Source organism: Synechococcus sp. Minos11, assembly GCF_014279855.1.
Classification (GTDB): Bacteria; Cyanobacteriota; Cyanobacteriia; order PCC-6307; family Cyanobiaceae; genus RCC307.
Genome location: NZ_CP047953.1, coordinates 440,287 through 489,591, shown reverse-complemented (window position 1 = coordinate 489,591; position 49,305 = coordinate 440,287). Strand labels below are relative to the sequence as shown.

The window sequence follows — 49,305 nt, the reverse complement described above, 5'->3', positions numbered from 1 at the left end:
CAAAAGGCGGAATGGAGGGGTGACTCACCACACCAGCTCGTGTTGAGCCCAGTACCGAACAGCTCGCTGACTATGAGCGGTGTCGGATTGAGTCGGCCCAGCTGGCGGGTGGATTTCGGCCTGGTGCTGGTGACCACGGCGCTGGTGCTGGCAGGTATTCAGCTGAGCGCCACCCCTGGCATTGATGGCTGCGTGGTGGGTCTTCAAAACCCCCAGCTTCGAAGTGCCGGGGAGAGCCTTCCCAATAAAAAAGGCCCCGTATGTGCACGGAGCCAAATGGTTGGTGTGAGGGTGTTGCCCGTCGGGCTACCTCTTCAATCTCGTCGCAGAAGTCCAAAGCGAGACGCACTGCAGGACGCTCCTGCTTGTGTCACGAGCGCATCCGCATCTCAGCCTGAGACACCTCGGCGCCCTCGAAGGTCTTGCGGCTCAGGCTTAAGGCCACATAACAGGTGCTGGGTGATCCAACAGGGGGCGTCAGTCACAGCAGCGTGCATCAAGAAGCACAGACCGGAAGACCTAGCTTTTGAACCCACTACTGGATAGTCGCTCAATGCGCTTTAAGCCCTGGATGCTGGCGCCGCGCTCAAAGGCCAAGGCTGGGCCGTGGAATGCACTGCCACCACCGGTGTTGGCGGCTCTCACCAGTGCCCGCCCAAGCCCCATGGTGCGGGGCTACCTGCTGAACGGCTCATGGCCAGGGGCGACCGGAGTTAGGCCTTCCTTGGCTGCACCCGAGCCAAACCAAGAACCCGAGCCACCAACCGACATCCGACCCGAACCAAAGCAAGAACCTGAGCCACCAACCAACACGCAGCCCGAGCACCCGCCTGAGCAAAGGACACCAGCTGAAACCTCATCCCTATCCCTCACCATCCGAGTTGTGGAGCCAACGCAAGAGGAAGTCAGGCCGACTGAGTTGCCGCCCAAGCAGTCGAGATGGCGCCGGCTCCTGCGGGCAGTCCAAAGAAAAGCCCCCTAAGGCGTTTCATCCTTGAAGGGGTAAACCGAACCACAGCGGCTGATTGGTCGCGGCAGCATTGATGCATTCGTGCTGGTTGAGATGTTCGCTGTTTTGTACGGGATCGCCTTTTTTGTCCTGCTGGGCTGCGCCTTCATGCAAATGCGCCAAGGCTGGAGCGCCAGGAGCCAACAACCGAGGGCCAACAACCTGATGCGTGATCGCACCGGCCTGAAAACCATTCACCCAGAACTCCTAGATGGAAATGGGGAGCTGATCAAAGACGAGCTGCTCACCGTCAGCTTCGACAACGTCTCCGATGGCCCCTTCACCTCGCCAGGCGCTCAACCCGGTTATTGAAAGACGCCGCTGCTCTGGTGAATGGCTTCTGAAACCTGGATGAGTTGCCGCCAGTAGGGCGCCAAACCGCTTTAGAACGTTGAGCAGATCGGAAGCAAGCAGCCGATCGGACGAAGCAACTGACGCCCTGGGTGAGTCCCCAGGGCGTTTTTTATTCACCAACCGCCGGGTTACCTAGCTGGCTGACCGCCCTGGAACACCGTGAGGATGTAGCCACCACGCTCAAAACGGATGAAGTCGTTGCGGTTTCTGCGGGTGTAGTAGCGGCCCTGACCATCCGCTGGAAAGTCAAACGCCCAGCGCTCGCCCATCCAAACCTGAACGTTGCCAAACGCTTGCCGGAAGTCGCAAGGGCCTTGTTCGATCTGTGCACGACCATCCCGCCACATCAATGAGCACCAGGCTTGAACAATTTCAGCCTGAGCCGGTGCTGCGCTGAGAACCGTGGTGAAAGCAATCACAAGAGGCCTCATTAGCGCTTTGCCCATGGACTCAATCCACTGTGCAGCAGCAGACCATCAATGTTGTTGGAGTGAATAGGTCGTATACGAACATGCGATGGGTTGGCCAGTGGTCGAGATCATCTCGGTCTGGGTCTTCGTCCCCACGATGCGGTAGCCATTGCGCAAGTGATGGTTGATTTGATCAACACTCATGGAGCCAGGACACGATTCATCCCAACTGGTGAGCACGCGAATCGTGATCACTGAGGCTTGAGAACCGGGCGTTGCCTTGACCCCTTCACCGCGGCAACGAAGTCCTCCGCGGGTCAGCCAACCATCAAGGCAAAACTCCTCCTCACCCTCTTGGTACCGCCCATCGCCATTGGCATCAAGAAAGCAGAAGGTGGTGTTGGCAATCCGAATACTGCCGCAGGGGTGAAGGCTGGTGGCCTGCGCAGGCGTTGATGTCATAAGCCCAACTGAGCAAGCCAGCAAACCAGCCCCTGCCTTGATCATTGGGGCCAAACAGTTCAGATCTTTGAGGAAAAACCTGCGCTGATTCACTTCGGCCCCATGCTGGCTTTGGCCTGTTGATAGAAGCTCAGGTCGATGGATGGTCGGTTCTCCTCAGCAGCCATGGACTCCACACGCCGGCGCACTGCTGGCCTCACAAAAAAGGGGACGTCCTTCTTCAGGGCTGCCAAAGCATCGTCATTCCAGTCCATCGGAGCCTGCCATCCGCCACTGGACCTTATCGATCCAGCGGAACCAACCGTTCCAAATTGATTGGTCAACGAGGCGGTGAACCGCTGGATAATCTCCAGGACCAATCAACTCGGGGAATGGATCCTTTCTTTGGTGTGCCAATGCCCGTGACACCCCCAGCCGAGGTGCGCGCGTGCATGACCACCCAACTCGGCCAAGACGTTTTCCTCAGTCGCGGCGGGCCCTCAGGCAACGTCACACCAGCCGGGGGCGAGATCACTCAGGAAGAACTCAACATCGCTCACCGCTTCTGCACAACGCTGGAGTGACACAGCGGCTTGGATTGTCTACCTCTAGAAGAGCCCAAGCGCCCACGGCATGGATTCCAAAGACGTTGCGATCAGACGAATCAGAAAAAGAAAAAAGCTCAATAAGCAGTGGCAGGTCTACTTATTCGTCAACCTCATCCTGCTGCTGGTGTGGGGGCTTTCAGGCGGCGGCTATTTCTGGCCGATCTGGGTGATTGTGTTCTGGGGCTTGAGCTTGGCCTGGGAGCAATGGCGCTTTGATCATCCCGAGAAGGCCATCACCGAGCAGGAAATCCAAGATGAACTGAGCCGCATGTGAGCGGACATAAAAAAATGGGGACTGGAACCACCCACATCCCCACGCACTCATGCAGTCCCCAGTGGGGACAATTGCAGTTTGCAGATTGGGCTTGGCCTTGAACATCAAACGATTGGATTCGTTACCAGCCAAACCCAATCTCCTGACAGCAAAAAGCCCCTGCCAGAGCAGGGGCTGAGAGCAAGCAACAAGGCTCAGAGACGATCAATAACGAGCGATCAACCCTCGTCGGTTTCCTCTTCCTCGCCTTTGGGAACGAGGGTCACACCCTTTTTCTTGGAGAGCTTGATCTCAAACTCATCGCCAGGAACAAGATTCAACAGAGCGGTGTAAGCCTTACCAACCAGCAGGTTGCCGTTGCCCTGCACAACAGCTTTGTAGGAGAGCTTACGGCCGCCTTTGCCAACGCCGCCGCCAGAGCCAATACCAACGCCCTTGGCTTCGAGCAGTGCCTCGTAAAAAGCGGTGAAGTTGAGTCGGTCAGACCCATCTTTCTTTTGCGAGACGTAGCCACAAGCCTTGACAACTTCAGACTTGCTAGCTCCTCCCATTTCTTTGACTTTTGCGAGGAGCTCTTCGCCGGTAAGCATGGCTAATGAAGTGGAATGAGTTGTTTATAACGCGTCGCCGGTTCCTGCCAAGGGCGGAGAGTGCTCTAATTCACCCAGCACAAAATCAATGAATGCGCAACTCCTTGCGGTGATTGTTGAGCCAATAAATAACAGCAACCAAGGCAACGACTGAAATCAGGGTGGACATGTTTTCTTCTTTTCAGCTGATCAAGCTCTACTACTGATGCGCAGCAGCCTCAAGGGAGGCACCCGACCCTGGAAGGCCGGTTGCCCGCCCCTCACAGCAAGGCCCATGGGCACTGGCTGGCGTAGCGATCAAGGATGCGGGCATGGCCACTGGCCACCATCTCCTCACCAATATTAAGCGGCCACAGATAAATCTCAGCGACAGCGCGGCCATAGCGGTCCTTGCCGATGCGGCGGATCAACACCTCTTTCCCCACCACCAACTCCCGCAAGTAGTCACGTGAGGCCTGCGCCAGTCGTTGAGCATTTGGGGGACCTGTCAGCTCGGGTGCATCAATGCAGGCCAGGCGGATGGCTTCACCGCTGGTGGTGCGGCAGGTATCGCCGTCATGACAGCGCTCAATCATCACCGTGGGAGCAGCCACAGCCGGCAGCCCCGACAGCAACAAGGCCAAGAGAGCATGGGCTCTGCCAATCCTTAGACCTAGAGGTGGGTGCCGAGGTTTCCTCATCGCCATCACCAAGAGGGTCCACCCAGCTGAAACCTTGGTGGACGGCATCTCGGCTCAGCCAAGACCGCAGGTTTCTTTTATGGAATGGGCCTGCCAAAGGCAATAGACAGAAGATCCAGCCCAGCCAGCCATGTCGTCTGCTGTTTCCGCTCTAGCCCTGATTGTTCTGATCTACGCCCTCAATGCAACAGCGGTTGCCAATGAGGGATGAGGGCTAAGCCCCGTGACGCCAAAAGATTGCGAACAACACCACAGAAGCCAGCTGTCCGGCGAGCACGCTGGAGCGGATGCCCAGTCGCTTCAGGGCCGAGCGCGTCGTGGCTTGCTTCAACCAAGCAAGTTCTGAACGGTTAGAGGAAGGAGTGGAGTCGTCTCCAGGCATGGACCTGGTCCATGGGGTTGTCGCAGGCATCAGGCTTGCTCCAGGCGGGGTGGGTTAAGGGCTACATCTCCCGTTGATCCTTCCAGCTCTGCTGGCTCGGTGGGGTGAAGTCAGCGTGGGATCTTCCTGAGGCTTTGCCTACGCAAGTGCATCTATCTCTTCACACGCAGACGAGACAAGAGCGGAGATTGGCAGCCTGAAAGCATCGTTTCAACAACCATGGCAACCCAAAGGCGTGACGCTGAACATCTCAGGGGGTTGTTGGCGCAGGACACCTGCCATGTGATGCCCTGTTGCTTCGATGCACTATCAGCGCGACTGATTGAACAGGCCGGATTTCCGCTCACCTTCATGAGTGGCTTTTCCGTGGCAGCAGCGCGGGCGGGCTTGCCCGATACGGGCTTACTGACGGTGAGCGAAATGCTCGACCAAGGCGGATCGATTTGTGATGCCGTCAATCTGCCCGTCATTGGTGATGGCGATAACGGCCATGGCAATGCCGCCAATGTGCACCGAACCATGCATCAATTTGCCCGAGCTGGATTCGCCGGGATCATGCTGGAAGATCAAAGCTCCCCCAAGCGCTGCGGCCACACGGGGGTGAAAGCGGTGGTGGAGCGAGAGCAAGCGCTCGAGAGGATCCGCGCAGCCGTTCAGGCCAGAGAGCAGGGCGCTGATCTTGTGATCATTGCCCGCACAGATGCACGTTCCGCTCTGGCCGCAAGCCATGGCGAAGCTCAAGCACTCGAGGAAGCGCTCTGGCGCCTGAATGCCTTTGCCGATTTGGGCGCTGATGTGGTGTTTCTCGAAGCACCACGCAGCGAGCAGGAAATGGATCGCTTCTGCCGGCAGGTTCCGGGCTGGCGCATGGCCAACATGCTGGAAGGGGGGCTCACACCCTGGCTGCCGCCCGATGCCTTGGCGTCCATGGGCTTTCGTTTAGCGGCCTACCCCCTAACGCTCATATCCGCGGCTGCATTCGCCATGAAAACAGCTCTCTCGGCATTGCAATCAGGAACAGCACCGCAACAGCTCCTGAGTTTTTCCGAGCTCAAAGACCTGGTTGGCTTCCCGGCCTACGACCAGGCCGCAAGCAGCAACTAGCCATTCACCACAACTGCTGTTGAGGCGGGTGTGCTTCATCGAACACAAAGGTCCCGGGGTGTTGTTCAGCTTCAGCGGTCAACACACCAACGCTCAAAAACAGCAACCAACTCAGCGCATCAGCGAACTGAGGTCGTCGAAACATGCCTGCCCTCACCACTGCGGGAAGACTCGCCGAAAAGCCAGCAGGCTTTCTGCGCTGTTCTGGTGATGATCGTCTGAGACCTTGCTAAGGCCACCCAGCCATTGGCCTCAGCGCTGCCGTCGATTGGCCTTTCTCGTACCTCCGTATTGGTACTGAGGTTGTTGGGATTGCACCTTCCAACACTCCGGGCAGGCAAAGCGCCACGTCGCTGAGACCGCTGTTCTGATCCTGTAGTGAACAGAGCCGTCCTGACCGCAGTAGTCGCAACGCATGGTGCTCATCGGCAGGCTTGGTGTGGCCGCAACAAGCATGGGCGATAACTGGCGTGGTGGTGACGGCAACCGGTCGATCCGCGCAGCCAACACCAAGGGCACGTCGCCATCCATACACGCCGCCACAGCTGGCTTCGGCCAGCATTGATCAATGACTGAGCGCAACAGCGATCGACTGCCGCATTGCGGCTGGGTGTACGGCAAGGGGCAACCGCCTCAGCCGTTTCTGATCACAGCCACCAATGCCGATGGCTCAGCGGTTGGCTACCGCGCTGGCAACAACCAAACCATCCCAGCTGGGGAATGGTTTTTTGAACTGCCAGCCAGCGATGAAGACCAAGTTCAGTGGGCTGAATTGTTGGGTCACTAAACCGAACCTGCCTGTTCGGCTTGCCCATCTTCATTAGCGCGCCAAGCAGCTCTAGACCGATCAAGTCGTTTCTGGAGAAGCCAATGACCACATCAACGCTTCCCATTCCAACCGGACTGATCACCACCGATGGCGAGGGCCACGGCAATGTTTATGCCCGTGAGCCAAAGATGGAATACGCCGCAGCCGATGCAGGCTGGGGATTTCATGAGCGCGCTGAAAAGCTGAACGGCCGCCTCGCCATGGTTGGCTTTGTTGCCGCACTCGCCACAGAACTCCTCACCGGCGAAGGCCTACTGCACACCATTGGCCTCTAAGGGCCACGCCACACAACCACGCAATCTGTTGATGGAGGACGCCATGACCAAAGCAATCGATCCCTCAGCAACCAGCAACGGCAACCAGCACCACAACGCACAACGCCGGCTCACCACCCTGGGACTCGTGGCCAAGCAACTCGCCACCGATGACCTACTTGGGCAAGGGCTCTTGCTCAGAGCCCTGGGCTTCTAGGGCTGGATCACTCGGCATGTCCTCGACGACAGGCTGAAGTCCACTCATCCACAGAGCTGGATCACGCAGATCGCGCAGCGGCAGCCGGAGTCGTTGGGTGGCATCCAACACGGCCACCAACTCAACCCAACGCTCTGCTGAGCGCCCCCCTTGTCCGACAACACGAAAGTGTCGAAAGCCAAGTTGCTCTTCAACGCTTGTCCAATGCTGGGCCAACTTGGTCATCCACCGAGTGTCCCACTGGATCAGCGCCTAGGTGAGCGGCGCTCAACCCACTCCAAAGGAGCCAAGCCCAATTCTTGCCTGATCGGATTGATGTAGGCGTAGTACTGCTCGCGCAAGGCCGAGCGGGACTGACGCGTTTGTTTGAGGCAACGCTTGAAGGCCAGTTTGCTTGTGGCGCGGTCCACGCATTGCTTCTCCTGCTGCATCAACGCAGCACGGCTGGAGTAGCTGGTTTGCTTCCAGCGCCTTTGGGCTTGAAACAGGGCCTCGCGCTGCTGATCACTCAATTGCTCTTGGCGCCTCCACAGCAACAGCGGCGTTGTGGCGATGCGCATGGAGCCAGCCGTTGGAGAGGCGGAAGCGGTGGCAGTCAACAGCTCAAGGCTGAAAAAAGCCGCTGCAACAGCCAAACAACCAATGCCAATCGATGAAGCCGTTTTCATGGCGAGATCCCCAATCAAGACATCCGACGCTCCCACCAGCCCATGACCCAGTTCTGAATGGATCTGGAGGACGGATGACTGAATTTGACTCGCTCAGATCGCTACAGCGGTGTGATCTCTTCCTTGTCGCCATCCAACAAGCCATCGATGAACACCGCCGCGCGGCTGAGCGCCAGCTCGTTGACTTCTTGCACGGCTTGGTTGAGGCGTGAGCGGGTCTGCTCAGACATATAGACCTGCTTCAAAGCCATCGATGCCTTGAAGCGCTCGGCATCGTTCAAGCCCTCGAGGCAATCGTCAATGGATTTGGCGAACAGGGCACCAGCAATGGCCTCCGCAGCCGAGGGAGAAACGTTGTTCATCCCCGCATGATGCGTACTTCTGTACCACCGTCAAGGGGTGGTGGGGCCGTCCAGCAATTCATCGATCAGGATTGCCGCACTGCCTTCCGCCAGGTCATAGAGCTCTTGAATTGCAGCGCCCACACGCTCTCTGGTTTCAGGACTGATGAAGTCCGGATCCAAGGCCATCGAAGCCTTGAACTGCTGGGTAGGGTCCAAATGCTTCAAGCAACTCTCAAGCGAATCACTCAGCAGGGCGGCAGCCAGGGTGATCGGCGCCGAAGGGGCAATTTGATCGTCCATCAATCCACCGTGATGCGCTGAGGTTGCAACTGGACCGGCCGGGCGGTTCGGTTCTCTCGTCTGCAGCTGTGGTTCGGGTCTAACCCCAGCCCAAGGATCGTCGCCACCAGCTGGAGACCCACCGGCCAACAGAGCAGCTCATAAGCTCCGCCAAGCCAGGATCCCCCTCGGGATGAACCAATAGGAAATGAGCTGAAAATTTTTGCCCAGCACATAAGAACGAAAAAAGTCCCTCAGATCTGACCAGTCATTGCGATAAGCACTGGGGTACAGAAGGGTGCTGATCACAGCAAAAATCATCACGTGCAAAAAATTGCCGGCGGGGTGATGGCCCAGCTGAAACCCCAGCAGCCTGGCTTCGCTATTGACGCTGAAATCAAGTTCAAAGTGTTCGTGGAGTTTGTCGTGCAGCTCGGTGCACTCGCCAATGCCAGGAATCCAGTTCTCGAGAAATTGCACATAGGGATCAGGGCCAAAAGCAGGACAAAGCGAAGATTGAGCTTGACAATCAACAAACGATCCAGCCATCAACACCACCAAGATCTGCGCCAGTTAAGCGAGGCCCCCACCGCCAAGATGTAGTCAAACGATCACTTGTTGAACAACAAGGACAGCTAGCCACCCACAAACAAAATTAATCAGTCTGGACTTCCTCATAATAATAGGAATCTTCATCTTCACCGATCCGATAAAATCCGGCGGGGAGAGCCCCCAGAGAACTAAACTTAATTTTGCAAACAAGGCTGGTGTTAGTTTCTAGAACAAGCCGAGGGTCTGAATCTTCAGGCATTGCATTTTTGGCAACAATTTCAGTAATACTCTCACCTGAATTACTTTTTACTTCTTGGGCTGCCTTAATAGCCACTAGGCCCCAAAACCCATCGCCATAAACCGCTTTAGCAATCGCAGCATCATCATGAATGACTTCATATTCATCCTCATCATTAAGCCGATACAACATTGCTTTGCCGCTCTTCTCACGCGTTAAAAAAGTTACGAATCGACCCCCCTCCTCCGCTGCATCTTCATAAGACATGCGCAAGATTTGACTAGCCAGCCTGTCACAATCCTTGTAGGCCTCCGATGAGAATTCATCGATCAAGCCATTGCCGCCAATCTCCAAGCCACAGCCTGCCAGCAGCAAGGAGGCTGCTGTTGGCATCAACAAGCCCAGCATCCGGCCCACCTTGTGACTATCCAAGGGGAAAAGCAAAGCCCTGCAAGCAACGGGTGTTCAGCAATCCTGCCAGGGAAATCAGACTGAGTCCAGCCTCTGAGGAAAGGCCCATTGCAACAGCTTAGTGATAATTGGGGGCTGCATGCATTTGATCAGCGCGACATAGGAACACATCGCCACCTCTTTCCCGATACAGAAGAAGATGGGAATTGCCCTTCTCGACAAAGGCTAAATACTTCCAATCAATCCCTTGTTCACTGGCTTGAGAAAGACAGGATAAAAGCGTTTGCCTCTCAATCCAACTGTCATTTGTCATTCTGCGCAGCGCCCTTGGAAGGAAACAGCGCCAAGGGCACGATGAATGCAAGAGCGCCAATACCCGAGCCACTTGAAGCAATCAACCTAAAAAAGTGGAATCTCAAATCATCCCCCTTAAAACCATCAGATTCAAGGTAATGCAGCCTTTGCAATCAAAACCTTGTTTTTGGCACCACTGGTGAAAAGCGAGTCCTGGCTGTTCTGACTCAGGCGGAGGAGTATTGTTGAAATCACTGCAATAAGCATCAGTGAAGTTCACGCGCGCTTCGATGGCTGCTAATCCAGTCAGGCTGAGAGCAATAAACTGCAGCATCTCAAGCGATTCGCGCATCGGGGAGCAACCTCTACTGGTCTTAAAGCTTGCTTAGCCAGAAACATCACTGACAACGCAGTAGGGCAGGGATTGCGAGCCCGCTTTCAATTCGGTTCCGCTTGGTCGTTGGTTTGAGCGCAATCAAGCACCGCTTCAAACAAGTTGGCTGTGGTGTGCTGTGTGAATCCATGAATCTCGCGGACTGCGAGCGCTAAGGATTCCTTCATGGCTTCCGACATGCAGTCGGGCCGCAACGCCAATTGCAACTTGCTGCGCTGCAACGGCTCGAGCTCATGGAGCTGGTTTTGGATCACCTCGCGCAGTAGGGCGCCAGCAGCGCAGATGGAGGTGGGAATGGCTTGGGGGTTGTTCATGGCTCAATGGTTGCTGGTCCCCGATCCGGCGTGACCGGCCAGCCACGTTCGGCTTCCACGGTTCGGTCGCATCCAGTCGCCCTTGAATGTGATCAGCCAGAGCTCTTAGACAAGAGAGATCCATCCCTTGCTGGCCATGCTGCGATCAGCCGCTGTTGGACTGAGCTTGGCGCTGCTGCCTGCAGCTGGCCTTGCTGGACTCTCAGACTTTGATCGCACCGCAGAGCGCGTGGCCACGGCCATCTGCATCGGCGTCCACACCGATGCCTCCTACAACCAAGCCTGGGATCAGGGCAAACCGGATGCACAGGCCATTGGCCTCACGGTGGAGCGCATCGAGGCGGTGAAAGCCAACCAAGGCGTTGAGGCGATTCAAAACAGGGCCAACGAAATGATTCGCGATGTGGGCTGCCAAGCACTGATTCCCGAGCAGGCCTATGGCGTATTTGGGCCCTTCAAACCACTGGGACCCAGTTCGTTTGAGGGTTTCTACGACTAATCAAAACGCTGTAACGGAATGGATCAGTCGCTTGCAACAGCCAGCACGCGATTCAACCTGAAATCACTGGTTCATTCCGAGGTGCCCATGGAGCGCCAACCTTCCGACATCCGGCAAACACTTTTTTTCAGCGCGAGCTCCATGGGTGTTGAAGCCATCGACGATTGCGAGCAGACATTTGCCAACGACCCCAGCCAGGCCATTGCTGGCCTCGGCGCCGCCGTGGTGAGCTGGTGCGTGATGGTTGAGCGGGCCCTCTGGATGATCTGAACCACTCAGAGCCGGGCGCTGGCGAAATGACAACGCGCCGCCGCAAACAACGACACGTAGAGAAAAAAGGCGCCGTATTTGGTGTGCGCGTTGCTCACGATGAAGCGCTTAAGCAGGCTCACGGGTTAACAGGCAAAACACCAACTCATGCAGCTGATCGTTGAGGGCTTTGATGGCTGCCTCTTGATCAGCCAAGCGGCAGCGAAGATCGTCAAGCTGCTCAGAGCGATCCAGCCCACCTGGAGGTCTGCCAGGAAACAACGGAATGACCTTGGCCATTGATGCAGTGATCCACGGATTGACCGAACTTGCCGGCAACAGCCCACCAGGCCATGACTCAAGCCAGCGCAAGTCTTTCCGGCTGTGTCTGTTGGCTGAAGAGCGACTGAGAAGCCTTAAAAGGGACTGAGAAGCCCGCGGCGCCAGACCTCCCCATTAGCAATTTTGGTAGCAACCAATACCAACCATCAAGCATTAATACCGATAGACGCTGGCTTTTCCTTCGCATAGGTTGATTGCCCCATCCCAGCCGGAGGCAGCCATGGCAACCTTTCCCGCGATCGCCTGCGCCGCCACAGCAGCAGCCGGTTGGCTGTTGATGTTGATCTACGCGCAACACCACATCCTTTAAAACGACGCCCAATCTTTGCTGTTTAAGCGAGTGCTTTAGTTCGCTGGCAGGGTTGGCTGATCTTGAAAATCAGGCTGCTTCTCCAGGGCTTCTTGCTCCCAGCGACCTGTCGTTGTGGCCATGATCACTGCGGCAATCGCGAAGATCACCAAGGCCAAAACGGAAAACGCCCCGTAGGGAGTCCGCCGAGTCATGGCGCTGAAGTCACGAAGTTGGTGGTGGGCAAGCCTTGTTTTGAGGCCACCGCCACAAACACCACAGCTGGCTCCTCACCAATGTTTTCAACGGTGTGGGGGCCACCCTGATCGCTTTCCACAAATGCCTGGCCAGGTCCAAACGTGTTGACCTGATCACCCCTTGTATGGCGGATCTGACCTTGTGAGACGTAGGCGATCAACGGCGCAGGATGGGTGTGCAGGGGAACACTTCCGCCAACAGGGAATTCCACGCGCAACAGGCGCAATTCAGCCTCTCCCTCTGGATAGGTGAATGTTTTGCCGCTCAACCCAGTGGTGGTTTGCAGGATTGGCTTGATTTGCAACTCCTTGGATGCTGATGCGGCGTCGCTCTGGGCCGCTGGTTTGTTCTGATCAAACGACGCACAGCCGCCGAGCCCCAAGCCAATGGCTACCAGGCCAGGCGCTGCCACCGAAACCAGCTTGAACATGCAGCCGCTGAGCATTGGATGCATCCATCAAAGGTCCACTGACCTCTCAGCAGCAAGGTGTTCGCAATCGAGCTAAAGCAGGGGCAGAACCTTGAAGGTCATGCTCGCTGATCTTTTGCGCATCATCCTGGCGTTCTTTCTGCCGCCGCTGGCTGTTGCCACCCAGGTAGGCGTTCAAGCCAGTGCGTTTTGGCTGAACCTGATCTTCTGGCTGCTCAGCTTTGGCGGCCTGGGTTTGCCGGTCCTAGCGATCATGTGGCCCGTGGCTGTGATCCACGCGCTCTACATCATCATCACGCGCAAATAACTCAGCAGCTTTTGGTTAATCGGCGGGTGCGCCGAAAATGCTCCATTTCATCAACGCCAATGCGGCAATCCTCTGCCCGATCAGCGGGCTGATCGGGCTCCTCAGCTTGTTGAGCCACAACACCAGAGGCCCAGAGAGAGAGCATCACGGCAATCGCCAACCAAGAGCAGGGCTTCATCGACGGCGTCTCCCTTGCCCTCTCATGACCATCGACTGAGAGGTCATACCGGTCCTAGCTCGAGTGCCTGAGAAGCCACAAGCTAGGTTGATGGGCTCTAGTGCAACAGGAATGGCCACAGACAAAGAGCTGATCAAAGAGGCGGGCCAAGAGCTCTGGAACACCGTCAAGAAGCTGCGTCCTGGCCTGCCAAAAGAAGCTCGCTCCCAGCTGGTGCTCAAAGCTCTGCTGACCATTGGCGATCTCCCCGATCAACTGCAAGCGTCGATGGTGCTTGGAAAAATTGCTGATCAGGAGCCCGATGAGGCGCCTGAGAAAGAAGGCGCCAAAAGCTGACACCGCTCAATCATCAGAAGGCATCAGCTGATGCCGGTTGCAGTTAGCGGGCTGGGGCCTCGAGGTGAAGGCACTTCCAGCCCTACCGGTGACACCCCAGCTCCTGCTCCCTGGGGCAACTCCGGTGATTTCAGCTTGTCGGCGCTTTGAGCAGCGAGCTGTGTCAGCTCTTACTTTCCAACAAAGTCAGCGCCGCCCGTAAGGGCGTCTTGCTCCAAATTGGCAACAAGATCAGTCAAAGAATGGAGCTCAGCGATCTGAGCTCCAACTGAAACCATCCCCTGACTGAAATCTTCTGGCTGCACAAGTTGCAGAGACGGTTGTGATGCCATGTCCTGAGGCAGGGATTGGTTCATCACTGACGCGAACACATTCACTGTGTTTTAAGGCAAGTTGCTATTGGCATCAACGCCAAAGGATCAATCGTCAAACAGGCGACAACCCAGAGCATTGGGGCGTTCAGCGCACTCTTTCTCCCAAAACTGGTCATGGGATTCATGCGCCAGATCATGCAGAGGACGTGGCCTGGAACCCATTGGAGTCACCAAAGGTGCCAACGGATTCACCACACAAGCCATGGCATTCATCACTGTCTTTCTCCCGGCTACTTCCGGTCTAAATCGTTCCTAGGCAGGCGCCATAGGGACAAACACTCCAAATCACTGCTCAAACGGGTTGGGCGAGCCATTCGCCAAGGCTGCAACGCGACTGCTGGGCTGAGCTGGTGATTTCAATGATGCGGCCGCAAGCTTCTGGCTCGTCCAAAGCATCCAGACACACCTGAGCCACCAGACGCCTGGGAATGCTGCTGCTTGATTGTTGATCAGCGCCACTAAAGACAACCCCTTCCTGCCCACTGCGGCTGTCGTCTTCACTGAGGCCGCCAGGCCGAATCACCGTCCAATCCAGTCCGCTCTGCTCAAGCCAGCGCTCACCAAGCCGCTTCCAGAGCAAGATCAACCCGAACAAATTGAGCGGATGCCGCCAGCGCCCAGCGCAGAGCGAACTGACCAACACAACCCGAGACAGACCAACCGCTGCGCAGGCCTTGAGCTGAGAGCGCACTCCAAAGGCATCCACCTGCAGCGGACCCGCCAAATTGATCGACGGGCGTGCACCGGTGGCAATCACCAGGGCGCAGCAGCCATTGAAGGCATGGTGCAACGCCTCAGCAGTGTTGAGCTCAAGCCTGAACACCTGCAAACGGCCCTGTCGCTCGGCTTCAGCAAGCGGCGGCGGCATGACTGAGTTGGGCCGCACGATCGCCCGCACAACCAACCCACGCTGCAGGGCTTCATCAACAACCCGCCAGCCGGTTTTACCGGACGCACCTGAAACGGCGATTGGCCCCATGGGAACAGCTTCTCCAGTCAGTCCTAGTCAACCGCGTCCCTCACGCCAGCGGCGGCCTGGCGGCAAGCAACCTGATGCGCCTTGGCCATGGCTGGATCGTTTTGACAGAGGCGATGCCAACTCGCCTGGGTGAAGCACTGGGGCAAGATCGCTCGGCAAGCGATTTGCGCATCATCCGGCAAGAAGCGGATGCCATCAGCGCGGGCCAGCAACGCCAATGGCACCACCATCGCCAACGCCATCACGCAGCGGAGATAGCCCATGGCCGCAAACCTCAAACCACCACCAATGTGGCTGGTCTGGAAAAACCCTGAAGGCAGAGAAATATCGGCTCACAGCTGCACACACTTCAGTTGTGAGCTGACATTCAATGCGCATGGGCTGGATGCAAAACCTGTGGCGCCGCGACCTCTACGCCCGCATGGCCCGTCTGTACCGGTTGGGGCAGCCCGACACCAAGCGCATTGCAAGGCTGCGGGCTTTCGGCATGTCGCAACGCCAGATCGCCAACAACTTGGGCCTTAAGCCTGAGCTGGTGAACAAAAGCGTCGGCCGCTACTACTCCTGAGCGACCAGCTGCCATAAACGCAGCCATGCCAAGACTCGGGTCATGCTGATCAGACCCAGGCCAATACAGATGGGGCAATGCAGTGGTCCCACGCCCCCATCATCACGGCATCAACCGAGAATCCAGCTCACTGCTGTTGAGCTGTCATGGAATGGGAAAGGGGGTGATGACGTGTCCACCCCAGTCCATCGTTGCGCAAAAGATTTTTTGCTGGCGTAACAGAAAAGTCCAGATTCGACTTTCCCCTCAGGGGCTTTTCACGCAACCCTGATCTGCCGCTTCAGCTGCTGACCAGCGATTGGGGCAACGATGAAGAGATGTCAGAGATCACTTACCAGAAGCTGTTGGCAGCGTGGCGCTTTGAAGTGGTGCGCACGCAAGGCGGGGTCTTGTTCATCGGGCCCAATCACTTTTTCAGCCTGCCCCATGAACCACGCACCAAGGCTGAGCGCAAAATTGCGATCGCCCACATCCGGGCTCTTTGCAAGCTCTAAGCCGAAAGACCGATGCGGCGCAGCTGCTGTGATGACACACGCAGCTGCCTGAGGAAAAACACACTGGCCACGATCACGCTCAACATGGCGAATGCAAACAAGGGGGCCAAGGTCAAGGTGAGATCAATCGCTGGACTCACCAAGCTGATGAAGATGATGAAGATCACCAACGCGATCAACATGATGGCGCTGGTCAGCAAGGTGATGGCTCGAGTCGAGAGCGAAACCCGATGGCGAAGCACACTTTTTTCATATTCGACATCATCAGGAGGGATGAGCACATCCCGGTTCTCTGCTGAGAGCTCCCGATAGCGATCAATGATGCGTTGGCGCGTTGCGGTGATGCCATTGATCAAGTTGCTAATCGCCACCAGCAGAAATGCCGGGGCCATTGAGATCTGAATCGCCATGCTCAGATCGACCGAGGGATGATTCACCGCACACGACAACCCAATACCGTCAACGTGGCTCGTCCACGATCTAGGTGTTTCGACCAGGTGCCGCTGTGTGAAGCGGTCCCACTAGGTATTCATCACGACTGTTTTTTCCTCTCAGCCTCGTCATAACAGGTGCACCAAGGGAGCGTCGAACCTTTGGTACTCCGACAAGTGGGCTACGAGGCGGGACTGGGAAACCCGCCTTTTTTTATGCCAAAGCCTGCGGCAGTTTGAGCTCTGCGCGCCACTCACTCAAGGGCCGTTGCCAGCCGTCCTCGAGCTTGTAGCCCACCACACATTCAGCCTTTAAGCCCATCTCAAAACCGCGGCTGATGGCATGCAAGAGCGCCTCCAGCGGCTGGTCATCTTGAAGCGTTTTGAGCATCCCACCAAAAATCAACAGCACAGCCAATGGCGATCGATTCTGCGCCAGGTTGAAGGCCTGCAAACCAATTTCGCCCACTCCATCAACCCCAAAACCGGTCAACACATGAACGATGTCGTGGGTTTCTTTGAGGCGATGGACGATGAAGTCTTGGTCGTTGGTAATCGGCGCCGGGTCAATCAAGGTTTCTGGCGTGATGCCCTGAGCTTTGAGCTGCGAGGCGTAGCACTGCCCCAAGCTCCCGGCTGGTAGCTGTTCCAGTGCATCAAGGTCGATGGCGGCAGGCCGCCACTGCTCCTCAATCATGGCGGCGATGCCTGGCTCACTGAGCATGTGGCGCATCATTTGAGCCGCCATGGGACTGCCCTGAACGCTGGCCGCCACCGCGTAAACGCTCTGCAAATCATCTGGATGCTGCAGAAATTGACCCAGCCCCTTCAGCATCCGCAGCGACTGGAGGCGCTCCTTGAGGTTGAACAGCACAGAGACCGACGTCAGTACGACCCAACCCCTAGCAATGAACTGGCCATGGCAAAGCCCTTGGAACGCAGTAGAACGAAACCGGTGGAAACTGGAACCGATGCGAGGTGCTCTGATCGCGCTCAGCCTGGGGGCCGGACTTGGGCTGCTGAGTGCTTGCAGCAACACAGCCGAAGCCGAATCCAAAACAGCCTGGTGCGCGCTGTTTCGTGAAGGAGACAACAGCGCCGAACTCCCCGAGCCGGTGCCATGCCAATTCAGCCAGAAGCAGGGGGATGTGACCATCAGCATCGATGGGCAGCGCTATGACTTTGCCGCCAGCGAGCAGGGCAAGACGTACCAACGCGACAATCACACCCTGGGGATTGGCTTTAGCCGCCAAGACGATTTCACGCTCGTCGTTTTCTGGGAGGATCCACGCCAGCAGTAATTACGGTTTTGTCAGCACATGCTGAAGCTGTGCTGAGCACTGCAGATCAACAACTCAAAACTGACCAGAATTTGACCCAATAAGCCAGGTCGATGATGTCAGAGAGTGCCGAATTACTCGACCATTTATTAGAAGCAGTTGGCGCGGTTGCTTGCTCAGCGCAATCCCCGACCCATCGCGCCGCAGCCCACAAAGCCATGGGCGAAGCCCTGCAGATCTTGCAATCGGCCCCGATTGCTGCGCTTAATGGCATTCAAGCTCAACACTCAGCTCAGCCCTCTGAACTCGAGGGGGGCTGGCACATCGGCGTTGTCGAGAGATCTCCCAAGCAAGCCATGGCAGGAACCCACACAAAGCAGGCGCAGCCTTAAGCGTTCCAACCAGCTTGTCGGGATGCGGCAACAAAGGGGCATGTCTGTCGCTGTTGCAACAACTCAAACGCTTTTGTCAACAAAAATTAGTACAGAAGCCACTGAATTCATGCAGCCGAGCATTGCACTCTCTCTGAATCAGCATCTTGAGCTTGAGCAGAGCCGCCGACACCTTGACGGCATTGATGACCTGCAACGCTTAAAAGATATGGCCAAAGAGTTCTTGCTGAACTGGCAGCTTGAGCGCGCTGAAAGCAAGCGCATCATTCAAGAAGAGCTGAGCCCCCAGAGCCTCTCACTCTGAGCACAGATCGCCAAGAAAAAAGGGTGAGTTCCCAAAGGCCCCACCCTCTTTTTTGGTGTTGTGCTGGAGCTACCCAACTGTTGATTTGTAGGTCAGCGCACGGCGGGTAAAGGTGTTAAGGACAACCGTTTCAGCAAAAACACCAACTTGATGGCGCAGGTGATGTGCCGTTGGCTTAATTTTCTTTTCAACAGTTGAAATTGTGTAGGGCATCCAGGCCATCACCCCACAGCCTCCATACGTTGAGATCGAGTGATCGGCGTGCGCCCTTGTTGTCACCAAGCACCATTGCAACGGATCGCGCCACTTGGGTGATACGCGCCAAACGGGAAGCCGTGCGTCGCCATGGCGATCGCTGGGGGCTGGCCCATGACCGCACCACGATCAAACTTCTCTTCCGCTGGGACATCCTCAGCCGCGAAGAGCGGGATTTAGCCCTGCGTGAGCTCAGCGAAGAACTGCACAGCAAATGCCAAGCCAATCCAGGCATGGGCAAATTTCGCTTCTACTGAGCGTTCACCGACAACACGATCAGCACCACCACAACGGCGCCCATCACCAGGGCCACTTGCCAGGTTTCTGAATCGCCGTTCATTCCATCCCCAGTTGCCACTCCATCCATAGCAGTGCCAACTGATGTAGCTCCATTGGGGGATGCCAATGGCGATCAACTGCCCCTTAATAAGGAAGTGTCTAGCCATTGGCTCAACCTGTTGGACCAAGCCAAGAATCCTCAAAGCAGCTTCAGCAGCCAGCAGCTTGCAAGCTGGGGACTCTTACGCCAAGCCCGGCGCGAGGCCGCCATCGATGATTGCCTCCACAGCATTCCGCCGCCGCCAGCTGAGCAGCTCAAGGCCATGCTGGAGCAGTGGTGCCAACAGCAGCGGATCGACTCCCCGCAAACCCTGCAGCGCTGGCAACAACAACAAGGGCTGAGCCCAGAGCAATGGCAGCAGTTTGTGGCCCGCCGTTGGCGCTGGCTGTTGTGGTGCGAGCAAAACCTGCAAGCCAAGCTCAACAGCCACTACCTCGAACGCAAAAGTCAGCTGGATCAGGTGAGTTATTCCCTCCTGCGCGTGAAAGACCAGCACCTGGCCAATGAATTACATCTGCGCATCAAAGAAGGCGAAGCCAGCTTTGAAGAGATTGCCTCGGAGTATTCCGAGGGCCCTGAACGCCAGCAGGGGGGCCGGCTTGGACCGGTGCCCTTGAGCCAACCCCACCCGATGCTCGCCAAGCTGCTGCAAGTCAGCACACCAGGCCAGCTCTGGCCAGCCAAACAGCTCGAAGACTGGTGGATTGTGGTGCGACTGGAGGAGTTGCATTGCACTGAGCTCACCGACTCGCTCAAGCAACGCCTGCTCTTTGAGCTCGGCGATCAGCACCTAGAAGAGCAACTGTCGGCTGCCAAAAGCCAAGGCCAGGCCTAGATTTTTCCCATGCTTAGCCAGCAGCCACAGCCCAAATCCAATGGCTGGCAAGCGCTCCCCGGCGTCAGCCAAGAGATGCTGCAGCCGCTGCGGCTCAGCCCGGGCCAAGCGCTGCACGATCGCGATCATCTACCGCCAGGTGTGCTGCTGATCGAACAAGGCGACATGCGCTTGCTGGGCTTGGATCAACGCAAAGAAGCCTTCACCCTGCAGCGTTTTGGCAGCGGCGAGATCGTTGGCGGCGAGCTGCTGTTAAGGGGCATCAATGGGTTAACGCTGACAGCAGCCACCGCCGTGGAAGGGTCGTTGCTGCCGGCCGAACGGTTTTTTCAACTCCTCGATCGCCAGCCAGAGCATCTACGTCAGTTCTGCTCTCTCAGTGCATGGGAACTATGGGCAGCCGCAGCCAGCCGGCAAGATCCCCGCTACCCCACAGCCCAAGAACTGCTGCGTTGGGCACGACAAGCATGCGAATTGAGTGATCAACCCATTCGCCTGCTGGCTCCTGGCTCCCATGAACTCGGCCTAAGCGACGGCTCCTGGTTGGTGAGCAGCGACAACATCGAAGGCGAAACCCTTGGCACGGTGCTGCAAAGCCCATGCCGCCTGGAGGTGCTCGGACGTTTGCCGGCCAGGCTGCTCCCGCTGCCGAGCCATTGGCCCCCGCAACGCCAACTTGAGCCACTGGAGGACCCGCTCACAGCGCCAGCCGAGAAGAGCATCACGACGACAGCTCCACCAACCCCGCAGGTTCAAAGGGAAGCCCTTGAGGATTGGTATGGGCGGCTGCATAACGACGGCAGCTACCCGCAGCAGAACGGCAAAGGGCCAGTCGAGGAACCCTTGGCCTGCTTGCGAATGCTGGCGCGCCACTTCGATTTGCCCTTTCGGCGCGATGTGCTCAGCCGAATCCTCAATGACCAGCTCAAACGCAGTGGCCAAGGTGCCTTACCCCTACAAGCGGTGGCAGCCATCTGCGATCTGCTTGGCCTGCGCACCACAGGCCTGCAACCCAACAGCGCTGATCTCCTGACGCGATTGCCCTTTCCGGCAATCACCCTGCTCAACGGTCATCCCTTGGTGCTGTGGCAAGCCCGCCAACAGCAATTGTTGATTGGTGATCCAGTCGCGGGTCAGCGCTGGATCGATGCCGCTGAGCTGCTTGAGCAAAGCGCTGGCGAGCAGCTGCCGGTGTTGTGCCTGGAGCGCAGTGCCAGCACACCGAAAGCGCGCTTTGGCTTCAGCTGGTTCGTGCCAGCCATCCAAAAGCACCGCAATGCTCTGCTGCAGGTGGTGATCACCAGCTTTTTCGTGCAGCTGTTGGGCCTGTTCAACCCGCTGCTGATTCAACAGATCATCGATGCGGTGATCAGCCAAGGGAACTACTCCAGCCTCAATGTGCTGGGCACCTTGCTGGTGGCCATGGCCTTGGCCCAGGCGCTTCTTGGTTCGCTGCGCACCTACCTCTTCTCCGACACCACCAACCGGATCGACATCTCCCTCGGGGCGACGATCATCCATCACCTGTTGCGGCTGCCGCTGGGTTACTTCGCCAAACGGCCCGTTGGTGAAGTCAGCAGCCGAATTGCCGAACTGGAAAAGATCCGCAGCTTCCTCACCGGCACGGCCCTCACCGTGTTGCTCGATGCGGTCTTTTCGGTGGTCTACATCGCCGTGATGCTGCTGTATTCGGTGCCACTCACCTTTGCGGCACTGGGCGTCTTGCCGTTGTTTGTGGGGCTCACCATGGGGGTGGCGCCCATCATCCGCCGGCAGTTGCGCCAGCAAGCTGAAGCCAATGCACGGGTGCAGAGCCATCTGGTGGAAACCCTCTCGGGCATGGAGACGGTGAAAGGGCAGGGCATGGAACTCCCCAGTGAATGGCGCTGGGAGCAGCTCTATGGCGGTCAGATCGAAGCCGGTTTCCGCAACACCATCACCAGCACAGCGGCCGGCTCAGCCAACCAATTCCTGGGTCAAGTCTCGGGACTGATCGTGATTTGGTTTGGAGCCATGTTGGTGCTCGAGGGCAAGATGACCTTGGGCCAATTGATCGCGTTCCGCATCCTCTCGGGCTACGTCACCAGCCCACTGCTGCGTCTGGCCAGCCTCTGGCAAAACTTCCAGGAAACGGCACTTTCGCTCGAACGACTCTCCGACATCGTCGATCACCGCGAAGAAATTGAAATTGCAGGCGAAAACCTGCCGCCCATTCCTCCCCTGCAAGGAGCAATCAGCTACGAGGGCGTGAACTTTCGCTTTGGCAGCAGCGGGCCCTTGCAGCTGCTCAACGTGAATTTTGAGATTCCGGCTGGCAGTTTCATCGGAATCGTGGGCAGCAGCGGTTCAGGCAAAAGCACCCTGCTCAAATTGCTGACCCGCCTCTTCGATCCACTGGAGGGCACCATCCGCATCGATGGCTACGACATCGCCAAGGTGGACCTGTATTCCCTTCGCAGCCAAGTGGGTGTGGTGCCCCAGGACAGCCTGTTGTTTGATGGCACGGTGCAAGCCAACATCGCCTTGACCAGGCCTGATGCCAGCTTCGAAGAGATCACCGGTGCCGCCCAAGTGGCCTGCGCCCACGATTTCATCCAAGCCTTGCCCGGGGGCTATTCCAGCTCTGTAGGCGAGCGAGGTTCAGCCCTCTCCGGCGGCCAACGGCAACGCATGGCCATTGCGCGAATGGTGCTGAAGCGGCCCAGGCTTTTGGTGCTGGATGAGGCCACCAGCGCCCTTGATGTCGACACCGAGCAACAGGTGACCCGCAACCTGGCGGAGGTGTACCGCGGCAGCACCGTGCTGTTCATCACCCATCGCCTAGGCAGCCTGCGCCATGCCGATCGAATTTTGGTGATGCACCAAGGCAGCTTGGTGGAGCAGGGCAGCCACAGTGACTTGATGAAATTAGGAGGCCGCTACGCCACCCTGTATCGGCAGCAGGAGGCGGGGCAGTGATGAACGGCTCCAACAACGACAACAACAAAGACGACAACAGTGCATTGGTGCCCTTAGCGCATCAAGAAGTCCGCTACCGCGCTGCGCCCACGTGGACCAGGGCCCTGCAGTGGGCCATCGTCGGCTGCATCGGCTTTGGGTTTATCTACGCGGTCGTTGCCCGCATTGATGAGGTGGTCATCGCCCGCGGTGAACTCAAAGGTATGGGAGCCGAGCGGCCCATCAAAGCTCCTGTCTCTGGGGTCGTCAGTGGCATCCCAGTCACCGAGGGGGAGCTCGTCACCCCGGGCCAGGTGTTGATCCAGTTCGACCCTGAGGTGAACACCGAGCGGCTGCGCTCCCTAGGGCGTCAAAAAGAGCTGGAGAGCAGGCGCCTCAAGGAAGAAATTCAAGCCTTTGAAGCGCGGGAAGACAGCCTGCAGGCCAAGCTCAACAGCTTGCAAATGACCTTGAAGGTCGAGGCCTCCATCGTCGATCGCATGGCTGGGCTGGTGAGCCAAGGTGCGATTGCCGAGGTGCAGTATCTGCAGCAAAAAAATCGACTCCAAGAGCTGCAATCAGAAATTGCGCAAACCGAAGCCACCCTGCGTGAGGTGCAGGCCGAGTCGATCAAAAGCAAACAGCAGATCCAACGCGAACTGGCTGATCTCGAGCGTCAGTTGGTGGAAACCAACAAATCCCAGGAGTACGAATCCCTACGTGCTCCGGTCAAGGGCTATGTGTTTGATCTGATCGTTGCCAGTCCGGGCTATGCCGCCAGTAGCGGCGAAACCCTGCTCAAGATCGTTCCTGAGGGAATGCTGGAAGCCAGTGTGTTTGTCACCAATGCCGATGTGGGGTTCTTGAGGCCCAAGATGCCGGCCCAAGTCCGCGTCGATGCCTATCCCTTCACCCAATACGGCGATATTCCTGGCGAACTCAAACGCGTCGGCAAACAATCGCTCGAGCCCGATCAACAAAACCCCGAACCCCGTTTCCCCGCCCAAGTGGTGCTGAAGCGTCAATACCTGGAAAAACGCGGCAAACTCTTCCCCGTGTCCGCCGGTCAAAGCGTGTCGGTGAACTTCATCGTGCGCGACAAGCCCGTGATCAGCCTGCTCACCGATTCGGTCGAGAAAGCCTTTGATGCCCTGCGCGGGATCAAAACCGATCAACCCTGAACCATGAAACGACTTCTCCTTGCAGCTCTGGTGAACGTGGCGTGGATCGGCGCCAGTTGGGCAGCTCCAGCCGACCTGCAGCTCAAACGCACCAGCGCCACCTACCCCAATGGTGATCCGATCTGGCAGTTGCAGCTGGTGGAAGCCGGGCGCGTGCTCCAGAGCTGGCAGGCCGTGGCCAGTGCTAAGGCGCATCAAAACCTCGACCGGCGCTGGTCGCCCGGCAATGGCTCACCCCTACCCAAGGGCAGCTACCGCCTCGGACAACCGGAACCCTGGGGGCAAGACCTCTGGATGCAACTGGATCCCCTGTTCCCCACCAGCCGCTCCGCGCTGGGGATCCACAACTGCTACCCGGGCGTGGGTTGCATCTGCATTCCCGATCGTCAAACGCTCAATAGCCTTGCCGATGCTGTGCGTCGCTACAACGTCGATCGGCTCACCGTTGTGAACTGAGCCCAACAGAGATCCGTTGTGACCCACTCCGCTCTGAGCCTGCTGCAGCTGTGGTGCCGTGAACGCAGCAGCAATGGAGACATCGTGCTGGGACTCTGCGCCCCACCGGGAAGCGGCAAAAGTCATCTCAGCCGGCAGATCGGCTCGGGTGTGGTCGCGGTCTCCATCGATGATCTCTACTGGCCGCAGCCCAAGCTGCAACAACACCAACGGGGCCTGCCCGGTAGCCATGACGTGCCTCGCCTGGCCCAACTGATCGATGAGTTCCGCGCACAAGGCCAAACCTTGGTGCCCCGGTTCGACAAGACCTTGGCCGGAGGGGCTGGAGATCGGGTGGATGATCAACCCCATCAAGGGGATCAACTGCTTTTGGAAGGCTGGTGCATTGGCGCTCGAGGCCTGCCATCACTGCGGGACTACCAAGCGATTTGGCGGCGACTCGATGCGTTGTTGGTGCTGGTTCCGCCCACCCACAACCACGTGCTCCGCTGGCGCTTGCAAGCTGAAGCACGCCAGCGGCGCCGAGGCGGCGGGGCGCTGCATGCCCATGCCGTGACGCGGATGGTCCAGAGCTTTTATTCAGCCTTGCCGCCAGAGCGTTGTTTCCAGCCACTGCTGGACAGCCCGCAGTTGCCGACCTGGAGCCTGAGGTTGGACCACCGCCGCCGGCCGATTGGTTCGATCCAACCCTGCCAAATAGGGGTGAGCTCAGATCCCTGAGGGGACTGATTTATTCGTCATCAAATCCCTGGTAGGGCTCGTATTCACTCCAACCCGGGCTGGCCTCATCATCGAGCCCGTAACGGGCATCGATGTCATCGGTGAGTGTGTTGCCGGTGGGCTCGGTGTTGCAGGTAATGCTGCCATCAGGCCCTGAGGTGCAGCCGGTGAAATCAATGCCGGCCTGAGCTGGCCCAGCAGCTGCCAGCAAAAGGAGCACGCCAAGTCCCACAATGTGGCGCACTTGAGCTGATCCAAACACCGCCATGTACACCGACTGGACCGCCGTCATCCTGCTGCTCTTCACCGCGGTACCACTGGCCATCGTGGTGGCAGTCACCGCTTTCTTCATTTGGCGGCAAAAGACGAAGCGCTGAGCATTTCAGCGGGAACCGTCACAGGCTCTTGGTCATGGACAGCGACGGTCCCCACACCCATGCAAACCAGGCAGGTGCGGTAGGAATCGCAACCCTGGCGGAGCATTCCACTCCCCCCACAAGCGGTGCAAGTTTCTTGCTTGGTGTGCTTGGCGGGGGAGCCCATGGAGACACGAGTCTTATTGATTCCAGTGTGAATAATTCCGGGCCCAATGATCCCGAACACTTCCTTAAGAAATGCGGCGGAAGTGAGCACAATTACTGCTTTGGTATCAACCGACTTCCTTCCGGGGTGATCGGCGTGAAGTTGCGGCACTTCAGCTCAGCCAGCAACTCCTCTGCATTGAGCTCAGCGCCCGCAGGGAGCCAGCCCAGCTGGGCCGCCCATTGGCCAATGAGCCCCTCCGCGCGACCCCCAAGGCAACGCCACCGCTCAAGGCCTTCTGATCCATCGCGTTTGGCCAGCCGCTGGCCGGCCTGATCACGCAGCAACGGCACATGCCAGTAGCTCGGAGGCGCGCAACCCAGCAGCTGCATCAACGCCACTTGCGGCCCGGTCGTGACCCACAGGTCGTCACCACGGACCACATCGGTGATGCCCAGCCAAAGCTCATCGGCTGCCGTGGCCAGGTGATACGCCAAAAAGCCATCAGCGCGCCGCAGCACCACATCACCAACCTCACTGAGCCCATCCAAGTGGCTGCTCACCTGGCCTTGTTCAGGCCAGTGCAAACGGCCTGCCGGAAGCCGCAAACGCCAGCTGGGCAGTCGCCCCTTGCGGGCACCCCAATCAGGGGCAAGGCCGCGGCAGGTTCCTGGATACAAGGGCCAAGCACCGTGGGGCGCTGACACATCAGCCAACATGCGCCGGCTGCAATGGCAGGGGTACAAGCAGCCTTGGCTCCTAAGAGCCGACAGCAACGAGTGATACAGCCCGCGCCGCTCGCTCTGGCGAATCACAGGGCCATCCCAAAGCAAGCCCAACCACTGCAAATCAGCGATCGTCTGCGCCTCCGCCCCAGGCCGGTTGCGGGGGGTATCGAGATCATCGATGCGCAAGAGCCATTCGGCTCCAGTCAGCCGAGCTGATAACCACGACAGCAAGGCCGTGCGCAGGTTGCCCAGATGCAAAGGCCCACTGGGGGTGGGCGCGAAGCGAGCGCGCCGATGAAGCCTGCGGCGCTGCTGAGCATTAAAAAGCGCCTCCTGCAGGTGGGCAGGAAGCGCTTCGAGCAGAGGGGTCGTACCCAGAGCGATCAGCCCTGCACGCGATCTTTGAACATCTTGCCGGCGGTGAAGGCGGGAACCTTCTTGGCGGGGATGGCGATCTTTTCGCCGGTCTTGGGGTTCAGGCCCTGACGAGCAGAACGCTCACGGGATTCAAAGGAGCCGAAACCAAGGATGGAAACTTTTTTGCCTTCAACGACGGAATCGATGATGGTTTCAATGGCAGCGTCAACCACCTGGGAGACGTCGGTTTTGGTCAGCTCGGTACGAGCTGCAACCAGGTTGACCAGATCAGCTTTGTTCATCGGAGGGGGTTGCCCGCTGCGAGGGGTAGGAACGCGCCAACTGTATGGAGCACTTTTCGAGAACGCAACTAACCAACCCAGCCTTTGCAATGGGTTTGAGCGGTTGATTGCTCAGTTGCGAGCGATCAATGTATCGATGGCGACACTGCCGCGCTCAACAAGCTTGGCGCCGCGCAACACGCCAAGCCCTGCGGCGCAAGCGATCTGGGCAGGTTGCCCCGCATCCAGCCAGGTCCTCAGCCGCCCCACACTGCGCTGCTGGCGGGTGGAATGAAAGGTGCTGTCGCCAATTCGCATTTCGACATCCTCGAGGCCACGCGGCCACAGCAAACGTCCGCAGAACAACACATCCCGCCTCCCTTGGGACCAATGCAAACAGCAGGATCCAGGGGTTGGCCCCGGCGTCCAGAGCAGCTGCAAGCCCGGCTCAAGCTCCCGCTGCTCCCCAAAGCTGTGGCGCTGCTGCAGCGTGGGCAACAGATAAGCCTCCTGCTCTTGCACCAGCACAGGCCACCCCAGCTGTTCCTGTAAACGCCGGCAGCGGCCATGGCCTTGGCGATGGGTGAGCACGATCCAGCCGCGGGGCTGTTGCTGCAGCCAGCTCAGATGCTCATCACTGAGCAGCGGCACATCCACGAGCACCGAAGCGCCACTTTGGCTGTGCAACAGCCAGGCCGTACCGCCGTCGCTGTCGCGACTGGGGGGAAATGCCCACAGACCAGAACCCAGCGCTGCGATACCCATCCCATCCATTTCACGCCATCCTCTGAATAGGCACGCGCACAGGAACAGCCCAGCCATGGCGGTGAGCATCGGCAAGCCATGGCCCCTGGGCAGCTCACTGGTAGGCGGTGGCGTGAACTTTTCGGTGGCAGCGCCTGAGGCCACCAAGGTGGAGCTGCTGCTGTTTGCAAGCGGCAGTGCCAACGAGCCCAATCAAATCATTGAGCTCACTCCGCGTCACCGCAGCGGTGACTACTGGCACGTTGAGGTTCAGGGCGTTGGCATTGGCTGCTGCTACGGCTACCGGGTGCACGGCCCGGTGAGCGCAGCAGGGCGTGGCTTCCACCCCACCAAAGTGCTGCTGGATCCCTGCGCCCGCGCCATCAGCGGCTGGGATGTCTACGACCGGGGCTTAGCCACCGGCGATCACGACAACAGCGCCCATTGCCTCAAAGCGGTGGTCACGGAACGCGATCACTTTGATTTCAACAGCCACCCGCGCCCGCGGCACGACTGGCGTGAAACGGTGATCTACGAGCTGCATCCCGGCGGCTTTAGCCGCGACCTGAGCAGCCCCGCCAGCCCTGAGCACCGGGGCACCTTCTTGGGGCTGATCGATGCGCTGCCCTATTTGCAGAGCTTGGGCATCACCGCCATTGAGCTGTTGCCATCGATGGCCTTTGATCCCGCTGATGCCCCCGATGGCCGCCAAAACTATTGGGGCTACAGCCCCCTGAGTTGGTTTGCACCGCACCACGGCTACGTCTGCGGGGATGAGCCACTCGCCGGCCGGCAGCAGCTGCGTCAGCTCGTTGCCGCCTGCCACGACCACGGCCTCGAGGTGTTCGTTGATGTGGTGTACAACCACACCACCGAAGGCAGTAGCCAGGGGCCCTGCCTGAGCTGGCGGGGCTTTGCCGATCGCCTCTACTACCACCAAAGCGCCGACGGCATCTATCAAGACGTCTCTGGCTGCGGCAACAGCATTGCCGCCAACCATCCATTGGCGGTGCAGCTGATTATCGAATCGATGCGCTGCTGGGCCCTGGAGCTGGGCATCGATGGCTTCCGCTTTGATCTGGGGGCTGCCCTCACACGCGGAGCGGGTCTCACACCACTGGATCAGCCCCCCCTGTTTGAGGCGATGGAAAGCGATCCAGAACTGGCCGACATCAAGCTGGTGGGAGAGCCCTGGGACTGCGGCGGCCTCTACCGGCTGGCGGACTTCCCCGCCCAGCGCGTGGGCACGTGGAACGGTCGCTTCCGCGACGACCTCCGGCGGTTTTGGAAAGGCGATGACAACACCTCCTGGGCCATGGCCCAGCGGCTAATCGCCAGCCCGGATCTCTATGGCGGCGAGCCGGCAGCAGCAGGCAAGAGCATTCACTTCGTCACCGCCCATGACGGCTTCACCCTCAACGATCTGGTCAGCTACAACGGCAAGCACAACCTCGCCAATGGCGAAGACAACCGCGACGGCGACTCCCACAACAACAGCTGGAACCACGGCGTGGAAGGCCCCAGCACCGACCCGGCTATCAACACCTTGAGGCAACGGCAGATGCGCAACATGCTCTGCACCCTGCTGCTCTCAGCTGGAACGCCGATGTTGCTGATGGGTGATGAAGTGCACCGCAGCCAGGGAGGCAACAACAACTGCTGGTGCCAGAACAACCCCCTGGGCTGGATGCATTGGCAGCCCGACGATGACGGCTTAGCGCTGAAGCTGTTTGTGCAACGGCTGCTGCGCTTGCGCCAGCAACTGCTGCCTTGGCTCGACCCCGAAAGGCCCACCAACCTCAGCCATCAATGGCACGGGGTGGACATTGACAAGCCCGATTGGGCGAGCTGGTCCCACTGCTTGGCCTGGAGCATCAACAGCCCAACGCAAGGTCCACGGCTGTGGTGCGGCATGAATGCCTACTACAAGGCCATGCATTTCGACCTGCCGCCAACGGCAAGCGGTTGGCAGCGGGTTATCGACACCGGACTGCCGGCCGATGAAGACCTGCCGGCGCAGCCCCCGGGCTGGCGACCACCATCGGCGCCCCTGGAGAGCCGCAGCTTGATGCTGCTGGTGGCCAGCGACATTGAGCTGAAGCTCTAAGACGAGGAAGCGGGCGGCGGGAATCGAACCCGCATCATCAGCTTGGAAGGCTGAGGTTTTACCACTAAACTACGCCCGCAGCAGTACAAACGTATCAACCCATAAAGGGCTGGCGCTTGGGCTGAGCTGTTTTGCATTATGGCGGTCGACTTGCCCACTTTTCTCTTGTGACCGCCTCTGCTGCCCCCCTGGCTGGCTCCCGGCGGCGCTTGATGATTGGCTACGGCCTCGGCGATGCCGGCACTGGCCTGGCGGCCACAACGCTGGGTTTTTACCTCTTTGCTTTCTTCACCTGTGCCGCGGGGCTGCCGGCGTTCATCGCTGGCTCGCTGTTGATGGTGATCAAAGTCTGGGATGCCATCAATGACCCCCTGATTGGCTGGCTCAGCGACCACACCAAAACACGATGGGGGCCGAGGCTCCCCTGGATGCTCGGCGCTGCTGTGCCGCTTGGGCTGAGCCTGGCTGCCCTCTGGTGGGTGCCACCCGGCGGCGTGGCCCAACGCACCATCTACTACGTGGTGATGGCGATCCTGCTGATGACCGCCTACACCAGCGTCAACCTGCCCTACGCGGCGCTATCCACCGAGCTCACCACCGAGAAGCGGATCCGTACTCGCCTCAATGCCGCCCGCTTTACCGGGTCCATCCTGTCTGGATTGAGTGGCTTAATCGTGGCGTCGCTGGTGCTCAACCAAGGAGCAGCTGGCTACCTGCTGATGGGGCGCATCACCGGCAGCATCGCCGCTGTGTCCACCCTGCTCTGCTGTTGGGGCTTAGCGCCCTTTGCCAAGAAAGCTCAACGACCCAGCGGCCAAAGCGAGCCCTTACGCCTGCAACTCCAGCGCATTCGCGGCAATGGGCGCTTCCTGCGGGTGCTGGGGCTCTATCTGCTGCTCTGGTTTGGGCTGCAGCTCATGCAGGTGGTGGCCCTCATCTACCTGGTGCAGGTGATGCGGGTTCCGCCTGAGCTCTCCACCTGGATCCTGCTGCCGTTTCAGCTCAGCGCCCTGGTGGGGCTGCAGCTCTGGAGCCTGCTGGCCAATCGGCTCGGCCGGGTGATCACGTTGCGCTGGGGCGCGGCCCTATGGATCGTGGCCTGCATCCTTTCCATGCTGCTGCCGCCCTTAGGGGATGACGCCAGCGGCCTAGACATGGCACCGCTGGTGGGGTTGATCGTGTTGGTGGGCCTCGGGGCCTCCACCGCCTATTTGATCCCCTGGTCGTTGCTACCCGATGCCATCGACGCTGATCCCAGCAAGCCAGCTGGGCTTTACACCGCTTGGATGGTCTTCAGCCAGAAGTTGGTCATTGGCTTCTCGATGCAGCTGTTTGGCGTGCTGCTATCGCTATCGGGCTACATCTCCGCCAGCAGCTGCAGCGGAGCCTTGAGCTACATCGCGCAGCCCACCTCAGCGCTGATCACCATTCGCGTTTGCATGGGCCTGATCCCCGCGGTGTTGGTGGTGTTGGGCCTGGTGGTGATGCGGGATTGGCCAAGCAGCGTGCCAACGCGCTCAGAAGTGACACACTGAGCCGCGATGGCACTTCGCACCCCTCGCTGGCTTCGCCGCCTCGGCAGCAGCTGCCTGATTGGCGGCCAGGCGTTAGCGGCCGCCGCTCGCGGTCGCGTTCCGATTGGCGAGCTCAGCGAAAACCTGATGGAAGCGGGGCCCTCCAGCTTTTTGGTGGTGCTGATCATCGGCATGGCCGCCGGCACGGTGTTCAACATCCAAGTGGCCGCTGAACTCACCAAGCAGGGAGCTGGCTCAACGGTGGGCGGCATCTTGGCCTTGGGCTTGGCCCGGGAAATCGCCCCACTGCTCACCGCCATGTTGCTGACCGGCAAGGTGGCCACCGCCTATGCCGCTTCACTCGGGACCATGAAGGTCACCGAGCAGATTGATGCCATCACCATGCTGCGCACCGACCCGGTGGAATACCTGGTGGTGCCAAGGGTGATCGCCATGCTGGTGATGTCGCCCGTGCAATGCCTGCTGTTTTTCGGCATTGGCATGTGGTCGGGCATGCTCAGCAGCTCGATGCTCTACAGAATTCCGCCACCGGTGTTCTGGAGCTCAATGCGCACCTGGATGCAACCCAGTGATGTGCCATCGATGCTGCTTAAGGCCACCGTGTTTGGCCTGGAGATCGCGATCATTGCCTGCGGCTGGGGACTCACCACCCGAGGCGGCCCCAAGGAAGTGGGCACCAGCACCACCGGTGCTGTGGTGATGATTTTGCTGACCATCGCCATCACCGATGTGATCCTCACCCAGGTGCTCTATGGCTGATACGGAACTCCAACCCCGCTTCTGGGTGCCCTTGGGTGTAGTCGGATTGGGTCTGGCCTGCGGCCTGCTCAGCTGGATTGCCGCAGCCGTGGTGGTGCTGTTTGGCTGTTTTTTGATGCTGCAAACCGCGCTGCTCAGGCTGCGCTTTGAGGCCGAAGCGCTGGTGGTCACCCGCAGCGGCACGGAGATTCGCCGCTTCCCATACAGCGACTGGATGGGCTGGCAAGTGTTTTGGCCAATGGTGCCGGTGCTCTTCTATTTCCGTGAAGTGAAGAGCATCCACTTCCTGCCGATGCTGTTTGACGCCAACGCCTTGAACGAACAGCTCACGACGCGGATCGGTCCCAGCGGAACACGTTCAAAAGAGGCTGCACCACCAGCTGACGCCCCCCACGAATGAAGCGGAACTGGGCCAAACGCCCTTCCACCTCGCAATAGCCCTGCCACTCGCCTTTGCGTTTGATCTCCTTGAGGCTGATCACCTGGGCCTGACCGCCAAGCACACGACTGAGCTTGCGCCTAACTAGGCGCTGCATCGAGGGGGAGATCCCCTGAGGCATGAGCTCACGGCGACGGAAATAGGTCATAGAGGGGCTCAGCCCTGCTTTGGCAGAGCCCCACAATCTCTTCGTGTTCTCGGTGCCCATCAGCGCCGCTGTCACACTGCAGTGAGGAACACATCGCGCAGTGGAAAGCACCCCAGCGCCGGAACCGAGCTGGCAGCAACTGGCCCTGCAAGAACTGCAGCAGCAACGCCAGTCCCTGGAAGGGGAAATCAAAGAGCTGGAGCAACGCCGCGATCAACTCCAGGCGGAGATCAGCAGCCACTTCACCGGCCAAGCCGATGGCCTCAGTCGCCGCGTCAAGGGCTTTCAGGACTACCTGCAGGGGGCCCTGGTGGATCTGGCCCGCAGCGTGGAGCAACTGGAACTGGTGCCGGAAACCCTGGCGGTGCAGCCCTCACCGTTGGACCAACAGCAGCAACAGGAGGCTGCCAAAGCCAGCGAAGAGGAGCCAGCCCCCGCGCCGGTCAGTGCCAGCGGCCTGTTTGCCGGTGAAACCACATTGATCACCGAACGTCTCGCGGCCTTTCGCGACAACCCTGATTTCCATGCCGATGCCTGGCAATTGCGCCGCAGCCTCGATCAGAGCGGCTACGACTTGCTCAGCGACTGGTTCCTCTCCCAAGGAGGCCGTGGCGCCCAACCCAGCGGTGGTAGCCGCAGCCGCAATGTGCTGGTCACCGCTGCTGCAGTGAGCCTGCTGGGTGATCTCTACGGCGAGCGGTTTCAAACCCTGGTGTTGGCTGGCGCACCCGAGCGCCTTGGCGACTGGCGCCGCGGCCTGCAAGACGGGCTTGGCCTCAGCCGCGAAGACTTTGGACCCAACAGCGGGGTGGTGCTGTTCGAGCGCCCCGATGCCCTGATCGAGCGGGCTGACCGGCTGGAAGAACAAGGGGAGCTGCCGTTCATCGTGGTGGATGCAGCCGAGCGCGCTGTTGAAACAGCGATCCTGCAATTCCCGCTGTGGCTGGTGTTCGCCGCTGATCCTCAAGAGTTGGCCTACGAGGAGGAGCTGCTTTGAACCCATTGGCAATTCTGGTGGTGCCGTTGGGCTATCTGCTCGGCAGTTTCCCCAGCGGCTATCTCGCCGGACGATGGTGCGCTGGCGTCGACATCCGCCAACTGGGATCAGGATCCACCGGCGCCACCAATGTGCTCAGGCAGGTGGGCAAAGGGCCTGCCCTGGTGGTGTTTCTCGTGGATGTGTTCAAAGGCAGCGCCGCGGTGATCCTGGCCAGAGCCCTGCTAGGGGCCGGTGCCTACAGCTGGTTGGTGGCCGCCGGGCTGGCGGCACTGGCGGGCCACATCTGGCCGATCTGGCTGGGAGGCAAAGGCGGCAAGGCCGTCGCCACGGGCTTTGGCATGCTGCTGGGCCTGGTGCCTGCCGTCGGCTTGGCCTGCCTAGGCGTCTTCCTCACCAGCCTGGCGCTGAGCCGCATCGTCTCGATCAGCAGCGTGCTGGCAGCGGCCGCCTTGCCGCTCTTGATGGCTGGTGCTGGAGCACCAGGGGCCTACCTCGGCCTGGGTGTTGTGGCCGCGGTGATGGTGATTTGGCGGCACCGCAGCAACCTGAGCAGGCTCCTCAAAGGCGAAGAGCCGCGGCTGGGGCAAAAGGACTAACCGAGTTCGCGGCTGCGGTCAGCCGCACGCACCACCGCCTCCATCAACGCCGAACGCAACTGCGATTGCTCCAGCACGCGGATACCGGCGATCGTGGCGCCCGCCGGACTGCTGACCATGTCTTTGAGTTCTCCGGGGTGCAGGTCCTGCTCAAACAACAAGGCAGCCGTTCCCGCGAGTGTGCGATGGGCCAGGTGATGGGCACGGGCGCGAGGCAATCCGGCGGCAACGGCTCCATCGGCGAGTGCTTCGGCCACCAACGCCACAAAAGCCGGACCTGATGAGGTCAAGGCCAGAAATGCAGGCAGCTGACTCTCGGGCAGTTCGAGCACCTCCCCCACCGCGGCAAACAAGGTCTGCACGCGCTGCTGCTGCTCAGCGCTCACCCCATCAGCAAACGCCAACCCCACCAGACCCTGCCTCACCAACGCAGGCGTGTTGGGCACGGTGCGCACCACCCGCCAACCCGGAAAGCAATCCTGCAAGCGCTCTGAGCTCACTCCAGCCAACACAGAGATGAGCAGCGGAGGCTCGGCTCGGCTCGCTGCAGCAGCGGCAATCGCCGATCGGCCTCCCAATTGCTCTACTAAGCCATCGAGCTGCTGCGGCTTGAGGGCCAACAACAACTCCGAAACAGCCAAACAAGCGCTTGGGTCGGTGTGGACCGGACAATCAAAGCGCTGACGCAACGCTTGCGCCGAGGACTCAGAGGCCACCGAGAGTTGCAGCTGCTCGCGTTGCAGCAAGCCAGCCTCAAGCCAAGGAGTCACAAGCGCCTGGGCCATGCGGCCCAGGCCAATCACACCAAAGCTCAATTGCGAATCAGCCGTTGATGGCATCCTGCGTGCCCCAAGCAGGGCTCGGAGCCGCCGGTGCTGTTGCTTCTTCTTCGCGTGCCATCACGCTGGGGGCAGCGGATTCTTCACTGCTAGCGGTGGTGACCGTCACACAGCTGGGGGCGAACAGGAAGATGCTTTCGCCCACACGCTCTTGGTGGCCATCGATGGCGTAGGTGCCACCAGCAACAAAGTCCACAGCGCGCTGAGCCTGGTCGGGCTCCATCATCGTCAGATTCAAGATGATGGTCTTGCGCTCGCGCAGGGCCTGGATGGTTTTGGGCATCTCATCAAAGCTGCGCGGTTCCATCACCAAAACTTCCGCAGCAGCGGAGGTGATGCCGGGCATGCCGATGACGTTGGAGCTCGCGAAGGGATCACCATCGTCGAAGCTGCCGATGGGGGCGATTGCGCCGCCGCGATCAAGCGTGGAATCGGAGGGCTCTAGGCCGTCCTCATACTCCAGCTCAGTGCCGTAGTCGTCATCGAGGTAGTCGTCACCAGCGACAACCTTCTTGAGACGAGAAAAAATGGACACCGCCGTGAGCCCCTTTGTGGTGATGTCCTTGAATAGCGTCTGCGCCAGTCAGTTGCAACTGGTCACCGCTTAATCCGAACCAAACAGCGCACTGCCCACTCGCACAACCGTGCTGCCCTGCTGCGCTGCCAATGGCCAGTCCCCGCTCATTCCCATCGAGCGACCGGCCAAACCGAGAGCATCTGCATGACCCACCGCTTCGGCAAACAAGGCACCTAAGTCCTGCTCAGCCAGCTCGCGCGGCGGGATCACCATCACCCCCTGCCAATGCACATGGGGCAGGTTTTGCAACTGCGGCCATAGGGATTGGGCCTCAGCCCAACTCAACCCCGCTTTGTTGGCATCCGGCCGCAACTTCAACTGCAGATAGAGCTGCGGACAGAGCGCAAGCTCTCCAGCGATGCGGCTGACGCGCGCAGCCAAGTTGAAGCTGTCGACGGCATGAATCGTGCTGAAGGCCTTGAGCACAGGGCGCACTTTGTTGGCCTGCAGGCGGCCGATGAACTGCCAGTCGATATCGGCGAGATCAGCGAGCTCTTGCTGCTTCAACGCCGCTTCCTGCACCCGGCTTTCCCCGAAGCTGCGCTGCCCTAACCCATAGAGAGCGCGAATCTCAGCGGAGGAGCGCCCCTTGCTCACCGCCAGCAGCTTCACCCCGGGGGGCAACTCCTGCAGGATCGCTTCATACCGCTGCGCCAGGCTGCCCACGACTCAGATGAAGGTCTGATCAAACAGCTTTTTCCAGAGCGGCAACTCCGGCGACTGATTGCGCCTCAAGCGCAGCAGGTTTTGCTCAGCGTGATGACGCGCATCGGAAAACGGCATCGCTTCAAAGCTGGTTCCCTGGGGCTGGGATGTGACGCGAAAGAACATCCGCTGGGCATAGAGCGTGGCGTAGATCTCCTCACCAGTTGCCACCGGGCAGACGCGGTAGAGCATCCCGAAGGTGGGGTGATTGAGATAACGTTCGACGCTCATGCCTACGGCCAGAACCTTTAAATCCTGCCGTAGCGCCAGCGCATTGCCAGCAACAGCAACAAACCCGCTAAGGCCAAAGCGTTGAGCCCAGCGGCTGCCGGCGGCGGCAATCGCAGCTGGGACGGGGCTCTCCACTGGCCCCCGCGGGCCTGCAACGCCTCGGCGCCTTGCTCAGCGCGCAGCAGCACATTGGCCAGCAAACGCTCACCCACCGCCAGCACCAGGTTGGTGGCCCCGCGCCAGCCCAATTGCTTGAGATTCAAGGCGCGGGTCGCCACCGCCCGCAGCAGGTTTTGCAATTCCTCCTGCACCAAGGGCAAAAACCGCAAGGCCAAGAGCAGCTGAAAACCCAGGCGCTCCACCGGAACCCCCAACCAAGCCAAGGGGGCCAAGAGAGCTGTGAGCCCCCAGGCCAAGGCTTCTGGAGGCGTGCTCACCAGCAGCAGATTGGCGCTCTGCATCACCGTGAAGAGCAAGGTGGCGCTGTTGACGCCGAGTTCCGCTGAGCGGCGCGTGATGCGCAGGGGGCCTGCTTGCCACAGCTCCCACGCCGGCGGGGCCGGCAGGGGCTGGCTGAGTTGCAGCTCCTGGGGCGGACGCTGCACCGGCTGCGGCTGCTCGCGGGGGGAGGGCAACACAGCAGCCAACAGCCCCACCGCCAAGCTCAACGCCAGCAGCAATGGCACGCTGCGGCGCCACAAACGCCAGGGCAAGCCACTGGCCAAAGTGATCAGCAGCAGGAGACCCACCAAGGCCAGCCGCCACCAAGGTGAGGCCAGAATGGGGGTAATCAAAAAGGCCAAGCTCCAGGCGTATTTGAGCCTGGGATCAAGACGCCGCAGCCAACCGCGGCGACCAGCCACGTACTGGCCCAAAGGGAGCTGCCGCAGCCAATCCATTAGCGGCTGGCAGCACGGGCCTGATCCCGTTCAGCATCCCGTTGTTGCTTGCCACGCCAAAACAGGCGCACGGGCGAACCCTCAAAACCAAGGCCCTGGCGGATCTGGCGCTCCACGTAACGGCGGTAGGTGTCGCCGAACAGTTTGGGCTCGTTGACGAACAACGTGAAGCTGGGTGGTCGCACCGCCACCTGGGTGCCGTAATACAGCCGCCCTTGCCGGCCGCCCCGAGTGGTGGGAGGGCTACGCCAACTCAAGGCCTCCTGCAGCACCTCATTGACCACTGCCGTGGTGACGCGGCGGCGGTGCTGTTCCACCGCCAGCACGGCCAAGGGGAAGATGCGCTCCACCCGCTGGCCCGTGAGCGCTGAGATGAAGAGCATCGGAGCCCACTCAAGGAAATAGAGCTTGCTGCGCAGCTCCTTCTCCATCGCCGGCATGGTGTGGCTGTCCTTCTCCACCAAGTCCCACTTGTTGACCACCACCAGGCAGGCCCGGCCCTCCTCTTCAATGCGGCCTGCCAGGCGCTGGTCCTGCTCGGTGACACCCTCTTCGGCGTCAATCACCAGCACACAAACATCGCTGCGCTCGATGGCTTTGAAGCTGCGGTTGATGCCAAAAAACTCCGGGCCGTAGTTGACGCTGCGGCGACGGCGAATGCCGGCGGTATCGAGAAGCTTCCAGCTCTGGCCCTCCCGCTCGATGCTGGTGTCAATCGTGTCGCGGGTGGTGCCGCGAATGGGGCTGACGATGGCCCTGTTCTCACCACAGACGGTGTTGAGCAGGCTGCTTTTACCAACGTTGGGACGCCCAACGATGGCCATCTGAATGGGCTCAGGGGCCTCCTCTTCATCTTGCGGAGGCAAAAAGTCGAGCACCTGATCGAGCAAGTCCCCGGTGCCGGCGCCATGGATCGCGGAGATGGGCTTGGGCTCGCCCAAACCGAGCGCCCAGAACTCAGCCGCCATGGCCAAGCCCTGCTCAGGGGACTCGCATTTATTGACGCCCAACAACACCGGACACTTCTGCTGGCGCAACCAAGCGGCAATGGCTTCATCGGCGGCCGTGAGCCCTTGCTGGCCATCAACGATCACGAGGGCCACGCAGGCTTCGGCCATCGCCAAGCTGGCCTGCTCGCGGATCTCCGGCAGAAACTCGCTGTCGTCGTCGAAGACCAAGCCACCGGTGTCCACCACCCGAAAGGTGCGGCCACCCCAGAAACCCTCTTGGTAGGTGCGATCGCGGGTTACACCCGGCTCGTCATGGACGATCGCGTCGCGACTGCGGCACAGACGATTCACCAAAGTGGACTTGCCCACGTTGGGCCGTCCGATGATGGCCACCACCGGCAGGGCCACGGCTGCGTTCCTCTCGTTTTTACGTTGTTAAAACCCTACAGGCCGGCCCTGAGCGGGCTCAGCCACTGGAGCTATTTTTCGCTCACAAAACAATAATCAAAGCGTCTTATTTTCCTCTGGTGAGCCTTAATCAAGGCGAAGAGATTACGTCCGTTCAGAGAAAAGAACCTTTTTCTCTCGCTAGGTGATGGGCGTTCCACCCCGTCGCTCACCGATGATCGATCTCATCATCACCAGCATCGTGGTCGACCTTTCCGACCAGAAGCTGTACGCCTACAACGGTCCACAGCTGGTGCGCACCATTCCGGTGAGCTCTGGCAAGGCATCGACTCCGACCCCCACCTTCAGCAGCAAGGTGCAGTCCAAGCATCGCTCCGTGACCATGCGCGGACGCGGCTATGTGGCCCCTGGTGTGCCCTGGGCCATGTGCGTTCCCGGCGGCATGATCTGCATGCATGGCGCCCCTTGGCAGGAAGCCGCAGGTCAGCCCTATGGCGTTCCCCGCAGCCACGGTTGCGTGCGCATGCCAACGGTTCAGGCCAAGTGGCTGTTCCACCGCACCAAAACCGGCACCCCCATCACGATTCAGACCTGAGCGCCGCGGCGAATCAGGCCACAGCGCGATCGCCGGGATGACCGGTCACAGGGTCCTCTGGAACCGGCAACTCCGGCGCCAGGGGGCCCTGTTCCTCTAGCGGCTCAGCGCGCTCAGCCAGCCAGGCCAACAGCCAATTCACTGCCGTGGCACGGCGCGTGCGGCGCGGGTAGAGCTCACCAATGCGGTAGCCGGCGAACTGCAGCTGCTGCTTCAGCAGTTGCTTGTGCTCCTTGGCGATGGAGCGGGTGAGGCGCACCGATGGCGGGCGCTCCGCAATCACCTGGGGAGCTTGCGGGAAGGCGTCGGCCCACTCCGCTGGGGTGTTGTCCCCAGCCGTCCAGTCCTGCGAACTGGGCACATACCCCAGGCGCTCCCAGATCCGCTCGCAAACGAATTGATCACTACAGCGATCCTCCAGGATCTGCATCAACAGAGCGCGGCTGATGGGCCAAAGATCGCTCACGTCCTTCATTGGCATCGCAACGATCAGCTTGACCCCCGTTCAGGGCAACGGCACCGCCGGCAATGGCGAGGTGGCATTCACAAAGCAAGCCTGTTGAAACAGCTCGCTTTCACGCGACACGCTCACATCAGGCAAAAATTTGCCCGGCGTGTAGCGCAAGCGATACAGGCCATCGAAGTCATCTTTGCCAATGGCACCCATGCCATCCCAGCCGAGGGCCATCGCCAACGCTGGCATGCGTCGATGCTCCCAAAACAACACCACCGTTTTGCCCTGAGCCCAGCCGGCCTGCAAAAGCTCAGCGCCGTCATAGGGCGTGCCATCCGCGGAATCGGTGAACATCTTGATGTTGAGTCCCGTTGCCACCGCAAGCGGCACAGCGGTTTGGTAGCTGCGGGCATTTTTTTCGCTCGCAACGGCCAGCCGGTAGGAGCCGATGCGCTGGATCGGTCCAAAGCAGGCCGGCAACAGCCGCCCCAAGTTGATCGCTCGGCGAAACCCCCGCGGCGAGAGGTTGTAGTCACCGCGCTGGCGATCCTTGTCACCGTGGCGCAACAAGATCACCTCCGCTGGCTGCCCCAGCGCAGGAGCCACCGCCAGCACGAAGGCAGCGGCCAGCACCAGCACGCGCATCGCCATCCAGGTTGCTGCAGCCCCTGCCCAGGTTGAGGGGTGCTGTTTAAGGAACAGAATCAATGGATGCCCACGGGTTCACTGACACTTGGCGGCCATGGCGTCACGCGCACGCTGCACAGCCGCGTGTTGCAGTCACCGCTGGCTGGCGTCTCCGACAAGGTGTTTCGCCGGCTGGTGCGGCGCTGGTGCCCGGATGCCCTGCTGTTCACCGAGATGGTGAACGCCACCAGCCTGGAGCTGGGCCATGGCAGGGGAAAGGTGGAGGAATTGGCCACCGAAGAGGGGCCCATCGCGGTGCAGTTGTTTGATTACCGGCCGCAGGCCATGGCCGAAGCCGCCAAGCGCGCCGAGGGAGCTGGGGCTTTTTTGATCGACATCAACATGGGCTGCCCGGTCAAAAAAATCGCCAAAAAAGGCGGTGGCAGCGGCCTGATTCGTGAACCCGATCTGGCTGCTCGCATCGTGGAGGCCGTCAGCCAAGCGGTGCAGGTACCCGTCACCGTCAAAACACGGCTGGGCTGGTGCGGCAGCGATGCCGACCCAGTGACCTGGTGCCAGCAACTGCAAAACGCTGGAGCTCAGCTACTCACCCTGCATGGCCGCACCCGCGAGCAGGGTTTTAAAGGCCATGCCGACTGGCAGGCGATTGCCCAGGTCAAGGCAGCGCTAACGATTCCGGTGATTGCCAATGGCGACATCAACACCCCAGACGATGCCAAGCGCTGCCTGGCCATCACCGGAGCCGATGGCGTGATGGTGGGCCGGGGCAGCATGGGCGCTCCTTGGCTGGTGGGGCAGATCGATGCCGCCCTCAGGGGTTTACCGATGCCACTGGCGCCCGATGCCAGCGGACGGCTGCAGCTCGCCAAAGAACAACTGCTGGCCTTAGTGAGCGAACGCGGTGATCACGGCCTGTTGATTGCCCGCAAACACATGGGCTGGACCTGCACCGGCTTCCCTGGCGCCCCGCAGCTGCGCCATCAGCTCATGCGGGCGCCCACACCGGATGCGGCCGTGGAGCTGCTTAACGCTGCAGCTGCATCAATTGGAACTGCAGCCGCGGCCGGCTGAACAGCAGCACCATCCCCTCGCCCTCAGGCACCGGAAGTCCTGTCTCGCGGCGCAGTTGCTGCCGTTCAATCAGGCCAACACCGCAGGTTTCCACGAGCAGCACCGGCAAGCTGACGGCCTCACCCCGCATGGATTGCAAGTCCAAGGCTTGGCGGCACGCCAGCTGGGCCCGCTCGGCGCCCAGCCGCTCGACCAGCTCACTCCAGAGCCCATTGACGGGTGTGGCTTCGGCCAGCTGCAAATCGATCAGGCCCATGGCAGCACCGCCGGCCACGCCGGCCTGAGAAGCACAAGAGAAAAGTAAGGGCGCTCCTCGGCCGGCACCGCCGCGGCCGGCAAAACCAATTGCTCCGGCCAGCCGACCCGCTCCCCATAGAGGGCGCTCTCGAGGAGCTCCAACTCATCGAGCAGCGGCCTCAGCCACCGCCAGCGGCGCCCCACCTTGAGCAGCACGAGCGGCTGGCCTTGGTCGCGCGCTGCGATCAGCAGCTGGCGGGCCTGATCGGGCTGATCAGGCAGCGGCACCACCTGGAGCTGCTCATCTTGCATAGCCAACGGCCAACAAGCCGCTGCGGCAGTGGCCGAGGCAGCCGTGATGCCAGGAATCACCCGAGCTGACAGCTCCGGAGCCTCCTTTTTGAGAGCCAGCAGCAGATAGCTGGAGCTGGCGAACAGGGAGCAATCCCCCTCGCAGAGAAACACCACCTGCTCACCAGCGGCCACTTCCGCGGCCACAGCGCTAGCGGCTTGCTGCCAAGCCTGCTGACGTGGTTCGGCCTCTTGAACCATCGGGAACAGCAGCGGCAGCCGCCGTTGTGTTGGCACAAGCCAAGGCTGGGCAATCTGCGCCGCCATCCCAGGCCGTTCGAGTGCGGCCACCGGATAGGCCACCACCGTGGCCGCAGCAATGGCGCGCTGAGCCGCCACGGTGATCAACTCGGGATCTCCCGGGCCCACCCCCACCACAGTGAGTCCTGAACGATGTGCTGAGGTCAGCGATTCACTCCTGGCTCGCGGCTTAGGTTGACGTACCGGCTCAAGGCTGATTCATGAGCCAATTAACGATCTACAACGCTGTGAGCGAAGGCAACGATCCTCCGCTGCCATCGCTGCATACCACCGATGCGGCCATCGTGGCCGCAGAGCTCAGCCAGCGCGGCATCCGCTTCCAGCAATGGCCCACCCATGGCGAACTGGATGCAGCCAGTAGCCAGGAGGAGATCCTGGCGGCCTACAGCGCTGAGATTGCCGAAGTGCAAGCCGCTGGCGGCTACCAAACCGTGGATGCCATCAGCCTGGGGGCCGATCACCCCCAACGCGCTGAGTTGCGCCAGAAATTCCTCTCTGAGCACACCCACAGCGAAGACGAGGTGCGCTTTTTTGTCGATGGCCGCGGTCTGTTTTGCCTCCACATCGGTGATGAGGTGCTGCAGGTGTTGTGTGAACGCAACGACTGGCTGAGTGTGCCGGCTGGCACCCGCCATTGGTTTGACATGGGCGAGCGCCCTTGTTTCAGCGCCATCCGGTTTTTCAACAATCAAGACGGCTGGGTCGCCCAATTCACCGGTGATCCGATCGCCAAGCGCTACCCGTTGCTGGGGAGCTGACGCCGCTCAATGACTCAAGAGCGGCAGCCCGCCTGGGGGCGGCTGCAGCAACGCCGGCAGCTCCACTGCCACCTGGCGGCGAAACGCCTGCCACTGGGCCGAGGCAATGATGTCCTTGCTCATGGCACGGGCCAGACGCTCGCTGGCGAGCACATCGCTGGGGTAGTGCACCTGGCAGTAAGCGCGGGCATAGCCGCCCTGCTGACCCATCGAAAGCAGGCGTTGACGGCGCTGGGGCAGCAGATCAGCCAGGAGCAGACCGGCGGCGGCATACCAGGTGGAATGCCCACTGGGGAAGGAAAAGCTGGACTCCAGGGGGAGACAAGGCTTGAGGTCCTTGTGGGTCAGAAACGGTCGGGGCCGTCGGTAGCGCTCCTTGAGCACATTTTTGACCCGGTCCACTTCCTTGAGAAAAAACCGCAGGCCGTTGGCCAGGGTTGGAGCCGCCTTGGCCAGATTCGCGCCGATGGCGGTGTCAAACACACCGATATCCCGGTTGAGGAACCCCCAGGCATGCTCGACCGCTTGGGGGTATCGGGTGCGCTGATTCCAGCGCAGGATGGCCAGATCCTTGGCCTCCTCGGCACTGCCGGCAGCGGGAGGCTGGCCAACAACGGCGCTGTAAGCCTCGGCGTTAAGCGCAAGGCCCGCAGCGGGGTTGGCCCGTAGCGCTGGCCAGGGCGCCACAACAATGCTCAGCCCGGCAGCCACCAGAGGGATGCTCCGCTTCATGGGGAGAAACAAGAAGCCCCTTCACCCTGGGCCAGGGTGATTAACAACAAAAAAACGCCAGGGGCTTGGCCTTAAGTGGGCGTAAAAGCCACAGGGTCAAGATTTTTCCTTGGGAGCTGAACGCCCACCGAGTGCATGCGCACATCCTCCGGGCGCGCCAACTCACCGCTGAGGGCCTCCACTTCCACCGCTGCCAGCTGCTCAAGACGGGGAATGATCACCTCACGGGGCCAATGCTGCTCGCACAGCAGCCAATAGAGGCCGAAGTGGCGCGCTTCGCTGGCGAGCAAATCGCCATAGAGGGCCCGCAACTCAGGATCGGGGCTGTGCTCGGCCAGCAGTGCCATGCGCTCATGGCTGCGGGCCTCAATCAAGCCCGCCACCAGGAAGCTGTCGAGTTGGCGCAGCGGCTCCTGGCGGCGAATCTCCCCGGCCAGCCGCGAGCCATAGGCCGGAGCCGGCAAGGGCCGCAAGGCGATGCCGCGGCGCTGCAGTAGCGCCAAGACCTGATCGAAATGCTCCAACTCCTCTTGGGCCAAGGGGCTGAGCGCCTCGGCCAGGGTTTCGCTGGAGGGATAGCGAAACATCAGCTGCAGGGCAGCCCCAGCGGCTTTGCGCTCGCAATGGGCATGGTCGATCAGCACCTCGTCCGGGCGGCTGATCGCCTGCTCCAGCCAAAGGCTGCTGCTGGGGGCCGCGAGCCAACGAATCGAGGCCACCGGCTTGCTGGGGGCGGCCGTCACAGCTGGCTACTGCGTAAGTGGGCCACCATCCCTTCAAGGGCGAGGTAGTAGCTGATCGGACCAAAGCCGCAGATCACACCCACTGCCTTGTCAGCCAAATAGGAGCTGTGCCGAAACTCCTCGCGGGCATGGACATTGCTGAGATGAAGCTCCACAAACGGCAGCTTCACCGCCAGCAGCGCATCACGAATGGCCACGGAGGTGTGGGTGAAAGCACCAGCGTTGATCAAGATCCCGTCCACCTCAGAGGCAGCCTGCTGGATCTGATCCACCAAAGCCCCCTCGTGGTTGCTCTGGAAACAGACCAGCTCAGCACCAAGGCGTTCCGCCTGCTGCTGAAGTTCCGCATCAATCTCCGAAAGGGTGTCGCGGCCATAGAGCCCGGGTTCGCGACTACCCAGCAAGTTCAGATTGGGGCCGTGCAGCACCAGAATCCGCATGGGGCCTTGAAGGTTGCACCGATCGTAAGGGCGTCTGCCAGGGCCGCCGAAAAGCCGCTAACCGGCTGGTAAGTTCTTCCGGTGTGGTTCGGGTCGGTGCCCGAGTGGTTAATGGGGGCGGACTGTAAATCCGCTGGCTCTGCCTACGTTGGTTCAAATCCAACCCGGCCCATCCGCCACATGCCCTTGTAGCTCAGCGGTAGAGCACTCCCTTGGTAAGGGAGAGGTCACGAGTTCAATTCTCGTCAAGGGCTTCATCTTCCAGGTGGCACCACTGGAGACAAGCCAAGACCTCACCTCACACTCGTCCCGGCTGCCCGTCACGATGGCCGCAGATGGAGAAGGCCCATGGAGGCAATGCAACAGCTGGTGCGCGATGGGAGCACCCGCCAGCTGGCCTGGCGCCAACAGCAACTCAACAACCTCGAAGCGCTGCTGCAGGAGCTGGAAACACCCCTTCGAGCAGCCCTAGCCACTGATCTGGGCAAGCCAGCGGTGGAAGCCTTTTTCGAAATCGTGGGCGTGCAAGGCGAGCTCAAGCTCGCCAAAAAACAACTCAAACGCTGGATGGCCCCGCGGCGTGTGGCATTGCCAGCGGTGCAGCAACCAGGCCGCACCTGGGTGCAAGACGAGCCCCTGGGCACCGTGTTGATCCTGGGCCCGTGGAATTACCCATTGATGCTGGTATTGCGGCCTCTGGTCTCAGCCCTGGCCGCCGGCAACACGGCTGTGTTGAAACCCTCTGAGCAAGCGCCTGCCGTGGCCAAGCTTCTGGCCGAGATGGTGCCGCGCCATTTCGCGGCTGATGTGGTGCGGGTGGAACTGGGAGGAGCCGAAACGGCCCAAGCCCTACTGAAGCAGCCGTTTGATCACGTGGTCTTCACCGGCGGCACAACGATCGGCCGCGAGGTGATGAAAGCCGCTGCTGAGCAATTGATTCCGGTGACGCTTGAGCTAGGGGGCAAAAGCCCCTGCATCGTTCTGGATGACGCGGATCTACAGGTGAGCGCCCGGCGCATTGCCTGGGGCCGCTTCCTCAATGCCGGCCAAAGCTGCGTGGCCCCCGACTACGTGCTGGTGACCCCGGCCATGCGGCAGCCATTCGAGGCCGCGCTCAAGCAGGCCATCGCTGAGTTCTATGGGCCTGATCCACGCCAATCGCCGGACTTCGGCCGGCTGGTGAGCACCCGGCAATTCGACCGGGTTGATGCACTTCTAAAAGACGCCACGGTGTTGCACGGCGGCGAGCGCGTGCGCGAGGAGCGCTACATCGCCCCAACGCTGGTTGAGGGAGATCCCGATAGCGCCTTGATGCAGGAGGAGATCTTTGCCCCGGTGCTGCCGCTAATTGAAGTCAGCGATCTCGAAGCAGCCCTGCGCTTCATTGCAGAGCGCCCCAAACCATTGGCGGCCTATCTGTTCAGCCGCAGCAACACCGCCCGCCGGAAGCTGATTGAACGCAGCCAATCCGGCAGCGTGGCCTTCAACGACGTGATCGTGCAGGCCGGCGTGCCGGGGTTGCCCTTTGGCGGCGTGGGCCCCAGCGGCATTGGCCGCTGTCACGGAGAGACTGGCTTCCGCAGCCTGTCGAATCAAAAATCGGTCTACCAGCGGCCCTTTGCTCTCGATTTGGCCTGGCGCTACCCCCCCTACGGAAACAGGCTGTCACTTCTTAAGCGACTACTCGGCTGACAGAGGGGCACACGGGGACTGGCGCAGCTCTTTTGGCTGCTTATGGTGCGCCCATCGAATTATTCGCTGGTCATGCGTAAATCCCTGCTTGCCCTGCTGGTGGTGATGGCGGCTCTTCCTGCGCGGGCGCAGGAAGGGGTGCATGTGATGCAGCCCAAGCAGACCCTCTATGCGGTCTCGCGCATGTATGGCGTGCCAGTGAAGACGCTGCTGCAGATCAATAACTTCGCTAACCCCAACAAGATCAAGGTCGGCACCGCCATCCGCCTTCCGGCCGGCACCAAGGCCGTGAACTCACCAGCCACGACGCTGGCCACCCAATCGGTTCCTGAGAGCACAGCCCCAACAACCACCGAAACGGCAGTCGTGACGACTGTTGAAAGCGAGGACGACGACACCGCAGTGCTGGCGAAAAAGACGCCAACCACCGACTGGCGTTATTTCGGCCCGCTTCAAGTGGATTGGAGCAACTGGCGCACCATGGCCGGCAGCCTGGTGGCCCCAACATTGAATAAGCAAAAACAGCCCCTCTATGTGGCTGTTAACTGCGGTGCCCGCAAGCTCAACATCACTGGCTCCGGTGGCACCTGGAAAACCTGGGAAGCTCCGGCTGAAGCCTTTGAGCGCGACTTGGTGAAAGCCGCCTGCGCCGATCCCAAGCTCGGCAAAGGCTGAGGCCAGCGCAGCGGCCTCGGCCGGCGCAACCAACTCGCGCCAGCACTGCTGAGCCAGTGGCGCTTGCCACTGGCATCTTCCTTCACCAGTTCCGCCTCTACCAGGCGCCGCAAGGCCCAGCGCCACAGCGGTACTGGGTGGGCCTGATCAGCCAAATCAGCCGCCAAATCAGCCGCTTCGAGGCCTTCCTCGGCTTGCTGAAGCGCGCGCAGCAGGGGCTGAGCCAACTGTTGGCCGTCTTGAATCAACACTGGCTCCTCGCAGCGGTCGCAACAACCGCAAGGTTCAGCCATCTCACCAACCGCCAAGAGCAAGGCCTGCTGGCGGCAATCAGGACCTTCCGCAATCGACTCCATCCGCCGCAGCTGAGCTGCCGCGCCATCGCGGCCCTGGCGCACAGCCCACGCCAAGCTGCTGCGGTCGCTATCGGAATACAGCAGCAGCACCTCAGCGGGCTGGCCATCACGGCCGGCACGCCCCGATTCCTGCAAATAGCCCTCCGGGCTGGCCGGCAGTTCGAGGTGCAGCACCAAGCCCACATCCGGGCGGTCGACCCCCATCCCAAAGGCCACGGTGGCCACCAGCACCGGCTGGGGCTCCTCTTGAAATTGCTGCAGCGCCAACAGGCGACTTTCAGCATCCATGCCGGCGTGATACGCCAAGGCTGGCAATCCGGCCTGACGCAACTTGGCCGCCCAACGCTCCACACCTCGGCGAGTGCGGCTGTAGATCAGCACGGCACCGCGGGCGCTGCGGGCTTCCGCCAGCACCAGCTCCAGGGGATTCTCCGGGCGCCAAAGCATGCGGTAGCGCAGGTTGGGCCTCTGGGCTGAGCGCACCTGGATCAACGGTCGCCGCAAGCTGAGCAAGCGAATGATGTCGGCCCGCACCCGCGGTGGGGCCGTGGCACTGAGGGCCACCAGGGGAACGCCAGGGCACAGCCGGCGCAGTTGGCCCAAGCGGCGGTAATCAGGCCGGAAGTCGTGGCCCCAATTGCTGATGCAGTGGGCTTCATCCACTGCCAACGCCACGAGCTGGCGTTGATCATGCAGATCCTCCAGCAACTGACGGCAGGCCTCACCCTGCAGGCGCTCAGGGGCGAGATACAACAGCCGCAGCGTGCCTTGCTGAATCTGCTGCTGCAGCTTGCGCAGCTCCTGCAACGGCAACCCGTTATGCAAACAAGCCGCGGCGATGCCGCGGCGGCGCAGCTGAGCCACCTGGTCTTGCATCAAGGCGACCAGTGGAGAAATCACCAGCACCACCCCACCGCTCACCAGGGCCGGCAGTTGATAACAAAGCGACTTTCCTGCCCCCGTCGGCAAAACAGCCAAGCAGTCACGGCCCTCCAGCAGGGCCTCAACCACCTCGCGCTGACCGGGACGAAAGTCGCTGTAACCGAAGTGCTGCTGCAGCGACTGCAGCAGAGATGCACTGGATTCCTTCACCCACGGACGGTACCGGTTGCCCCCCGGGGCGCAAGGCCTCAGGCGGCCTGCTGCAGCGGTGGCGCCTCCAGCTGATCTGCCCCCTCTTCCACCAGCTGAAGCCGCAAGCGCTTGCCGCCAGCGAGCTCCCCGAGCGACACGCGCAGATTGCTGCCGCTGAGGGTTTCTAGGCCCTGCAACAGGCTGCGCAGATAAGGAGTGCTGCTGCCACTTTCAAGCCAGAGGCGCTCATGCAAACCGCCCAGGCGGCGCCAACTGGTGTGCAGCTTCAGTACAGCCTGCTCCAGCTGCTGCG

The 49,305-nt window shown here is 60.3% G+C and carries 74 protein-coding genes and 3 tRNA genes (1 of these 77 only partly in view); 33 read left to right on the top strand and 44 right to left on the bottom strand.

What is annotated here, in order from left to right; translation table 11 throughout:
* Nucleotides 1-519 precede the first annotated feature (519 nt).
* Nucleotides 520-645 carry a hypothetical protein gene (locus SynMINOS11_RS12825; protein ID WP_255445461.1) on the bottom strand — a complete coding sequence of 42 codons (126 nt, stop codon included), beginning with the start codon at nt 643-645 and terminating at the stop codon, nt 520-522.
* Between the two features lie 418 nt (nt 646-1,063).
* Between SynMINOS11_RS12825 and SynMINOS11_RS02710 the strand changes: the two genes are divergently transcribed.
* Nucleotides 1,064-1,321: a DUF2973 domain-containing protein gene (locus SynMINOS11_RS02710; protein ID WP_043737777.1), complete on the top strand. Its 258-nt coding sequence runs from the start codon at nt 1,064-1,066 to the stop codon at nt 1,319-1,321.
* 170 nt (nt 1,322-1,491) lie between these two features.
* Here SynMINOS11_RS02710 and SynMINOS11_RS02705 read toward each other — a convergent pair whose 3' ends face one another.
* From SynMINOS11_RS02705 to SynMINOS11_RS02695, 3 genes are all read right to left on the bottom strand, one after another.
* Nucleotides 1,492-1,794, bottom strand: a complete 303-nt coding sequence (locus SynMINOS11_RS02705; protein WP_186549685.1) for a hypothetical protein — start codon at nt 1,792-1,794, stop codon at nt 1,492-1,494.
* A 45-nt stretch (nt 1,795-1,839) separates the two neighbouring features.
* Nucleotides 1,840-2,235, bottom strand: a complete 396-nt coding sequence (locus SynMINOS11_RS02700) for a hypothetical protein (RefSeq protein WP_186549683.1) — start codon at nt 2,233-2,235, stop codon at nt 1,840-1,842.
* An 89-nt stretch (nt 2,236-2,324) separates the two neighbouring features.
* Entirely contained in the window at nt 2,325-2,489 is a 165-nt protein-coding gene (locus SynMINOS11_RS02695) for a PCP reductase family protein (protein WP_043736560.1), read from the bottom strand.
* Nucleotides 2,490-2,666: 177 nt separating this feature from the next.
* Here SynMINOS11_RS02695 and SynMINOS11_RS12820 point away from each other — a divergent pair, with 177 nt between their 5' ends.
* Complete coding sequence (locus tag SynMINOS11_RS12820; protein ID WP_255445460.1) at nt 2,667-2,798, top strand: hypothetical protein; 132 nt, start codon at nt 2,667-2,669, stop codon at nt 2,796-2,798.
* 49 nt (nt 2,799-2,847) lie between these two features.
* A complete protein-coding gene (locus SynMINOS11_RS02690; protein WP_011934944.1) occupies nt 2,848-3,096 on the top strand; it encodes a 2TM domain-containing protein in 249 nt (82 codons plus the stop codon).
* 218 nt (nt 3,097-3,314) lie between these two features.
* On the opposite strand, the gene SynMINOS11_RS02685 is transcribed toward SynMINOS11_RS02690, so the two are convergent.
* Both SynMINOS11_RS02685 and SynMINOS11_RS02680 read right to left on the bottom strand, forming a co-directional pair.
* Complete coding sequence (locus SynMINOS11_RS02685; RefSeq protein WP_011934943.1) at nt 3,315-3,686, bottom strand: AbrB-like transcriptional regulator; 372 nt, start codon at nt 3,684-3,686, stop codon at nt 3,315-3,317.
* Between the two features lie 260 nt (nt 3,687-3,946).
* On the bottom strand, nt 3,947-4,279 hold the full coding sequence (locus tag SynMINOS11_RS02680) for a thermonuclease family protein (RefSeq protein ID WP_255445459.1): 333 nt from the start codon (nt 4,277-4,279) through the stop codon (nt 3,947-3,949).
* Nucleotides 4,280-4,967: 688 nt separating this feature from the next.
* Here SynMINOS11_RS02680 and SynMINOS11_RS02675 point away from each other — a divergent pair.
* On the top strand, nt 4,968-5,852 hold the full coding sequence (locus tag SynMINOS11_RS02675) for an isocitrate lyase/PEP mutase family protein (RefSeq protein ID WP_186549681.1): 885 nt from the start codon (nt 4,968-4,970) through the stop codon (nt 5,850-5,852).
* 4 nt (nt 5,853-5,856) lie between these two features.
* On the opposite strand, the gene SynMINOS11_RS02670 is transcribed toward SynMINOS11_RS02675, so the two are convergent.
* Nucleotides 5,857-5,997, bottom strand: a complete 141-nt coding sequence (locus SynMINOS11_RS02670; RefSeq protein WP_186549679.1) for a hypothetical protein — start codon at nt 5,995-5,997, stop codon at nt 5,857-5,859.
* 423 nt (nt 5,998-6,420) lie between these two features.
* On the opposite strand from SynMINOS11_RS02670, the gene SynMINOS11_RS02665 reads away from it, so the two are divergent.
* Both SynMINOS11_RS02665 and SynMINOS11_RS02660 read left to right on the top strand, forming a co-directional pair.
* Entirely contained in the window at nt 6,421-6,639 is a 219-nt protein-coding gene (locus SynMINOS11_RS02665) for a hypothetical protein (RefSeq protein ID WP_011934939.1), read from the top strand.
* A gap of 83 nt (nt 6,640-6,722) precedes the next feature.
* The gene (locus SynMINOS11_RS02660) at nt 6,723-6,956 is read left to right on the top strand and encodes a chlorophyll a/b-binding protein (protein ID WP_186549677.1); all 234 of its coding nucleotides are present in this window, start codon (nt 6,723-6,725) and stop codon (nt 6,954-6,956) included.
* A 154-nt stretch (nt 6,957-7,110) separates the two neighbouring features.
* Here SynMINOS11_RS02660 and SynMINOS11_RS02655 read toward each other — a convergent pair whose 3' ends face one another.
* The 4 genes from SynMINOS11_RS02655 to SynMINOS11_RS02640 form a co-directional block, all read right to left on the bottom strand.
* The gene (locus SynMINOS11_RS02655) at nt 7,111-7,377 is read right to left on the bottom strand and encodes a TIGR02450 family Trp-rich protein (RefSeq protein ID WP_011934936.1); all 267 of its coding nucleotides are present in this window, start codon (nt 7,375-7,377) and stop codon (nt 7,111-7,113) included.
* 20 nt (nt 7,378-7,397) lie between these two features.
* Nucleotides 7,398-7,856, bottom strand: a complete 459-nt coding sequence (locus tag SynMINOS11_RS02650) for a hypothetical protein (protein ID WP_186549675.1) — start codon at nt 7,854-7,856, stop codon at nt 7,398-7,400.
* 65 nt (nt 7,857-7,921) lie between these two features.
* On the bottom strand, nt 7,922-8,182 hold the full coding sequence (locus tag SynMINOS11_RS02645) for a hypothetical protein (protein WP_011934934.1): 261 nt from the start codon (nt 8,180-8,182) through the stop codon (nt 7,922-7,924).
* Nucleotides 8,183-8,212: 30 nt separating this feature from the next.
* Nucleotides 8,213-8,464, bottom strand: coding sequence for a hypothetical protein (locus tag SynMINOS11_RS02640; RefSeq protein WP_043736554.1), 252 nt, complete (start codon nt 8,462-8,464; stop codon nt 8,213-8,215).
* A 303-nt stretch (nt 8,465-8,767) separates the two neighbouring features.
* Between SynMINOS11_RS02640 and SynMINOS11_RS02635 the strand changes: the two genes are divergently transcribed.
* Nucleotides 8,768-9,046, top strand: coding sequence for a hypothetical protein (locus SynMINOS11_RS02635; protein WP_186549673.1), 279 nt, complete (start codon nt 8,768-8,770; stop codon nt 9,044-9,046).
* Nucleotides 9,047-9,098: 52 nt separating this feature from the next.
* Here SynMINOS11_RS02635 and SynMINOS11_RS02630 read toward each other — a convergent pair whose 3' ends face one another.
* The 3 genes from SynMINOS11_RS02630 to SynMINOS11_RS02620 all read right to left on the bottom strand — a co-directional run bounded on the left by SynMINOS11_RS02630 (nt 9,099) and on the right by SynMINOS11_RS02620 (nt 10,646).
* The gene (locus tag SynMINOS11_RS02630) at nt 9,099-9,665 is read right to left on the bottom strand and encodes a hypothetical protein (protein ID WP_186549671.1); all 567 of its coding nucleotides are present in this window, start codon (nt 9,663-9,665) and stop codon (nt 9,099-9,101) included.
* Between the two features lie 394 nt (nt 9,666-10,059).
* Nucleotides 10,060-10,290 carry a hypothetical protein gene (locus SynMINOS11_RS02625; protein WP_186549669.1) on the bottom strand — a complete coding sequence of 77 codons (231 nt, stop codon included), beginning with the start codon at nt 10,288-10,290 and terminating at the stop codon, nt 10,060-10,062.
* Between the two features lie 86 nt (nt 10,291-10,376).
* Nucleotides 10,377-10,646: a hypothetical protein gene (locus SynMINOS11_RS02620; protein WP_186549667.1), complete on the bottom strand. Its 270-nt coding sequence runs from the start codon at nt 10,644-10,646 to the stop codon at nt 10,377-10,379.
* Between the two features lie 136 nt (nt 10,647-10,782).
* Here SynMINOS11_RS02620 and SynMINOS11_RS02615 point away from each other — a divergent pair, with 136 nt between their 5' ends.
* Together SynMINOS11_RS02615 and SynMINOS11_RS02610 are read left to right on the top strand one after the other, a co-directional pair.
* Nucleotides 10,783-11,145, top strand: a complete 363-nt coding sequence (locus SynMINOS11_RS02615; RefSeq protein ID WP_186549665.1) for a hypothetical protein — start codon at nt 10,783-10,785, stop codon at nt 11,143-11,145.
* Nucleotides 11,146-11,232: 87 nt separating this feature from the next.
* Nucleotides 11,233-11,415: a hypothetical protein gene (locus SynMINOS11_RS02610; protein ID WP_186549663.1), complete on the top strand. Its 183-nt coding sequence runs from the start codon at nt 11,233-11,235 to the stop codon at nt 11,413-11,415.
* 108 nt (nt 11,416-11,523) lie between these two features.
* Here the strand turns inward: SynMINOS11_RS02610 and SynMINOS11_RS02605 are convergent, their stop codons facing one another.
* From SynMINOS11_RS02605 to SynMINOS11_RS02595, 3 genes are all read right to left on the bottom strand, one after another.
* Nucleotides 11,524-11,694 carry a hypothetical protein gene (locus SynMINOS11_RS02605; RefSeq protein WP_186549661.1) on the bottom strand — a complete coding sequence of 57 codons (171 nt, stop codon included), beginning with the start codon at nt 11,692-11,694 and terminating at the stop codon, nt 11,524-11,526.
* Between the two features lie 387 nt (nt 11,695-12,081).
* Entirely contained in the window at nt 12,082-12,240 is a 159-nt protein-coding gene (locus tag SynMINOS11_RS02600; protein ID WP_011934927.1) for a hypothetical protein, read from the bottom strand.
* Nucleotides 12,237-12,713 carry a cupin domain-containing protein gene (locus SynMINOS11_RS02595; protein ID WP_186549659.1) on the bottom strand — a complete coding sequence of 159 codons (477 nt, stop codon included), beginning with the start codon at nt 12,711-12,713 and terminating at the stop codon, nt 12,237-12,239. The genes SynMINOS11_RS02600 and SynMINOS11_RS02595 overlap by 4 nt, the downstream gene beginning before the upstream one ends.
* Before the next feature lie 100 nt (nt 12,714-12,813).
* On the opposite strand from SynMINOS11_RS02595, the gene SynMINOS11_RS02590 reads away from it, so the two are divergent.
* Entirely contained in the window at nt 12,814-13,020 is a 207-nt protein-coding gene (locus tag SynMINOS11_RS02590; RefSeq protein ID WP_011934925.1) for a YqaE/Pmp3 family membrane protein, read from the top strand.
* A 1-nt stretch (nt 13,021) separates the two neighbouring features.
* Here SynMINOS11_RS02590 and SynMINOS11_RS02585 read toward each other — a convergent pair whose 3' ends face one another.
* On the bottom strand, nt 13,022-13,198 hold the full coding sequence (locus SynMINOS11_RS02585) for a hypothetical protein (protein WP_011934924.1): 177 nt from the start codon (nt 13,196-13,198) through the stop codon (nt 13,022-13,024).
* 111 nt (nt 13,199-13,309) lie between these two features.
* Here SynMINOS11_RS02585 and SynMINOS11_RS02580 point away from each other — a divergent pair, with 111 nt between their 5' ends.
* Nucleotides 13,310-13,534 (top strand): TIGR03894 family protein, encoded by a 225-nt coding sequence (locus tag SynMINOS11_RS02580; RefSeq protein ID WP_186549657.1) that lies wholly within the window; start codon nt 13,310-13,312, stop codon nt 13,532-13,534.
* 666 nt (nt 13,535-14,200) lie between these two features.
* On the opposite strand, the gene SynMINOS11_RS02575 is transcribed toward SynMINOS11_RS02580, so the two are convergent.
* Nucleotides 14,201-14,887 carry an SDR family oxidoreductase gene (locus SynMINOS11_RS02575; RefSeq protein WP_186549655.1) on the bottom strand — a complete coding sequence of 229 codons (687 nt, stop codon included), beginning with the start codon at nt 14,885-14,887 and terminating at the stop codon, nt 14,201-14,203.
* A gap of 23 nt (nt 14,888-14,910) precedes the next feature.
* Complete coding sequence (locus tag SynMINOS11_RS02570; protein ID WP_186549653.1) at nt 14,911-15,150, bottom strand: hypothetical protein; 240 nt, start codon at nt 15,148-15,150, stop codon at nt 14,911-14,913.
* 113 nt (nt 15,151-15,263) lie between these two features.
* Between SynMINOS11_RS02570 and SynMINOS11_RS02565 the strand changes: the two genes are divergently transcribed.
* Nucleotides 15,264-15,455: a hypothetical protein gene (locus tag SynMINOS11_RS02565; RefSeq protein WP_186549651.1), complete on the top strand. Its 192-nt coding sequence runs from the start codon at nt 15,264-15,266 to the stop codon at nt 15,453-15,455.
* Nucleotides 15,456-15,772: 317 nt separating this feature from the next.
* A complete protein-coding gene (locus SynMINOS11_RS02560) occupies nt 15,773-15,949 on the top strand; it encodes a hypothetical protein (RefSeq protein ID WP_186549649.1) in 177 nt (58 codons plus the stop codon).
* On the opposite strand, the gene SynMINOS11_RS02555 is transcribed toward SynMINOS11_RS02560, so the two are convergent.
* Together SynMINOS11_RS02555 and SynMINOS11_RS02550 are read right to left on the bottom strand one after the other, a co-directional pair.
* Nucleotides 15,946-16,386 (bottom strand): DUF2721 domain-containing protein, encoded by a 441-nt coding sequence (locus SynMINOS11_RS02555; RefSeq protein ID WP_050815440.1) that lies wholly within the window; start codon nt 16,384-16,386, stop codon nt 15,946-15,948. The two genes, SynMINOS11_RS02560 and SynMINOS11_RS02555, sit on opposite strands and share 4 nt — an antisense overlap.
* 208 nt (nt 16,387-16,594) lie before the next feature.
* Nucleotides 16,595-17,215: a Coq4 family protein gene (locus tag SynMINOS11_RS02550; RefSeq protein ID WP_370586178.1), complete on the bottom strand. Its 621-nt coding sequence runs from the start codon at nt 17,213-17,215 to the stop codon at nt 16,595-16,597.
* A gap of 136 nt (nt 17,216-17,351) precedes the next feature.
* Between SynMINOS11_RS02550 and SynMINOS11_RS02545 the strand changes: the two genes are divergently transcribed.
* Together SynMINOS11_RS02545 and SynMINOS11_RS02540 are read left to right on the top strand one after the other, a co-directional pair.
* The gene (locus SynMINOS11_RS02545; protein ID WP_186549645.1) at nt 17,352-17,681 is read left to right on the top strand and encodes a hypothetical protein; all 330 of its coding nucleotides are present in this window, start codon (nt 17,352-17,354) and stop codon (nt 17,679-17,681) included.
* Nucleotides 17,682-18,092: 411 nt separating this feature from the next.
* Nucleotides 18,093-18,356 (top strand): hypothetical protein, encoded by a 264-nt coding sequence (locus SynMINOS11_RS02540; protein WP_011934911.1) that lies wholly within the window; start codon nt 18,093-18,095, stop codon nt 18,354-18,356.
* Nucleotides 18,357-18,425: 69 nt separating this feature from the next.
* Here the strand turns inward: SynMINOS11_RS02540 and SynMINOS11_RS02535 are convergent, their stop codons facing one another.
* Nucleotides 18,426-18,578 (bottom strand): hypothetical protein, encoded by a 153-nt coding sequence (locus SynMINOS11_RS02535; RefSeq protein ID WP_186549643.1) that lies wholly within the window; start codon nt 18,576-18,578, stop codon nt 18,426-18,428.
* Between the two features lie 50 nt (nt 18,579-18,628).
* On the opposite strand from SynMINOS11_RS02535, the gene SynMINOS11_RS02530 reads away from it, so the two are divergent.
* From SynMINOS11_RS02530 to SynMINOS11_RS02505, 6 genes are all read left to right on the top strand, one after another.
* Nucleotides 18,629-18,868 carry a hypothetical protein gene (locus SynMINOS11_RS02530; RefSeq protein WP_186549641.1) on the top strand — a complete coding sequence of 80 codons (240 nt, stop codon included), beginning with the start codon at nt 18,629-18,631 and terminating at the stop codon, nt 18,866-18,868.
* Between the two features lie 201 nt (nt 18,869-19,069).
* Nucleotides 19,070-19,786 carry a peptidylprolyl isomerase gene (locus tag SynMINOS11_RS02525; RefSeq protein ID WP_043737757.1) on the top strand — a complete coding sequence of 239 codons (717 nt, stop codon included), beginning with the start codon at nt 19,070-19,072 and terminating at the stop codon, nt 19,784-19,786.
* A gap of 9 nt (nt 19,787-19,795) precedes the next feature.
* Complete coding sequence (locus SynMINOS11_RS02520) at nt 19,796-22,744, top strand: ABC transporter transmembrane domain-containing protein (protein WP_186549639.1); 2,949 nt, start codon at nt 19,796-19,798, stop codon at nt 22,742-22,744.
* Nucleotides 22,744-23,904, top strand: coding sequence for an HlyD family efflux transporter periplasmic adaptor subunit (locus tag SynMINOS11_RS02515; RefSeq protein WP_186549637.1), 1,161 nt, complete (start codon nt 22,744-22,746; stop codon nt 23,902-23,904). Before SynMINOS11_RS02520 ends, SynMINOS11_RS02515 begins: the two co-directional genes overlap by 1 nt.
* Before the next feature lie 3 nt (nt 23,905-23,907).
* The gene (locus tag SynMINOS11_RS02510) at nt 23,908-24,360 is read left to right on the top strand and encodes a hypothetical protein (protein WP_186549635.1); all 453 of its coding nucleotides are present in this window, start codon (nt 23,908-23,910) and stop codon (nt 24,358-24,360) included.
* An 18-nt stretch (nt 24,361-24,378) separates the two neighbouring features.
* On the top strand, nt 24,379-25,080 hold the full coding sequence (locus tag SynMINOS11_RS02505; RefSeq protein WP_186549633.1) for a hypothetical protein: 702 nt from the start codon (nt 24,379-24,381) through the stop codon (nt 25,078-25,080).
* A 10-nt stretch (nt 25,081-25,090) separates the two neighbouring features.
* On the opposite strand, the gene SynMINOS11_RS02500 is transcribed toward SynMINOS11_RS02505, so the two are convergent.
* From SynMINOS11_RS02500 to SynMINOS11_RS02485, 5 genes are all read right to left on the bottom strand, one after another.
* On the bottom strand, nt 25,091-25,432 hold the full coding sequence (locus tag SynMINOS11_RS02500) for a hypothetical protein (RefSeq protein ID WP_370586177.1): 342 nt from the start codon (nt 25,430-25,432) through the stop codon (nt 25,091-25,093).
* Entirely contained in the window at nt 25,429-25,563 is a 135-nt protein-coding gene (locus SynMINOS11_RS12815) for a hypothetical protein (RefSeq protein WP_255445561.1), read from the bottom strand. Before SynMINOS11_RS12815 ends, SynMINOS11_RS02500 begins: the two co-directional genes overlap by 4 nt.
* A 152-nt stretch (nt 25,564-25,715) precedes the next feature.
* Nucleotides 25,716-26,669: a tRNA glutamyl-Q(34) synthetase GluQRS gene (gene gluQRS, locus SynMINOS11_RS02495; protein ID WP_186550645.1), complete on the bottom strand. Its 954-nt coding sequence runs from the start codon at nt 26,667-26,669 to the stop codon at nt 25,716-25,718.
* A gap of 44 nt (nt 26,670-26,713) precedes the next feature.
* A complete protein-coding gene (locus SynMINOS11_RS02490; RefSeq protein ID WP_011934899.1) occupies nt 26,714-26,989 on the bottom strand; it encodes an HU family DNA-binding protein in 276 nt (91 codons plus the stop codon).
* A 111-nt stretch (nt 26,990-27,100) separates the two neighbouring features.
* The gene (locus SynMINOS11_RS02485) at nt 27,101-27,733 is read right to left on the bottom strand and encodes an MBL fold metallo-hydrolase (RefSeq protein ID WP_255445458.1); all 633 of its coding nucleotides are present in this window, start codon (nt 27,731-27,733) and stop codon (nt 27,101-27,103) included.
* 55 nt (nt 27,734-27,788) lie between these two features.
* On the opposite strand from SynMINOS11_RS02485, the gene SynMINOS11_RS02480 reads away from it, so the two are divergent.
* Entirely contained in the window at nt 27,789-29,819 is a 2,031-nt protein-coding gene (locus SynMINOS11_RS02480) for a glycogen debranching protein (protein ID WP_186549629.1), read from the top strand.
* Between the two features lie 8 nt (nt 29,820-29,827).
* On the opposite strand, the gene SynMINOS11_RS02475 is transcribed toward SynMINOS11_RS02480, so the two are convergent.
* Nucleotides 29,828-29,898: transfer RNA gene (locus tag SynMINOS11_RS02475), tRNA-Gly, on the bottom strand.
* A gap of 133 nt (nt 29,899-30,031) precedes the next feature.
* Between SynMINOS11_RS02475 and SynMINOS11_RS02470 the strand changes: the two genes are divergently transcribed.
* The 5 genes from SynMINOS11_RS02470 to plsY all read left to right on the top strand — a co-directional run bounded on the left by SynMINOS11_RS02470 (nt 30,032) and on the right by plsY (nt 34,296).
* Nucleotides 30,032-31,354, top strand: coding sequence for an MFS transporter (locus tag SynMINOS11_RS02470; protein WP_186550643.1), 1,323 nt, complete (start codon nt 30,032-30,034; stop codon nt 31,352-31,354).
* A 6-nt stretch (nt 31,355-31,360) separates the two neighbouring features.
* Entirely contained in the window at nt 31,361-32,113 is a 753-nt protein-coding gene (locus tag SynMINOS11_RS02465; protein WP_011934895.1) for an MlaE family ABC transporter permease, read from the top strand.
* On the top strand, nt 32,106-32,513 hold the full coding sequence (locus SynMINOS11_RS02460) for a DUF3119 family protein (protein ID WP_186549627.1): 408 nt from the start codon (nt 32,106-32,108) through the stop codon (nt 32,511-32,513). The genes SynMINOS11_RS02465 and SynMINOS11_RS02460 overlap by 8 nt, the downstream gene beginning before the upstream one ends.
* 287 nt (nt 32,514-32,800) lie before the next feature.
* Nucleotides 32,801-33,697 (top strand): DUF3086 domain-containing protein, encoded by an 897-nt coding sequence (locus SynMINOS11_RS02455; RefSeq protein WP_186549625.1) that lies wholly within the window; start codon nt 32,801-32,803, stop codon nt 33,695-33,697.
* Nucleotides 33,694-34,296, top strand: a complete 603-nt coding sequence (gene plsY / locus SynMINOS11_RS02450) for a glycerol-3-phosphate 1-O-acyltransferase PlsY (protein WP_186549623.1) — start codon at nt 33,694-33,696, stop codon at nt 34,294-34,296. The genes SynMINOS11_RS02455 and plsY overlap by 4 nt, the downstream gene beginning before the upstream one ends.
* On the opposite strand, the gene proC is transcribed toward plsY, so the two are convergent.
* From proC to der, 6 genes are all read right to left on the bottom strand, one after another.
* Nucleotides 34,293-35,135, bottom strand: a complete 843-nt coding sequence (gene proC / locus SynMINOS11_RS02445) for a pyrroline-5-carboxylate reductase (RefSeq protein WP_186549619.1) — start codon at nt 35,133-35,135, stop codon at nt 34,293-34,295. The genes plsY and proC overlap by 4 nt on opposite strands.
* A complete protein-coding gene (locus SynMINOS11_RS02440; protein WP_011934888.1) occupies nt 35,119-35,670 on the bottom strand; it encodes a cell division protein SepF in 552 nt (183 codons plus the stop codon). The genes proC and SynMINOS11_RS02440 overlap by 17 nt, the downstream gene beginning before the upstream one ends.
* A gap of 69 nt (nt 35,671-35,739) precedes the next feature.
* Entirely contained in the window at nt 35,740-36,378 is a 639-nt protein-coding gene (locus SynMINOS11_RS02435) for a YggS family pyridoxal phosphate-dependent enzyme (protein WP_186549617.1), read from the bottom strand.
* 3 nt (nt 36,379-36,381) lie between these two features.
* Nucleotides 36,382-36,648, bottom strand: a complete 267-nt coding sequence (locus SynMINOS11_RS02430) for a PipX family protein (RefSeq protein ID WP_011934886.1) — start codon at nt 36,646-36,648, stop codon at nt 36,382-36,384.
* Nucleotides 36,649-36,665: 17 nt separating this feature from the next.
* A complete protein-coding gene (locus tag SynMINOS11_RS02425) occupies nt 36,666-37,547 on the bottom strand; it encodes an energy-coupling factor transporter transmembrane component T family protein (protein ID WP_011934885.1) in 882 nt (293 codons plus the stop codon).
* Nucleotides 37,547-38,905 (bottom strand): ribosome biogenesis GTPase Der, encoded by a 1,359-nt coding sequence (gene der, locus SynMINOS11_RS02420; protein ID WP_011934884.1) that lies wholly within the window; start codon nt 38,903-38,905, stop codon nt 37,547-37,549. The genes SynMINOS11_RS02425 and der overlap by 1 nt, the downstream gene beginning before the upstream one ends.
* A gap of 214 nt (nt 38,906-39,119) precedes the next feature.
* Between der and SynMINOS11_RS02415 the strand changes: the two genes are divergently transcribed.
* Nucleotides 39,120-39,500, top strand: coding sequence for a L,D-transpeptidase (locus SynMINOS11_RS02415; protein WP_011934883.1), 381 nt, complete (start codon nt 39,120-39,122; stop codon nt 39,498-39,500).
* Between the two features lie 13 nt (nt 39,501-39,513).
* On the opposite strand, the gene SynMINOS11_RS02410 is transcribed toward SynMINOS11_RS02415, so the two are convergent.
* The gene (locus tag SynMINOS11_RS02410) at nt 39,514-39,975 is read right to left on the bottom strand and encodes a DUF1823 family protein (protein WP_255445457.1); all 462 of its coding nucleotides are present in this window, start codon (nt 39,973-39,975) and stop codon (nt 39,514-39,516) included.
* 30 nt (nt 39,976-40,005) lie between these two features.
* Nucleotides 40,006-40,605 carry a histidine phosphatase family protein gene (locus tag SynMINOS11_RS02405; RefSeq protein ID WP_186549613.1) on the bottom strand — a complete coding sequence of 200 codons (600 nt, stop codon included), beginning with the start codon at nt 40,603-40,605 and terminating at the stop codon, nt 40,006-40,008.
* A 60-nt stretch (nt 40,606-40,665) separates the two neighbouring features.
* Here SynMINOS11_RS02405 and dusB point away from each other — a divergent pair, with 60 nt between their 5' ends.
* A complete protein-coding gene (gene dusB, locus SynMINOS11_RS02400; protein ID WP_186549611.1) occupies nt 40,666-41,673 on the top strand; it encodes a tRNA dihydrouridine synthase DusB in 1,008 nt (335 codons plus the stop codon).
* On the opposite strand, the gene SynMINOS11_RS02395 is transcribed toward dusB, so the two are convergent.
* Nucleotides 41,627-41,929: a hypothetical protein gene (locus SynMINOS11_RS02395; protein WP_043736537.1), complete on the bottom strand. Its 303-nt coding sequence runs from the start codon at nt 41,927-41,929 to the stop codon at nt 41,627-41,629. The two genes, dusB and SynMINOS11_RS02395, sit on opposite strands and share 47 nt — an antisense overlap.
* Entirely contained in the window at nt 41,920-42,639 is a 720-nt protein-coding gene (cobI, locus tag SynMINOS11_RS02390; RefSeq protein WP_186549609.1) for a precorrin-2 C(20)-methyltransferase, read from the bottom strand. The genes SynMINOS11_RS02395 and cobI overlap by 10 nt, the downstream gene beginning before the upstream one ends.
* 83 nt (nt 42,640-42,722) lie before the next feature.
* Here cobI and SynMINOS11_RS02385 point away from each other — a divergent pair, with 83 nt between their 5' ends.
* Nucleotides 42,723-43,280 (top strand): 1,2-dihydroxy-3-keto-5-methylthiopentene dioxygenase, encoded by a 558-nt coding sequence (locus SynMINOS11_RS02385; protein WP_186549607.1) that lies wholly within the window; start codon nt 42,723-42,725, stop codon nt 43,278-43,280.
* Nucleotides 43,281-43,286: 6 nt separating this feature from the next.
* Here SynMINOS11_RS02385 and SynMINOS11_RS02380 read toward each other — a convergent pair whose 3' ends face one another.
* The 3 genes from SynMINOS11_RS02380 to aroQ form a co-directional block, all read right to left on the bottom strand.
* On the bottom strand, nt 43,287-44,012 hold the full coding sequence (locus SynMINOS11_RS02380) for a phosphatase PAP2 family protein (protein WP_255445456.1): 726 nt from the start codon (nt 44,010-44,012) through the stop codon (nt 43,287-43,289).
* A gap of 71 nt (nt 44,013-44,083) precedes the next feature.
* Nucleotides 44,084-44,755 (bottom strand): tRNA-(ms[2]io[6]A)-hydroxylase, encoded by a 672-nt coding sequence (locus SynMINOS11_RS02375; protein WP_186549603.1) that lies wholly within the window; start codon nt 44,753-44,755, stop codon nt 44,084-44,086.
* Complete coding sequence (gene aroQ / locus SynMINOS11_RS02370; RefSeq protein ID WP_186549601.1) at nt 44,752-45,195, bottom strand: type II 3-dehydroquinate dehydratase; 444 nt, start codon at nt 45,193-45,195, stop codon at nt 44,752-44,754. Before aroQ ends, SynMINOS11_RS02375 begins: the two co-directional genes overlap by 4 nt.
* Nucleotides 45,196-45,285: 90 nt before the next feature.
* On the opposite strand from aroQ, the gene SynMINOS11_RS02365 reads away from it, so the two are divergent.
* The 3 genes from SynMINOS11_RS02365 (at nt 45,286) to SynMINOS11_RS02355 (ending at nt 46,887) form a co-directional block, all read left to right on the top strand.
* Nucleotides 45,286-45,367: transfer RNA gene (locus SynMINOS11_RS02365), tRNA-Tyr, on the top strand.
* A 10-nt stretch (nt 45,368-45,377) separates the two neighbouring features.
* Nucleotides 45,378-45,449: transfer RNA gene (locus SynMINOS11_RS02360), tRNA-Thr, on the top strand.
* A 94-nt stretch (nt 45,450-45,543) separates the two neighbouring features.
* Nucleotides 45,544-46,887, top strand: coding sequence for an aldehyde dehydrogenase family protein (locus SynMINOS11_RS02355; protein WP_370586176.1), 1,344 nt, complete (start codon nt 45,544-45,546; stop codon nt 46,885-46,887).
* 530 nt (nt 46,888-47,417) lie between these two features.
* Here the strand turns inward: SynMINOS11_RS02355 and SynMINOS11_RS02350 are convergent.
* Both SynMINOS11_RS02350 and SynMINOS11_RS02345 read right to left on the bottom strand, forming a co-directional pair.
* Complete coding sequence (locus tag SynMINOS11_RS02350) at nt 47,418-49,010, bottom strand: RecQ family ATP-dependent DNA helicase (protein WP_186549599.1); 1,593 nt, start codon at nt 49,008-49,010, stop codon at nt 47,418-47,420.
* 38 nt (nt 49,011-49,048) lie between these two features.
* Nucleotides 49,049-49,305: the end of a hypothetical protein gene (locus tag SynMINOS11_RS02345; protein WP_186549597.1), read on the bottom strand. 796 nt of this gene lie beyond the right edge of the window; the window shows 257 of its 1,053 coding nt (coding positions 797-1,053); its start codon lies off the right edge, out of view — the gene reads right to left on this strand; the stop codon is at nt 49,049-49,051.

What these genes read in the sequence shown, in the direction of transcription:
- SynMINOS11_RS02710 (WP_043737777.1), top strand. Translation starts at nt 1,064, where the DNA reads ATGTTCGCTGTTTTGTACGGGATCGCCTTTTTTGTCCTGCTGGGCTGC.
- SynMINOS11_RS02705 (WP_186549685.1), bottom strand. Translation starts at nt 1,794, where the DNA reads ATGAGGCCTCTTGTGATTGCTTTCACCACGGTTCTCAGCGCAGCACCG.
- SynMINOS11_RS02700 (WP_186549683.1), bottom strand. Translation starts at nt 2,235, where the DNA reads ATGACATCAACGCCTGCGCAGGCCACCAGCCTTCACCCCTGCGGCAGT.
- SynMINOS11_RS02695 (WP_043736560.1), bottom strand. Translation starts at nt 2,489, where the DNA reads ATGGACTGGAATGACGATGCTTTGGCAGCCCTGAAGAAGGACGTCCCC.
- SynMINOS11_RS12820 (WP_255445460.1), top strand. Translation starts at nt 2,667, where the DNA reads ATGACCACCCAACTCGGCCAAGACGTTTTCCTCAGTCGCGGCGGGCCC.
- SynMINOS11_RS02690 (WP_011934944.1), top strand. Translation starts at nt 2,848, where the DNA reads ATGGATTCCAAAGACGTTGCGATCAGACGAATCAGAAAAAGAAAAAAG.
- SynMINOS11_RS02685 (WP_011934943.1), bottom strand. Translation starts at nt 3,686, where the DNA reads ATGCTTACCGGCGAAGAGCTCCTCGCAAAAGTCAAAGAAATGGGAGGA.
- SynMINOS11_RS02675 (WP_186549681.1), top strand. Translation starts at nt 4,968, where the DNA reads ATGGCAACCCAAAGGCGTGACGCTGAACATCTCAGGGGGTTGTTGGCG.
- SynMINOS11_RS02670 (WP_186549679.1), bottom strand. Translation starts at nt 5,997, where the DNA reads ATGTTTCGACGACCTCAGTTCGCTGATGCGCTGAGTTGGTTGCTGTTT.
- SynMINOS11_RS02665 (WP_011934939.1), top strand. Translation starts at nt 6,421, where the DNA reads ATGACTGAGCGCAACAGCGATCGACTGCCGCATTGCGGCTGGGTGTAC.
- SynMINOS11_RS02660 (WP_186549677.1), top strand. Translation starts at nt 6,723, where the DNA reads ATGACCACATCAACGCTTCCCATTCCAACCGGACTGATCACCACCGAT.
- SynMINOS11_RS02655 (WP_011934936.1), bottom strand. Translation starts at nt 7,377, where the DNA reads ATGACCAAGTTGGCCCAGCATTGGACAAGCGTTGAAGAGCAACTTGGC.
- SynMINOS11_RS02645 (WP_011934934.1), bottom strand. Translation starts at nt 8,182, where the DNA reads ATGAACAACGTTTCTCCCTCGGCTGCGGAGGCCATTGCTGGTGCCCTG.
- SynMINOS11_RS02640 (WP_043736554.1), bottom strand. Translation starts at nt 8,464, where the DNA reads ATGGACGATCAAATTGCCCCTTCGGCGCCGATCACCCTGGCTGCCGCC.
- SynMINOS11_RS02625 (WP_186549669.1), bottom strand. Translation starts at nt 10,290, where the DNA reads ATGCGCGAATCGCTTGAGATGCTGCAGTTTATTGCTCTCAGCCTGACT.
- SynMINOS11_RS02620 (WP_186549667.1), bottom strand. Translation starts at nt 10,646, where the DNA reads ATGAACAACCCCCAAGCCATTCCCACCTCCATCTGCGCTGCTGGCGCC.
- SynMINOS11_RS02615 (WP_186549665.1), top strand. Translation starts at nt 10,783, where the DNA reads ATGCTGCGATCAGCCGCTGTTGGACTGAGCTTGGCGCTGCTGCCTGCA.
- SynMINOS11_RS02610 (WP_186549663.1), top strand. Translation starts at nt 11,233, where the DNA reads ATGGAGCGCCAACCTTCCGACATCCGGCAAACACTTTTTTTCAGCGCG.
- SynMINOS11_RS02605 (WP_186549661.1), bottom strand. Translation starts at nt 11,694, where the DNA reads ATGGCCAAGGTCATTCCGTTGTTTCCTGGCAGACCTCCAGGTGGGCTG.
- SynMINOS11_RS02600 (WP_011934927.1), bottom strand. Translation starts at nt 12,240, where the DNA reads ATGACTCGGCGGACTCCCTACGGGGCGTTTTCCGTTTTGGCCTTGGTG.
- SynMINOS11_RS02595 (WP_186549659.1), bottom strand. Translation starts at nt 12,713, where the DNA reads ATGTTCAAGCTGGTTTCGGTGGCAGCGCCTGGCCTGGTAGCCATTGGC.
- SynMINOS11_RS02590 (WP_011934925.1), top strand. Translation starts at nt 12,814, where the DNA reads ATGCTCGCTGATCTTTTGCGCATCATCCTGGCGTTCTTTCTGCCGCCG.
- SynMINOS11_RS02585 (WP_011934924.1), bottom strand. Translation starts at nt 13,198, where the DNA reads ATGAAGCCCTGCTCTTGGTTGGCGATTGCCGTGATGCTCTCTCTCTGG.
- SynMINOS11_RS02580 (WP_186549657.1), top strand. Translation starts at nt 13,310, where the DNA reads ATGGCCACAGACAAAGAGCTGATCAAAGAGGCGGGCCAAGAGCTCTGG.
- SynMINOS11_RS02575 (WP_186549655.1), bottom strand. Translation starts at nt 14,887, where the DNA reads ATGGGGCCAATCGCCGTTTCAGGTGCGTCCGGTAAAACCGGCTGGCGG.
- SynMINOS11_RS02570 (WP_186549653.1), bottom strand. Translation starts at nt 15,150, where the DNA reads ATGGGCTATCTCCGCTGCGTGATGGCGTTGGCGATGGTGGTGCCATTG.
- SynMINOS11_RS02565 (WP_186549651.1), top strand. Translation starts at nt 15,264, where the DNA reads ATGGGCTGGATGCAAAACCTGTGGCGCCGCGACCTCTACGCCCGCATG.
- SynMINOS11_RS02560 (WP_186549649.1), top strand. Translation starts at nt 15,773, where the DNA reads ATGTCAGAGATCACTTACCAGAAGCTGTTGGCAGCGTGGCGCTTTGAA.
- SynMINOS11_RS02550 (WP_370586178.1), bottom strand. Translation starts at nt 17,215, where the DNA reads ATGCTGAAGGGGCTGGGTCAATTTCTGCAGCATCCAGATGATTTGCAG.
- SynMINOS11_RS02545 (WP_186549645.1), top strand. Translation starts at nt 17,352, where the DNA reads ATGCGAGGTGCTCTGATCGCGCTCAGCCTGGGGGCCGGACTTGGGCTG.
- SynMINOS11_RS02540 (WP_011934911.1), top strand. Translation starts at nt 18,093, where the DNA reads ATGTCTGTCGCTGTTGCAACAACTCAAACGCTTTTGTCAACAAAAATT.
- SynMINOS11_RS02535 (WP_186549643.1), bottom strand. Translation starts at nt 18,578, where the DNA reads ATGGCCTGGATGCCCTACACAATTTCAACTGTTGAAAAGAAAATTAAG.
- SynMINOS11_RS02520 (WP_186549639.1), top strand. Translation starts at nt 19,796, where the DNA reads ATGCTTAGCCAGCAGCCACAGCCCAAATCCAATGGCTGGCAAGCGCTC.
- SynMINOS11_RS02515 (WP_186549637.1), top strand. Translation starts at nt 22,744, where the DNA reads ATGAACGGCTCCAACAACGACAACAACAAAGACGACAACAGTGCATTG.
- SynMINOS11_RS02510 (WP_186549635.1), top strand. Translation starts at nt 23,908, where the DNA reads ATGAAACGACTTCTCCTTGCAGCTCTGGTGAACGTGGCGTGGATCGGC.
- SynMINOS11_RS02500 (WP_370586177.1), bottom strand. Translation starts at nt 25,432, where the DNA reads ATGAAGAAAGCGGTGACTGCCACCACGATGGCCAGTGGTACCGCGGTG.
- SynMINOS11_RS12815 (WP_255445561.1), bottom strand. Translation starts at nt 25,563, where the DNA reads ATGCTCCGCCAGGGTTGCGATTCCTACCGCACCTGCCTGGTTTGCATG.
- SynMINOS11_RS02490 (WP_011934899.1), bottom strand. Translation starts at nt 26,989, where the DNA reads ATGAACAAAGCTGATCTGGTCAACCTGGTTGCAGCTCGTACCGAGCTG.
- SynMINOS11_RS02485 (WP_255445458.1), bottom strand. Translation starts at nt 27,733, where the DNA reads ATGGGTATCGCAGCGCTGGGTTCTGGTCTGTGGGCATTTCCCCCCAGT.
- SynMINOS11_RS02480 (WP_186549629.1), top strand. Translation starts at nt 27,789, where the DNA reads ATGGCGGTGAGCATCGGCAAGCCATGGCCCCTGGGCAGCTCACTGGTA.
- SynMINOS11_RS02470 (WP_186550643.1), top strand. Translation starts at nt 30,032, where the DNA reads ATGATTGGCTACGGCCTCGGCGATGCCGGCACTGGCCTGGCGGCCACA.
- SynMINOS11_RS02465 (WP_011934895.1), top strand. Translation starts at nt 31,361, where the DNA reads ATGGCACTTCGCACCCCTCGCTGGCTTCGCCGCCTCGGCAGCAGCTGC.
- SynMINOS11_RS02460 (WP_186549627.1), top strand. Translation starts at nt 32,106, where the DNA reads ATGGCTGATACGGAACTCCAACCCCGCTTCTGGGTGCCCTTGGGTGTA.
- proC (WP_186549619.1), bottom strand. Translation starts at nt 35,135, where the DNA reads ATGCCATCAACGGCTGATTCGCAATTGAGCTTTGGTGTGATTGGCCTG.
- SynMINOS11_RS02430 (WP_011934886.1), bottom strand. Translation starts at nt 36,648, where the DNA reads ATGAGCGTCGAACGTTATCTCAATCACCCCACCTTCGGGATGCTCTAC.
- SynMINOS11_RS02425 (WP_011934885.1), bottom strand. Translation starts at nt 37,547, where the DNA reads ATGGATTGGCTGCGGCAGCTCCCTTTGGGCCAGTACGTGGCTGGTCGC.
- SynMINOS11_RS02415 (WP_011934883.1), top strand. Translation starts at nt 39,120, where the DNA reads ATGATCGATCTCATCATCACCAGCATCGTGGTCGACCTTTCCGACCAG.
- SynMINOS11_RS02410 (WP_255445457.1), bottom strand. Translation starts at nt 39,975, where the DNA reads ATGAAGGACGTGAGCGATCTTTGGCCCATCAGCCGCGCTCTGTTGATG.
- SynMINOS11_RS02405 (WP_186549613.1), bottom strand. Translation starts at nt 40,605, where the DNA reads ATGGCGATGCGCGTGCTGGTGCTGGCCGCTGCCTTCGTGCTGGCGGTG.
- dusB (WP_186549611.1), top strand. Translation starts at nt 40,666, where the DNA reads ATGCCCACGGGTTCACTGACACTTGGCGGCCATGGCGTCACGCGCACG.
- SynMINOS11_RS02395 (WP_043736537.1), bottom strand. Translation starts at nt 41,929, where the DNA reads ATGGGCCTGATCGATTTGCAGCTGGCCGAAGCCACACCCGTCAATGGG.
- SynMINOS11_RS02385 (WP_186549607.1), top strand. Translation starts at nt 42,723, where the DNA reads ATGAGCCAATTAACGATCTACAACGCTGTGAGCGAAGGCAACGATCCT.
- SynMINOS11_RS02380 (WP_255445456.1), bottom strand. Translation starts at nt 44,012, where the DNA reads ATGAAGCGGAGCATCCCTCTGGTGGCTGCCGGGCTGAGCATTGTTGTG.
- aroQ (WP_186549601.1), bottom strand. Translation starts at nt 45,195, where the DNA reads ATGCGGATTCTGGTGCTGCACGGCCCCAATCTGAACTTGCTGGGTAGT.
- SynMINOS11_RS02355 (WP_370586176.1), top strand. Translation starts at nt 45,544, where the DNA reads ATGGAGGCAATGCAACAGCTGGTGCGCGATGGGAGCACCCGCCAGCTG.